This window comes from Streptomyces sp. NPDC090032, assembly GCF_044748025.1.
In the GTDB taxonomy this organism is placed as follows: Bacteria; Actinomycetota; Actinomycetes; order Streptomycetales; family Streptomycetaceae; genus Streptomyces.
This window is the reverse complement of the sequence record NZ_JBIVFF010000010.1, coordinates 147,245-203,273: the sequence shown is the minus strand read 5'-3', so window position 1 is coordinate 203,273 and position 56,029 is coordinate 147,245. Positions and strand designations below refer to the sequence as shown.

54 protein-coding genes and 7 tRNA genes (2 of these 61 cut by a window edge) are annotated in these 56,029 nt (G+C 70.5%); 45 read left to right on the top strand and 16 right to left on the bottom strand.

Annotation, left to right across the window (positions count from 1 at the left end; genetic code table 11):
- Window positions 1-185, bottom strand: partial view of a hypothetical protein gene (locus ACIPWY_RS25425; protein ID WP_362905996.1) — the 5' portion only. The gene continues 175 nt to the left of window position 1, outside the view; 185 of the gene's 360 nt are visible here — the first part of the coding sequence; it begins with the start codon at window positions 183-185; the stop codon falls past the left edge of the window.
- 539 nt (window positions 186-724) lie between these two features.
- Here ACIPWY_RS25425 and ACIPWY_RS25420 point away from each other — a divergent pair.
- The 9 genes from ACIPWY_RS25420 to ACIPWY_RS25380 all read left to right on the top strand — a co-directional run bounded on the left by ACIPWY_RS25420 (window position 725) and on the right by ACIPWY_RS25380 (window position 12,556).
- The gene (locus tag ACIPWY_RS25420) at window positions 725-1,771 is read left to right on the top strand and encodes an ATP-binding cassette domain-containing protein (protein WP_362905998.1); all 1,047 of its coding nucleotides are present in this window, start codon (window positions 725-727) and stop codon (window positions 1,769-1,771) included.
- Window positions 1,768-2,520, top strand: coding sequence for a methionine ABC transporter permease (locus ACIPWY_RS25415; RefSeq protein ID WP_362906000.1), 753 nt, complete (start codon window positions 1,768-1,770; stop codon window positions 2,518-2,520). Before ACIPWY_RS25420 ends, ACIPWY_RS25415 begins: the two co-directional genes overlap by 4 nt.
- Before the next feature lie 98 nt (window positions 2,521-2,618).
- Window positions 2,619-3,449, top strand: coding sequence for a MetQ/NlpA family ABC transporter substrate-binding protein (locus ACIPWY_RS25410; RefSeq protein ID WP_362906002.1), 831 nt, complete (start codon window positions 2,619-2,621; stop codon window positions 3,447-3,449).
- 8 nt (window positions 3,450-3,457) lie between these two features.
- A complete protein-coding gene (locus ACIPWY_RS25405) occupies window positions 3,458-4,291 on the top strand; it encodes a MetQ/NlpA family ABC transporter substrate-binding protein (protein WP_393704012.1) in 834 nt (277 codons plus the stop codon).
- A gap of 122 nt (window positions 4,292-4,413) precedes the next feature.
- Window positions 4,414-5,061 (top strand): GNAT family N-acetyltransferase, encoded by a 648-nt coding sequence (locus tag ACIPWY_RS25400; protein ID WP_362906007.1) that lies wholly within the window; start codon window positions 4,414-4,416, stop codon window positions 5,059-5,061.
- Window positions 5,062-5,142: 81 nt separating this feature from the next.
- Window positions 5,143-6,354, top strand: coding sequence for a precorrin-6y C5,15-methyltransferase (decarboxylating) subunit CbiE (gene cbiE / locus ACIPWY_RS25395; protein WP_362906009.1), 1,212 nt, complete (start codon window positions 5,143-5,145; stop codon window positions 6,352-6,354).
- 355 nt (window positions 6,355-6,709) lie between these two features.
- Window positions 6,710-10,237, top strand: a complete 3,528-nt coding sequence (gene cobT, locus ACIPWY_RS25390) for a nicotinate-nucleotide--dimethylbenzimidazole phosphoribosyltransferase (protein WP_393704015.1) — start codon at window positions 6,710-6,712, stop codon at window positions 10,235-10,237.
- Between the two features lie 167 nt (window positions 10,238-10,404).
- A complete protein-coding gene (cobA, locus tag ACIPWY_RS25385; RefSeq protein WP_393704017.1) occupies window positions 10,405-11,640 on the top strand; it encodes a uroporphyrinogen-III C-methyltransferase in 1,236 nt (411 codons plus the stop codon).
- 88 nt (window positions 11,641-11,728) lie between these two features.
- Window positions 11,729-12,556 carry an RNA methyltransferase gene (locus tag ACIPWY_RS25380; RefSeq protein WP_362906015.1) on the top strand — a complete coding sequence of 276 codons (828 nt, stop codon included), beginning with the start codon at window positions 11,729-11,731 and terminating at the stop codon, window positions 12,554-12,556.
- A 27-nt stretch (window positions 12,557-12,583) separates the two neighbouring features.
- Here ACIPWY_RS25380 and ACIPWY_RS25375 read toward each other — a convergent pair whose 3' ends face one another.
- A complete protein-coding gene (locus ACIPWY_RS25375; protein WP_362906017.1) occupies window positions 12,584-13,849 on the bottom strand; it encodes a serine/threonine-protein kinase in 1,266 nt (421 codons plus the stop codon).
- A 196-nt stretch (window positions 13,850-14,045) separates the two neighbouring features.
- Between ACIPWY_RS25375 and ACIPWY_RS25370 the strand changes: the two genes are divergently transcribed.
- The 4 genes from ACIPWY_RS25370 to ACIPWY_RS25355 all read left to right on the top strand — a co-directional run bounded on the left by ACIPWY_RS25370 (window position 14,046) and on the right by ACIPWY_RS25355 (window position 16,239).
- On the top strand, window positions 14,046-14,333 hold the full coding sequence (locus ACIPWY_RS25370) for a hypothetical protein (protein WP_362906019.1): 288 nt from the start codon (window positions 14,046-14,048) through the stop codon (window positions 14,331-14,333).
- 197 nt (window positions 14,334-14,530) lie between these two features.
- Entirely contained in the window at window positions 14,531-14,737 is a 207-nt protein-coding gene (locus ACIPWY_RS25365) for a hypothetical protein (RefSeq protein WP_362906021.1), read from the top strand.
- A 200-nt stretch (window positions 14,738-14,937) separates the two neighbouring features.
- Window positions 14,938-15,885: a phosphotransferase family protein gene (locus ACIPWY_RS25360; RefSeq protein WP_393704021.1), complete on the top strand. Its 948-nt coding sequence runs from the start codon at window positions 14,938-14,940 to the stop codon at window positions 15,883-15,885.
- Window positions 15,886-15,954: 69 nt separating this feature from the next.
- The gene (locus ACIPWY_RS25355; protein ID WP_100597023.1) at window positions 15,955-16,239 is read left to right on the top strand and encodes a zf-TFIIB domain-containing protein; all 285 of its coding nucleotides are present in this window, start codon (window positions 15,955-15,957) and stop codon (window positions 16,237-16,239) included.
- A gap of 54 nt (window positions 16,240-16,293) precedes the next feature.
- Here the strand turns inward: ACIPWY_RS25355 and ACIPWY_RS25350 are convergent.
- From ACIPWY_RS25350 to ACIPWY_RS25330, 5 genes are all read right to left on the bottom strand, one after another.
- Window positions 16,294-16,365, bottom strand: a tRNA-Val gene (locus ACIPWY_RS25350).
- 42 nt (window positions 16,366-16,407) lie between these two features.
- Window positions 16,408-16,479 (bottom strand) — tRNA-Val (locus tag ACIPWY_RS25345).
- Window positions 16,480-16,522: 43 nt separating this feature from the next.
- Window positions 16,523-16,594: transfer RNA gene (locus ACIPWY_RS25340), tRNA-Val, on the bottom strand.
- 1 nt (window position 16,595) lies between these two features.
- Window positions 16,596-16,669 (bottom strand) — tRNA-Cys (locus tag ACIPWY_RS25335).
- A 37-nt stretch (window positions 16,670-16,706) separates the two neighbouring features.
- A tRNA-Gly gene (locus tag ACIPWY_RS25330) sits at window positions 16,707-16,779 on the bottom strand.
- 145 nt (window positions 16,780-16,924) lie between these two features.
- On the opposite strand from ACIPWY_RS25330, the gene ACIPWY_RS25325 reads away from it, so the two are divergent.
- Genes ACIPWY_RS25325 through ACIPWY_RS25315 form a run of 3 tightly spaced genes read left to right on the top strand, consistent with a single transcriptional unit; the run spans window position 16,925 to window position 19,682 of the window.
- On the top strand, window positions 16,925-17,980 hold the full coding sequence (locus tag ACIPWY_RS25325; RefSeq protein ID WP_393704023.1) for a chorismate-binding protein: 1,056 nt from the start codon (window positions 16,925-16,927) through the stop codon (window positions 17,978-17,980).
- Window positions 17,977-18,798 carry an aminodeoxychorismate lyase gene (locus ACIPWY_RS25320; RefSeq protein WP_362906028.1) on the top strand — a complete coding sequence of 274 codons (822 nt, stop codon included), beginning with the start codon at window positions 17,977-17,979 and terminating at the stop codon, window positions 18,796-18,798. Before ACIPWY_RS25325 ends, ACIPWY_RS25320 begins: the two co-directional genes overlap by 4 nt.
- 59 nt (window positions 18,799-18,857) lie before the next feature.
- Window positions 18,858-19,682, top strand: coding sequence for a GNAT family N-acetyltransferase (locus ACIPWY_RS25315; RefSeq protein ID WP_393704026.1), 825 nt, complete (start codon window positions 18,858-18,860; stop codon window positions 19,680-19,682).
- A 35-nt stretch (window positions 19,683-19,717) separates the two neighbouring features.
- Here ACIPWY_RS25315 and ACIPWY_RS25310 read toward each other — a convergent pair whose 3' ends face one another.
- Window positions 19,718-20,239 (bottom strand): DsbA family protein, encoded by a 522-nt coding sequence (locus ACIPWY_RS25310; protein ID WP_362906032.1) that lies wholly within the window; start codon window positions 20,237-20,239, stop codon window positions 19,718-19,720.
- A gap of 227 nt (window positions 20,240-20,466) precedes the next feature.
- On the opposite strand from ACIPWY_RS25310, the gene ACIPWY_RS25305 reads away from it, so the two are divergent.
- Both ACIPWY_RS25305 and ACIPWY_RS25300 read left to right on the top strand, forming a co-directional pair.
- Complete coding sequence (locus tag ACIPWY_RS25305; RefSeq protein WP_362906034.1) at window positions 20,467-20,904, top strand: hypothetical protein; 438 nt, start codon at window positions 20,467-20,469, stop codon at window positions 20,902-20,904.
- 165 nt (window positions 20,905-21,069) lie between these two features.
- Complete coding sequence (locus tag ACIPWY_RS25300) at window positions 21,070-21,249, top strand: hypothetical protein (protein WP_383887729.1); 180 nt, start codon at window positions 21,070-21,072, stop codon at window positions 21,247-21,249.
- 13 nt (window positions 21,250-21,262) lie between these two features.
- Here ACIPWY_RS25300 and ACIPWY_RS25295 read toward each other — a convergent pair whose 3' ends face one another.
- On the bottom strand, window positions 21,263-21,823 hold the full coding sequence (locus tag ACIPWY_RS25295; protein WP_362906038.1) for a CGNR zinc finger domain-containing protein: 561 nt from the start codon (window positions 21,821-21,823) through the stop codon (window positions 21,263-21,265).
- 285 nt (window positions 21,824-22,108) lie between these two features.
- Window positions 22,109-22,522, bottom strand: a complete 414-nt coding sequence (locus tag ACIPWY_RS25290; RefSeq protein ID WP_003959770.1) for an SsgA family sporulation/cell division regulator — start codon at window positions 22,520-22,522, stop codon at window positions 22,109-22,111.
- A 190-nt stretch (window positions 22,523-22,712) separates the two neighbouring features.
- Between ACIPWY_RS25290 and ACIPWY_RS25285 the strand changes: the two genes are divergently transcribed.
- The 4 genes from ACIPWY_RS25285 (at window position 22,713) to ACIPWY_RS25270 (ending at window position 24,211) form a co-directional block, all read left to right on the top strand.
- Complete coding sequence (locus ACIPWY_RS25285; RefSeq protein ID WP_362906040.1) at window positions 22,713-23,159, top strand: TIGR02611 family protein; 447 nt, start codon at window positions 22,713-22,715, stop codon at window positions 23,157-23,159.
- An 85-nt stretch (window positions 23,160-23,244) separates the two neighbouring features.
- Window positions 23,245-23,316: transfer RNA gene (locus tag ACIPWY_RS25280), tRNA-Val, on the top strand.
- Between the two features lie 323 nt (window positions 23,317-23,639).
- Complete coding sequence (locus ACIPWY_RS25275; RefSeq protein ID WP_362906042.1) at window positions 23,640-24,086, top strand: SRPBCC family protein; 447 nt, start codon at window positions 23,640-23,642, stop codon at window positions 24,084-24,086.
- A 53-nt stretch (window positions 24,087-24,139) separates the two neighbouring features.
- Window positions 24,140-24,211, top strand: a tRNA-Val gene (locus ACIPWY_RS25270).
- Between the two features lie 98 nt (window positions 24,212-24,309).
- Here ACIPWY_RS25270 and ACIPWY_RS25265 read toward each other — a convergent pair.
- Window positions 24,310-25,035 (bottom strand): 3'-5' exonuclease, encoded by a 726-nt coding sequence (locus ACIPWY_RS25265; RefSeq protein WP_362906044.1) that lies wholly within the window; start codon window positions 25,033-25,035, stop codon window positions 24,310-24,312.
- Between the two features lie 169 nt (window positions 25,036-25,204).
- On the opposite strand from ACIPWY_RS25265, the gene ACIPWY_RS25260 reads away from it, so the two are divergent.
- The 3 genes from ACIPWY_RS25260 to thrS all read left to right on the top strand — a co-directional run bounded on the left by ACIPWY_RS25260 (window position 25,205) and on the right by thrS (window position 29,187).
- The gene (locus ACIPWY_RS25260; RefSeq protein ID WP_362906046.1) at window positions 25,205-25,771 is read left to right on the top strand and encodes a DUF4365 domain-containing protein; all 567 of its coding nucleotides are present in this window, start codon (window positions 25,205-25,207) and stop codon (window positions 25,769-25,771) included.
- A gap of 58 nt (window positions 25,772-25,829) precedes the next feature.
- A complete protein-coding gene (locus ACIPWY_RS25255; RefSeq protein ID WP_393704031.1) occupies window positions 25,830-27,047 on the top strand; it encodes a hypothetical protein in 1,218 nt (405 codons plus the stop codon).
- Between the two features lie 163 nt (window positions 27,048-27,210).
- Window positions 27,211-29,187, top strand: a complete 1,977-nt coding sequence (gene thrS, locus ACIPWY_RS25250) for a threonine--tRNA ligase (protein ID WP_362906050.1) — start codon at window positions 27,211-27,213, stop codon at window positions 29,185-29,187.
- Between the two features lie 31 nt (window positions 29,188-29,218).
- On the opposite strand, the gene ACIPWY_RS25245 is transcribed toward thrS, so the two are convergent.
- Window positions 29,219-29,887 carry a potassium channel family protein gene (locus tag ACIPWY_RS25245; RefSeq protein ID WP_393704033.1) on the bottom strand — a complete coding sequence of 223 codons (669 nt, stop codon included), beginning with the start codon at window positions 29,885-29,887 and terminating at the stop codon, window positions 29,219-29,221.
- Window positions 29,888-29,953: 66 nt separating this feature from the next.
- On the opposite strand from ACIPWY_RS25245, the gene ACIPWY_RS25240 reads away from it, so the two are divergent.
- Window positions 29,954-30,520, top strand: coding sequence for an HIT family protein (locus ACIPWY_RS25240; protein WP_393704035.1), 567 nt, complete (start codon window positions 29,954-29,956; stop codon window positions 30,518-30,520).
- A 53-nt stretch (window positions 30,521-30,573) separates the two neighbouring features.
- On the opposite strand, the gene ACIPWY_RS25235 is transcribed toward ACIPWY_RS25240, so the two are convergent.
- Complete coding sequence (locus ACIPWY_RS25235; RefSeq protein WP_362906055.1) at window positions 30,574-32,229, bottom strand: hypothetical protein; 1,656 nt, start codon at window positions 32,227-32,229, stop codon at window positions 30,574-30,576.
- A gap of 238 nt (window positions 32,230-32,467) precedes the next feature.
- Window positions 32,468-34,675 carry an elongation factor G-like protein EF-G2 gene (locus ACIPWY_RS25230; protein WP_393704037.1) on the bottom strand — a complete coding sequence of 736 codons (2,208 nt, stop codon included), beginning with the start codon at window positions 34,673-34,675 and terminating at the stop codon, window positions 32,468-32,470.
- A gap of 269 nt (window positions 34,676-34,944) precedes the next feature.
- On the opposite strand from ACIPWY_RS25230, the gene pgsA reads away from it, so the two are divergent.
- The 15 genes from pgsA (at window position 34,945) to ACIPWY_RS25155 (ending at window position 50,261) form a co-directional block, all read left to right on the top strand.
- The gene (pgsA, locus tag ACIPWY_RS25225) at window positions 34,945-35,619 is read left to right on the top strand and encodes a phosphatidylinositol phosphate synthase (protein ID WP_362906059.1); all 675 of its coding nucleotides are present in this window, start codon (window positions 34,945-34,947) and stop codon (window positions 35,617-35,619) included.
- Window positions 35,616-36,521, top strand: a complete 906-nt coding sequence (locus ACIPWY_RS25220; protein ID WP_362906060.1) for a phosphatidylinositol mannoside acyltransferase — start codon at window positions 35,616-35,618, stop codon at window positions 36,519-36,521. The genes pgsA and ACIPWY_RS25220 overlap by 4 nt, the downstream gene beginning before the upstream one ends.
- Window positions 36,518-37,678 carry a glycosyltransferase family 4 protein gene (locus ACIPWY_RS25215; RefSeq protein ID WP_393704040.1) on the top strand — a complete coding sequence of 387 codons (1,161 nt, stop codon included), beginning with the start codon at window positions 36,518-36,520 and terminating at the stop codon, window positions 37,676-37,678. Before ACIPWY_RS25220 ends, ACIPWY_RS25215 begins: the two co-directional genes overlap by 4 nt.
- Window positions 37,679-37,794: 116 nt before the next feature.
- Window positions 37,795-38,340 carry a hypothetical protein gene (locus tag ACIPWY_RS25210; RefSeq protein ID WP_362906064.1) on the top strand — a complete coding sequence of 182 codons (546 nt, stop codon included), beginning with the start codon at window positions 37,795-37,797 and terminating at the stop codon, window positions 38,338-38,340.
- A gap of 215 nt (window positions 38,341-38,555) precedes the next feature.
- Entirely contained in the window at window positions 38,556-39,404 is an 849-nt protein-coding gene (gene pdxS / locus ACIPWY_RS25205; protein ID WP_362906110.1) for a pyridoxal 5'-phosphate synthase lyase subunit PdxS, read from the top strand.
- Window positions 39,404-40,009 (top strand): pyridoxal 5'-phosphate synthase glutaminase subunit PdxT, encoded by a 606-nt coding sequence (pdxT, locus tag ACIPWY_RS25200; protein ID WP_362906066.1) that lies wholly within the window; start codon window positions 39,404-39,406, stop codon window positions 40,007-40,009. Before pdxS ends, pdxT begins: the two co-directional genes overlap by 1 nt.
- A 75-nt stretch (window positions 40,010-40,084) precedes the next feature.
- Window positions 40,085-40,837 carry a YebC/PmpR family DNA-binding transcriptional regulator gene (locus tag ACIPWY_RS25195; RefSeq protein WP_266566512.1) on the top strand — a complete coding sequence of 251 codons (753 nt, stop codon included), beginning with the start codon at window positions 40,085-40,087 and terminating at the stop codon, window positions 40,835-40,837.
- Between the two features lie 106 nt (window positions 40,838-40,943).
- Window positions 40,944-41,492 carry a crossover junction endodeoxyribonuclease RuvC gene (gene ruvC / locus ACIPWY_RS25190; RefSeq protein WP_393704043.1) on the top strand — a complete coding sequence of 183 codons (549 nt, stop codon included), beginning with the start codon at window positions 40,944-40,946 and terminating at the stop codon, window positions 41,490-41,492.
- Window positions 41,489-42,097, top strand: a complete 609-nt coding sequence (gene ruvA / locus ACIPWY_RS25185) for a Holliday junction branch migration protein RuvA (RefSeq protein WP_393704045.1) — start codon at window positions 41,489-41,491, stop codon at window positions 42,095-42,097. The genes ruvC and ruvA overlap by 4 nt, the downstream gene beginning before the upstream one ends.
- A 59-nt stretch (window positions 42,098-42,156) precedes the next feature.
- Window positions 42,157-43,230 carry a Holliday junction branch migration DNA helicase RuvB gene (gene ruvB, locus ACIPWY_RS25180; RefSeq protein ID WP_362906072.1) on the top strand — a complete coding sequence of 358 codons (1,074 nt, stop codon included), beginning with the start codon at window positions 42,157-42,159 and terminating at the stop codon, window positions 43,228-43,230.
- Between the two features lie 165 nt (window positions 43,231-43,395).
- On the top strand, window positions 43,396-43,887 hold the full coding sequence (gene yajC, locus ACIPWY_RS25175) for a preprotein translocase subunit YajC (RefSeq protein WP_362906074.1): 492 nt from the start codon (window positions 43,396-43,398) through the stop codon (window positions 43,885-43,887).
- 139 nt (window positions 43,888-44,026) lie between these two features.
- Window positions 44,027-45,814: a protein translocase subunit SecD gene (secD, locus tag ACIPWY_RS25170; protein ID WP_393704048.1), complete on the top strand. Its 1,788-nt coding sequence runs from the start codon at window positions 44,027-44,029 to the stop codon at window positions 45,812-45,814.
- Window position 45,815: 1 nt separating this feature from the next.
- Window positions 45,816-46,940 carry a protein translocase subunit SecF gene (secF, locus tag ACIPWY_RS25165; RefSeq protein ID WP_393704050.1) on the top strand — a complete coding sequence of 375 codons (1,125 nt, stop codon included), beginning with the start codon at window positions 45,816-45,818 and terminating at the stop codon, window positions 46,938-46,940.
- Window positions 46,937-47,485 (top strand): adenine phosphoribosyltransferase, encoded by a 549-nt coding sequence (locus ACIPWY_RS25160; RefSeq protein ID WP_362906080.1) that lies wholly within the window; start codon window positions 46,937-46,939, stop codon window positions 47,483-47,485. The genes secF and ACIPWY_RS25160 overlap by 4 nt, the downstream gene beginning before the upstream one ends.
- Before the next feature lie 169 nt (window positions 47,486-47,654).
- On the top strand, window positions 47,655-50,261 hold the full coding sequence (locus ACIPWY_RS25155) for a bifunctional (p)ppGpp synthetase/guanosine-3',5'-bis(diphosphate) 3'-pyrophosphohydrolase (protein ID WP_362906082.1): 2,607 nt from the start codon (window positions 47,655-47,657) through the stop codon (window positions 50,259-50,261).
- A gap of 81 nt (window positions 50,262-50,342) precedes the next feature.
- Here the strand turns inward: ACIPWY_RS25155 and ACIPWY_RS25150 are convergent, their stop codons facing one another.
- Together ACIPWY_RS25150 and ACIPWY_RS25145 are read right to left on the bottom strand one after the other, a co-directional pair.
- Window positions 50,343-51,575: a DUF349 domain-containing protein gene (locus ACIPWY_RS25150; RefSeq protein ID WP_362906084.1), complete on the bottom strand. Its 1,233-nt coding sequence runs from the start codon at window positions 51,573-51,575 to the stop codon at window positions 50,343-50,345.
- Between the two features lie 133 nt (window positions 51,576-51,708).
- Entirely contained in the window at window positions 51,709-52,521 is an 813-nt protein-coding gene (locus ACIPWY_RS25145; protein WP_362906085.1) for a peptidylprolyl isomerase, read from the bottom strand.
- Window positions 52,522-52,737: 216 nt separating this feature from the next.
- Between ACIPWY_RS25145 and ACIPWY_RS25140 the strand changes: the two genes are divergently transcribed.
- The 4 genes from ACIPWY_RS25140 to ACIPWY_RS25125 all read left to right on the top strand — a co-directional run.
- A complete protein-coding gene (locus tag ACIPWY_RS25140) occupies window positions 52,738-53,448 on the top strand; it encodes an MBL fold metallo-hydrolase (RefSeq protein WP_362906087.1) in 711 nt (236 codons plus the stop codon).
- A gap of 12 nt (window positions 53,449-53,460) precedes the next feature.
- Entirely contained in the window at window positions 53,461-54,723 is a 1,263-nt protein-coding gene (gene hisS / locus ACIPWY_RS25135) for a histidine--tRNA ligase (RefSeq protein ID WP_362906089.1), read from the top strand.
- Between the two features lie 174 nt (window positions 54,724-54,897).
- Window positions 54,898-55,539: a vitamin K epoxide reductase family protein gene (locus tag ACIPWY_RS25130; protein WP_393704054.1), complete on the top strand. Its 642-nt coding sequence runs from the start codon at window positions 54,898-54,900 to the stop codon at window positions 55,537-55,539.
- Window positions 55,540-55,610: 71 nt separating this feature from the next.
- A protein-coding gene (locus ACIPWY_RS25125) for a replication-associated recombination protein A (protein WP_383887680.1) crosses the window boundary here: on the top strand, window positions 55,611-56,029 show its 5' portion. The gene runs 952 nt beyond the window's last position; 419 of the gene's 1,371 nt are visible here — the first part of the coding sequence; its start codon is at window positions 55,611-55,613; its stop codon lies off the right edge, out of view.

Below are 56,029 nucleotides of genomic sequence, written 5' to 3'. Positions count from 1 at the left end.
GGCTTCTCGCCCCGCACCAGCTGGACGCTGCCGACGACCAGCTGCACCGCAGCGAGCAGCGACACCACGGCCATGCCGATGAAGTGCCAGTCCTTGGTCGGCTGGTCGCGATAGGCGGCGAAGCCGCACCAGGCGGCGAGCGCGAGCGCGGCTACGGCGGTCGCGACCGTCAGGGCATCAAGCATGCCGAGACCCTATTACGGCCGAAAAGGCCCGGTGCGCGCGCCCCCGTCACCGTGGCGTTGGCCACAGCGTGACGGCTGCGGTGCCCGGCGCGGACGGAGGCGGGAACTAGCTCCTGCCCCTGGCCGCACTGGCCACACGGGTCACTCGGACCCTGGCCGAGCCGGGCCGGCCGCCGTCCAGGGCTGTCCGCTATTCGGACAGCGGTTCGGGGATCCGGGCGTACTTCTGCTTTACTTTTCGCATGACCACGACGAGCAGCCGCACCCTTGCGACCGAGGCGACGATGACGCCCGGTGCTCGTTGTATGTGTCGAATGTGCGCCTTCTGAGGGCCCCCGCAACGCCTGTTCTCGCGCCCCGAAGCGAAACGCCGTGCCCAGTCCGTGCTCATGCCGTACGTGACCGGGCCGCCCCGCGCACAGTCTCCCCCGGTTCCACCGCCACAGCGAGAACCGTGCTGCGTCCAGGCCGATCCCGACCATGAATGCCCGCCGCAGGCGCTCACCCGCGCCGCGCCATCGACAGTGACGGAATCCCACGTGATCACCACCCAGGGCCTCACCAAGGTCTACCGCTCGCGCGGTCGAGAGGTCACCGCCCTCGACGGCGTCGACCTGCACGTCCGCGAGGGCGAGGTGTACGGCGTCATCGGCCAGTCCGGCGCCGGCAAGTCCTCGCTCATCCGCTGCGTCAACCTCCTGGAGCGACCCACCTCCGGCACCGTGACGGTCGCCGGACAGGACCTCACCGCCCTCGTCGGCCGCGGCTCCCGCGCCGGCAAGGAGCTGCGCGAGGCCCGCAGCCGTATCGGCATGGTCTTCCAGCACTTCAACCTGCTGTCCTCGCGCACCGTCCAGGACAACATCGAGCTGCCGCTCGAAATCCTCGGCAAGTCGGGCAAGGAGCGCTCCCGCAAGGCGCTGGAACTCCTCGACCTGGTCGGCCTCGCCGACAAGGCCAAGTCCTACCCGGCCCAGCTCTCCGGCGGCCAGAAGCAGCGCGTCGGCATCGCCCGCGCCCTGGCCGGCGACCCGAAGGTGCTGCTCTCCGACGAGGCCACCAGCGCCCTCGACCCCGAGACCACCCGCTCCATCCTCCAGCTCCTGCGCGACCTCAACCAGCAGCTCGGCCTGACCGTCCTGCTCATCACGCACGAGATGGACGTCGTCAAGACGGTCTGCGACTCCGCCGCCCTCATGGAGCGCGGACAGATCGTCGAGTCGGGCACGGTCGGTGAACTGCTCGCGACGCCCGGCTCCGAGCTCGCCGCCGCACTGTTCCCCGTCAGCGGCGACGCCAGCGGCCCGGACCGCACGGTCATCGACGTCACCTTCCACGGGGAGTCGACGACCCAGCCGGTCATCTCGCAGATGGCGCGCACGTACAACATCGACATCTCGATCCTCGGCGCCGCGATGGACACCGTCGCCGGCAAGCAGGTCGGCCGCATGCGCATCGAGCTGCCCGGCCGCTTCGACGAGAACGTCGTACCGATCGGCTTCCTGCGCGAGCAGGGCCTCCAGGTCGAGATCCACGGACATCGGGGCGGCGCGCCCGTACTGCTGAAGGAAGGTGTCACCAAGTGACCTGGTCGGAGATGCAGCCGCTGCTGTCCCAGGCGTGTTGGGACACCCTCTACATGGTCGGCTGGTCCACGCTGATCGCCGTCGTCGCGGGTCTGCCCCTCGGCGTCCTGCTGGTCCTGACGGACCGCGGCGGCCTGCTCCAGAGCGCCGTGCTGAACAAGGTCATCGGGCAGATCGTGAACGTCGTCCGCTCGATGCCCTTCCTCATCCTGATGGTCGCGCTGATGGGCTTCACGCGCTGGATCGTCGGCACCACCATCGGCCGCGAGGCCGCCATCGTGCCGCTCGCGATCGGCGCCATCCCGTTCTTCGCACGGCTCGTCGAGACCTCCGTGCGTGAGGTCGACGGCGGTCTGATCGAGGCCGTGCAGTCGATGGGCGGCAACACCTGGACCGTGGTCCGCAAGGTCCTCGTGCCGGAGTCGCTGCCGTCGCTGATCTCGGCCACCACCACGACGATCATCGCGATCATCGGCTACTCCGCGATGGCCGGCACGGTCGGCGCGGGCGGCCTCGGTGACCTCGCGATCCGTTACGGCTACCAGCGCTTCGAGACCGAGCTGATGTGGATCATCGTGGCGGTCCTCGCCGTCACCATCGCCGTCATCCAGCTCGCGGGCGACAGCGGAGCCCGCGTCCTGCACCGCCGGGCCGGCAAGGGCGGCGAACCCCTCCGCTTCCGCGCCTTCGCGGGCCTGCTGCCCGGCGGCCCCGCCACTGCGGACGCCGCCCCGGCCAAGACCCGCTGACCCGCTGGCTCCCTGACCCCCTGACCTGCTGACCTGCTGTCCCCTGTCTCCCCGTCCCACCCGGCGGGTTGCACCACCCATGGAGAAAGGCACTTTTCGTGCGTAACACCACCAAGATCACCGCTGCTGTCCTCGCCACCGGCGCCCTCACCCTGGGCCTGACCGCCTGCGGCTCCGACAAGGGCGACACGAAGGCCAAGGCCTCCGACCCGCTCGTCGTCGCCGCGACGCCCGTCCCGCACGCCGAGATCCTCGAGTACGTGAAGGACCACCTGGCGAAGAAGGAAGGCCTCAACCTCGAGGTCAAGGAGTTCACCGACTACGTCACGCCGAACACGGCGACCGAGGACGGGTCCGTGGACGCCAACTACTTCCAGACCCAGCCGTACCTCGAGGACTTCAACAAGAAGAACGCCACGCACCTCGAGTCGGTCGCCACGGTCCACCTCGAGCCGCTCGGCCTCTACTCCAAGAAGGCCAAGGCGCTCGGCGACCTGAAGAAGGGCGGCACCATCGCCCTCCCGAACGACGCCGACAACGAGAGCCGCGCCCTGCGCTTCCTCGCCGCCAACAAGCTCATCACGCTCAAGAGCGGCTCCGAGGCCACCGCGACCCCGCAGGACATCGCGAAGAACCCGAAGGACCTCCAGTTCAAGGAGGTCGAAGCGGCCCAGACCCCGCGCTCCCTGCAGGACGTCGACGCCGCGGTGATCAACGGCAACTACGCCATCGGTGCCGACCTCAAGCCGGCCAAGGACGCCCTCATCCTGGAGTCCACGAAGAACAACGCGTACAACAACGTCCTCGCCGTGAAGAAGGGCAACGAGAGCGACCCGCGCGTGAAGAAGCTCGCGAAGCTGCTGACGTCGCCCGAGGTGAAGAAGTTCATCGAGGACAAGTACGCCGGCTCCGTCCTTCCCTCCTTCTGATCGCCACGATGCGCACCGCAACGATTCCCGCCGCCGTCATCGCCGGAGCCCTCGCGCTCGGCCTGACGGCCTGCGGGTCCGGCGACTCGGGGTCCGGCTCCGGCGACAAGAGCGGCAAGCTCGTCGTCGGCGCCACCCCGACGCCGGCCGGCGAAGTCCTCACGTACGTAAAGCAGCACCTGGCGAAGAAGGCCGGACTCGACCTGGAGATCAAGGAGTTCACGGACTATGTCCTGCCGGACACCGCGCTCCAGGACGGCACCCTCGACGCCAACCTGTACCAGCACAAGCCCTATCTGGACGACTTCAACAAGTCCAAGGGCACCACGCTGAGCGCGGTCACCGAGGTGTACCTGCCGCCCATGGGTGTCTACTCCAAGAAGGTCGAAGACGTCACCGAGCTCCGTGACGGGGCGACCGTGGCGCTGCCGAACGACACCACCAACGAAGGCCGGGCGCTCGAACTCCTGGCCTCCAAGGGGGTCATCGGGCTCAAGAAGGGCGCCGGCGCGAACGCGAGCCCGCAGGACATCGCGTCCAACCCGAAGAAGCTCGTCTTCAAGGAGCTCGAACCGGCCCAGCTGCCCCGCTCGTTGGCCGACGTCGACGCGGCCGTCATCAACAACAACTACGCCCTCGACGCGAAGTTGAGCCCCAAGAAGGACGCCATCCTCGTGGAGTCCGCGAAGGGCAACCCGTACAACAACGTCCTCGCCGTCAAGACGGGCAACGAGGACGACCCCAGGGTCAAGAAGCTTGCCACGCTGCTGACTTCGCCCGAGGTGAAGAAGTTCATCGAGGACAAGTACCAGGGCTCGGTGCTTCCGGTCACCACAGGGTGACACCGCCCTGAGCGCCACGGGGTCCTCTTCCGCAACCGGGAGAGGACCCCGTGGTGCAGTTACGTGCCTGCATGCTGCATGCTGGGCACTTCACCAGGCCATGAAGGTTACGGAGCGGCGCCATGACTACTGGTACTCGGGGCTTCCCGGACATCTCCATCAGCACGGATCGGCTGGTCCTGCGCGCCCTCGAGGAGGACGACGCCCCCGCCCTCGCCGAGATGATGAACGACGAGATGGTCGCCGCCTGGACCTCCGTGCCCCAGCCCTACACCGAGGACCAGGCCCGCACCTGGATCACCAGGTACGCCCCCACCGAGCGCATCGCGGGGCGCGGTCTCGACCTGGCCGTCACCGAGTTCCTCACCCAGCGCCTGGTCGGCATCGTCCAGCTCGGCAAGACCAACTGGCACGTGGGATCCACGGAGCTGTCGTACATCATCGCCCCCTGGGCCCGCGGCGAGGGCTACGCGTCCGAGGCGGCGCTCGCCACCGCCCGCTGGCTCTTCCGCGACCAGGGGCTCGAGCGCCTGGAGCTGCGCACCGCGGCCGACAACACCGCCTCCCAGCAGGTCGCCCAGAAGATCGGCTGCATCAGCGAGGGCGTCCTGCGCAACGCGTGCATAGCGCGTACCCGTACCGAGGACGGCGGCTGGGAAGAGCTGCGGACCGACTTCATCGTGTGGAGCCTGCTGCCCGAGGACCTCGACGGCGTCTCCGACGAGTTCGCCGAAACCGGGGGATACACGGCCTTCTCGGACTGGAACTGACCCCAGCGGCCGCACCCAGGTACACCAGGTACGCTCACCGAGCCCGTTCGACCCGCGAGAACCCCCAGGAGACTGACGACGATGGCCGACCGGGTCACGGTGATCGGCTGGGACGGCTCGCCCCTGACCGCGGCGGCACGCTCCGCGCTCGGCGCCGCCACCCTCGTGGCGGGCGCGGGCCACCACCTCGCCCTGCCCGAGGTGCCCGGCCGCGCCGAGCGGATCAGGCTCGGCAGCGTGGCGCTCGCCGCCCGCCGCATCGCCGCCCACCGTGGCACCGCCGTCGTCCTCGCCGACGGAGACCCCGGCTTCTTCGGTGTCGTGCGCACCCTGCGCGCGCGCGAGTTCGGCCTCGAGGTCGAAGTGGTCCCCGCCGTCTCCTCCGTGGCACAGGCCTTCGCCCGCGCCGGCATGCCCTGGGACGACGCCCAGGTCGTCGTCGCCCACCGCCGCACCCTGCGCCGCGCCGTCAACGTCTGCCGCGCCCACCCCAAGGTGGCCGTCCTCACCTCGCCCGGCGCGGGCCCCGCCGAACTCGGGCTGCTCCTCGAAGGCGTCCATCGCACCTTCGTCATCTGCGAGGAACTCGGCACCGACCGCGAGCGGGTCACCGTCGTGACCAGCGACAGGGCAGCCGACCACAGCTGGCGCGACCCGAACGTCGTCATCGTCATCGGCGGCCCGACCGCCCCGTCCGACGACAGCGCCTGGCTCGCCGGAGGCGCCCCCGCGGGAGGCGCGCGCGGCTGGGCACTGCCCGCCGCCGAGTACGGGGGCCGCCTCGGCGAGGGCGAGACCGAGCCGCTGCGCGCCGCCCAACTCGCCCGCACCGGACCGCGCGTGGGCGACCTCGTCTGGGACATCGGCTGCGGCAGCGGAGCCTTCACCGCGGAGGCCGCCCGCTTCGGCGCCGCCGTCATCGCCGTCGACCGCGACCCCGACGCCTGCGCCCGCACCCTCGCCACCGCCCGCCGTTTCGGCGTGCAGCCGCAGATCGTGCACGGCACGGCGCCCCACATCCTCGAAGACCTGCCCGAACCCGATGTCGTACGCATCGGGGGCGGGGGAGCCGCCGTCGTCTCCGCGGTCGCCGACCGGCGTCCCGAACGCATCGTGACGCACGCCGCGACACGCGATGCCGCCGAACTCATCGGCAGGGACCTGACGGAGCACGGCTACCGGGTCGAGTGCTCGCTCCTGCAGTCCGTCGAACTGGACACTCGCGCCTGGACCGAGAAGGAGCGGACCGTGGGGTTCCTGCTCTCCGGGGAGTTGCCCGACCGCAACCCGTGACCCCGTCGCTCCGGGGCGCGCGGTAGGCTGGCCGATCGTTGTACTGCACCTGGACGCCCGGCTTTCCGTCGGTCAATGTCCGGAAAACGCGCCACTTTTGGGGTGCGTGTGGTACGGCAGGACCGGAGGATGCGCAACGTGGCGCAGTCCACAGCGGGCCGTGCCCGATCCAGGTGCGGTGGCAGCCGGCCGACCGGGACAATACCTGTTGTCCTCAGCCGGCTCGTGCCGCACGGCACTCACGCTCGTTCTTCATGGCGGGTGGTCGGTGCGCCGCTCCGGTCACTGGGGTCGCATCCCCGGCCGACGGCCGGGGGCTGCCGAAGAAGCACTAACCGATGGGCGAGGGGTACGCATGACCGACACCGGCCAGGTTCCGGGCGAGGGGCTGCCGGAGAACGCAGGCACGGTGGAACAGCCGGGCGTCCCCGCCCCGGGTGCGTACACCTTCCTCGATCCCTCCGCGACCCCCACCGAAGAAGACGATCTGCTGCTGATGCCGGGTTCACAGGGCGCCTGGGGCGAGCCGCAGGCCGCCCCGATGCCCGCCGCGCACGAGCCGGGCCCGCACGAGACAGCGGGCCGGGACAGCGGCCAGGTCGACCTGAACGGCGTCCGAGTGCCGGGGCCCTCGCCCGCCCCGCACCCCGCGCCCGCGCGTCGCCCGCTGCACATGGGCCCGCCGGTGCCGGACGGCACGGGCAGCCCCGTACGCTCGCTCGCCGACCGCGGTCCGGCCCACACGCCGCCGAGCCCCGTGCCGGTCCGTCAGGCGGGTCCGCCCACCACGGGACCCGAGTACCTCGACATCCCGCGCGACGAGACGGGCGCCCCGGCGCCGCAGCTCGGTGAGATCCCGCCACAGGGCGCCGCTCCCTGGGGCGCGCAGTCGCCGCAGCAGGGCTTCGAGACCCCCGCCGCGGAGTTCGCACCGGAGGCCGCAGCAGAAACGGTCGTCCCGGACGCCACTCCCGCCACACCGGCCGCCCCGACGCAGCAGACCGTCGGCGACGCCGCCGTGTTCGCCCAGGCGCCGCAGCATCCGCAGGACATGCAGCACCCACAGGACATGCAAGACATGCAGGACCTGCATGCTGCGCAGGCCACGCAGCCGGCGGAGGGCTCGGCAGCCCCGGAGTCCGCCGCCCCCGAGGCGGTGCCCGCGTACGCCGCGGCTCCCGAGGGCGATCTGTTCGCCGAGGACCAGGCCGCGCCGACCGAGTACGCCTTCGACTACTCCTCGGCTCCGAACGGTGTGCAGTTCGCACAGGGCCCCGAGAGTGCCCAGTTCGCGCCGCAGCCCGAGCCCGTGGCCGCCTACGCGGGACCTCAGCAGATGGCCGCGCACCCCGGTGAGCTGCCCGTCGACCCGCACTCCGGTCAGTTCGCACCGGCGCCCGAGGCAGTTCAGGGCCAGCACTTCCCGCAGGCCGCCGCCGAGGGACCGGCGGACCAGGCGGCGCAGCCGCTCGGCCAGTTCGTGCCCGTCGAGGGGATGATCCCGACCACGCCGCACCTGGCACCGACGCCGCCGCAGCACATGGTCGTGCCGCCGCTGCCCGAGCCCGCGGCCGAGTCGCCCGAACCGACGGCGCCCGCCGCCCCGGCCCCCGTCCTGATCGACGAGGCCCCCGAAACACCCGTCGCGGACCAGGTCCCCCAAACGCAAGAAGCACACGAAGTCCACGTGGTACCCGAGACACACGAAGCGCACGCGATGAACGAGCCGCAGGCGACGTACGAGGCCGCTGGAGCCGCTGAAGTTCCTGAGGTTGCTGAGATCCCGGAGGCCCCCGAGGCCTCCGAGCTCTCAGGGATCTCTGAGGTCCCCGGGACAGCTGAGGTGCCCGACGCGTTCGAGGCGCCCGCCGAGGCATCGCCCGTTCTCCCCGAGGCCGTCGCCGAGACCCCCGTCGACGCGGACGTGGTGGAGCCGGAGACGGCTCCCGAGGCCGTCGAGCCCGTCACCGCGGAAGCGGAGCAGACGGTCGTGGAGGGCGAGCCGGAGATCCTCGTCCCCGCACCCCGCGAGTCCGCCCCCACCGAGCACACCGCCGACGTCGACTCCGCCGACACTGCCGCCCAGCACGTGGCGGACGTGGCGGACGTGAACCCCGAGATGCTGCCGGCCCCGGCCGACGACCTCGCGGGCCCGGCCGCTCCCGGCTACGACGAGGCCGAGCGCGAGGCCGTCCTGCGCGTCATGCGCGAGCGCCGCGACATCCGTAACGGCTTCCGCAGCGACCCGATCCCGCACGACGTGCTGCTCCGCGTCCTGGAGGCCGCCCACACGGCGCCGTCCGTCGGCCACTCGCAGCCCTGGGACTTCGTCGTCATCCGCTCCGCGGACACCCGGCGCACGATGCACGAACTGGCCATGCGCCAGAAGGACGCGTACGCCAAGTCCCTCCCCAAGGGCCGCGCGAAGCAGTTCAAGGAACTGAAGATCGAGGCCATCCTCGACACCCCGGTGAACATCGTCGTCACCGCCGACCCGACGCGCGGCGGCCGCCACACCCTCGGCCGCCACACGCAGCCGCAGATGGCCCCGTACTCCTCCGCGCTCGCCGTCGAGAACCTGTGGCTCGCGGCCCGCGCCGAGGGCCTCGGCGTCGGCTGGGTCAGCTTCTTCGACGAGCGCGAGATGGTCCGCACGCTCGGCCTGCCCGACCACCTCGAGGTCGTCGCCTACCTCTGCGTGGGCTACGTCGACGAGTTCCCGGACGAGCCCGAGCTGATGCAGGCCGGCTGGTCGAAGCGCCGCCCCCTGTCCTGGGTCGTCCACGAGGAGACGTACGGCCGCCGCGCCCTGCCCGGCGAGGACCCGCACGACCTGCTCGCCGAGACCGTCTCCAACATCCGCCCGCTGGACGCCAAGGCGCTCGGCGAGGCGTGGGAGCGGCAGAAGCGGATGACGAAGCCCGCCGGCGCGCTCGGCATGCTGGAGATCATCTCCGCGCAGCTGTCCGGCCTGTCCCGGATGTGCCCGCCGCCGATCCCGGAGCCCGCGGCCGTCGCGATCTTCGCGGGCGACCACGGCGTGCACGCCCAGGGCGTCACCCCGTGGCCGCAGGAGGTCACGGGCCAGATGGTCGCCAACTTCCTGGGCGGCGGCGCGGTCTGCAACGCGTTCGCGAACCAGGTCGGCGCCGAGGTCTGCGTCATCGACGTGGGCGTGGCGAGCGAACTCCCGGCGACCCCGGGCCTGTTGCCCCGCAAGGTCCGCCCCGGCACCGCCGACATGACGACCGGGCCCGCGCTGAGCCGCGAGGACGTCAAGGCGGCCATCGAGGTCGGCATCGAGACGGCCCGCGATCTCGTCGCGGCCGGCAACAAGGCGCTCCTCACCGGCGAGATGGGCATCGCCAACACCACGGCGTCGGCTGCCCTGATCTCGGTCTACACGGGCGTCGACCCGTCCGAGGTGACCGGCCGCGGCACGGGCATCAACGACGAGACCCACGCCCGCAAGGTCGAGGTCGTCCGCCGCGCGCTCGACCTCCACCAGCCGGACCCGGCCGATCCGATCGGCGTCCTTGCCGCGGTCGGCGGCCTGGAGCACGCGGCGCTGGTCGGCCTCCTCCTGGGCGGCGCGTCACTGCGTACCCCAGTGATCCTGGACGGCGTCAGCGCCGGAGCGGCCGCCCTGGTCGCCCGCGCCGTCGCGCCCGAGGTCCTGGCGGCCTGCATCGCGGGCCACCGCAGCGCGGAGCCCGGCCATGTCGCGGCCCTGAACAAGCTGGGCCTGCGCCCCCTGGTCGACCTGGACCTCCGCCTCGGCGAGGGCACGGGAGCACTTCTCGCCCTGCCGATCGTCCAGAGTGCGGCCCGTGCCATGCACGAGGTGGCGACGTTCGACTCGGCGGGCGTCACGGAGAAGTAGCAGGGCCGGGGGCGGCTGCCCTCACTGCCACAGGGGCGGGCCGGGACAGGGGTCCCGCCCGCCCCGTACGCTGAACGCGCACGTCAAAGGCCCGCTCCAGCGCCGAAGCGAGCCTCGTACAGGCATCACCCGTCACACGCACGACCCGCACGAGGAGCCGCACGCCCATGGCCGCAGAACACCCCGCGTACCCCGTAGGCCTCCGCCTCACCGGCCGCCGCGTAGTCGTCCTCGGCGGCGGCCAGGTCGCCCAGCGCCGCCTGCCGGCCCTCATCGCGGCGGGCGCCGACATCCACCTGGTCTCGCCCACCGCGACGCCCTCGGTGGAGGCCATGGCGGACGGCGGCGAACTCAGCTGGTCGCGGCGCCCGTACGCGGACGGCGACCTGGCCGACGCCTGGTACGCCCTCATCGCCACCGGCGACCGCACCGCGAACGAGGCGGCCTCAGCCGAGGCCGAGCGCCACCGCGTCTGGTGCGTCCGCTCCGACGACGCCGACGCGGCCACCGCCTGGACGCCGGCCACCGGCCGCTCCGAGGGCGTCACCGTGGCCGTCCTGACCACCGACGCCGCCGGTCGCGACCCCCGGCACACGGCGGCCGTGCGCGACGCGATCGTCGAGGGCCTGCGCGACGGCACGCTCGTCGCCCCGCACCACCGCACGCGCAGCACCGGCGTCTCCCTGGTCGGCGGCGGACCCGGCGACCCCGACCTGATCACCGTCCGCGGCCGACGCCTCCTCGCCGAGGCGGACGTCGTCATCGCGGACCGGCTCGGCCCCCGCGACCTGCTCGACGAACTCCCGCCGCACGTCGAGGTCATCGACGCGGCGAAGATCCCGTACGGCCGCTACATGGCCCAGGAGGCCATCAACAACGCGCTCATCGAGCACGCCAAGCAGGGCAAGGCCGTCGTACGCCTCAAGGGCGGCGACCCGTACGTCTTCGGCCGCGGCATGGAAGAGGCCATCGCGCTGGAGGCCGAGGGCATCCCGTACACGGTCGTCCCCGGCATCTCCAGCTCGATCTCCGTGCCCGGCGCGGCCGGCATCCCGGTCACCCACCGCGGCGTCGCCCATGAGTTCACCGTGGTCAGCGGCCATGTCGCGCCCGACGACGAGCGCTCGCTCGTCGACTGGCCCGCCCTCGCCAAGCTGCGCGGCACCCTCGTCGTCCTGATGGGCGTAGACAAGATCGGCCGGATCGCCGAGACCCTCATCGCGCACGGCAAGTCCGCGCAGACGCCGGTCGCCCTGGTCCAGGAGGGCACCACGGCCGCCCAGCGCCGCGTGGACGCGACGCTGGAGACGGTCGAGGAAGCCGTCCGCACCCACGAGGTGCGCCCCCCCGCCGTCATCGTCATCGGCGACGTCGTCGCGGTGGGCCCGCGGCACACCGCGTAACCCCTCACCCACCCCCACATGTAACCAGCGGTAACGGAACTTGCTCCGAGCCGTTGGCACCACACCCAGGACAAGGCAGTATCAACCTGTGGCTGAAGCTCAAGGTCTCATCACCATCGAAGATCCCGACGACCCGCGCCTGCGCGACTACATCGGCCTGACCGACGTCGAGCTCCGCCGCAGGCGCGAGCCCGCCGAGGGCCTGTTCATCGCCGAGGGCGAGAAGGTGATCAGACGGGCCAAGCAGGCCGGGTACGAGATGCGCTCCATGCTGCTCTCCGCCAAGTGGGTCGACGTCATGCGCGACGTCATCGACGAGGTCCCCGCCCCGGTCTACGCCGTGAGCCCGGACCTCGCCGAACGCGTCACCGGCTACCACGTGCACCGAGGCGCCCTCGCCTCGATGCAGCGCAAGCCGCTCCCGACCGCGGCCGAACTCCTCGCCACGCAGCGCCGTGTCGTCGTCATGGAAGCGGTGAACGACCACACGAACATCGGCGCCATCTTCCGCAGCGCGGCCGCGCTCGGCATGGACGCGGTCCTGCTCTCCCCGGACTGCGCCGACCCGCTCTACCGCCGCTCGGTGAAGGTCTCCATGGGCGCCGTCTTCTCGGTCCCGTACGCGCGCCTCGAATCCTGGCCCAAGTCCCTGGAATCGGTGCGCGAGGCGGGCTTCAGCCTGCTCGCGCTCACCCCCGACGAGAAGGCGAAGAGCCTCGACGAGGCGGCCCCGCACAAGATGGACCGCGTGGCCCTGATGCTCGGCGCGGAAGGCGACGGCCTCTCCACCCAGGCCCTGGTCGCCGCCGACGAATGGGTCCGCATCCCGATGGCCCACGGCGTCGACTCGCTCAACGTGGGCGCGGCGGCCGCCGTCGCGTTCTACGCCGTGGCCACCGGCCGACCCCAGTCCTGATCCCGGAACCGTCCTGACCGCGGAACCTCAGAGGTAGGGACGGGGCAGGGTCTCCTGCGCGTGCACGCCGTCGCGCGGCTCACCGAGCCCGCGCGACGGCCCCTGGCAGCCCTGCGCCGCCGCGATCCCCAGTGCCACGAGCAGCGTCACCACCACGAACACGAAGAGCCGCTGGCGCAGCAGCCGCGGATTGGCGGGCCGCCGCTTCCCGGTGCCCGTCGTACGCGGCCCCTGCCGACCCCCGTTGCTGCGGGGCGCGGGGCGCGAGCCCGAACGCGTCGTGTTGCGGGGTGCGCCCGGCCGCGTACTGCTGCCGGTCCGTGAGGAACCGTTGCTCGGCCGCGGCGGGGGAGTGCTCTGCGGCGCCCGGCGCTGCGTGCGCTGCTCCGCGTAACTCTCGGCGAGCCGGCCCGTGGGCCGGTCGGTGTCGGCGCGAGGGCCGGGCGGTCTGGCGTCGCCGAGGCCCTGCGCCTCGCGGGCCGCGATCTCCTTGAGCCGCAGCGACAGTTGAAGCGTGCTGGGCCGCTCCTCGGGGTCCTTGGCGAGGCAGGCCCGGATCAGCGGGGACAGCGCGTCCGGCACGCCGTGCAGCTGGGCCTCCTCGTGCACGACCCGGTACAGCATCACTTCGGAACTGCCGTGCCCGAAGGGCGAGTCGGCCATCGCCGCGTACGCGAGCGTGGCGCCGAGCGCGAAGACGTCCGTGGCGGGCGTGACGGCCGCGCCCCGTACCTGCTCGGGGGCGAGGAACCCGGGGGATCCGACGGCCGTCCCGACGTGGGTGAGCGTGGAGGCGCCGGTCGCCCAGGCGATGCCGAAGTCGATGATGCGCGGGCCCTTGGGCGACAGCAGGATGTTCGACGGCTTGAGGTCGCGGTGTACGACACCCGCCTCGTGCACGGCGACGAGCCCCTCGGAGAGCGCCGCACCGACCGCGGCCACGTCGGAGGCGGCCAGCGGCCCCTCCTCGGCGACCTTGTCGTGCAGCGAGGGCCCGGGGACGTACTGGGTGGCGAACCACGGCTTGTCGGTGTCGAGATCGGCCGCGACCAGGCGGGCCGTGCAGCCGCCCCTGATCCTGCGGGCCGCGGAGACCTCACGCGCGAAGCGCGACCTGAACTCCTGGTCCTCCGCCAGATCGGGCCGGATCACCTTCAGCGCGACGCGCTGGCCACGGCGGTCGGACCCCAGATAGACGACGCCCATCCCGCCCGCGCCGAGCCGCCGGTGAATCCTGAACGAGCCGACGACACGCGGGTCCTCGCGCCTCAGGCGCATCATCGCCATGTCCATCCCCGCTGCCCGGTCCGTTTGACGAGCGACAGCTTACGTTTCCGCGGCCGGGTGCGCGCATAGGCCGCGCCCTCGCGATCCGATCGATTGTCAGTGCCCGGTGGGAAACTTGAGAGGTGGTCAGGGAAAGCGGGAGCGGTGCGGTCCGCGGCTGCCCTGATCGCCAACCATCCGTCGTAGAAGGGGGATTGGGCCTGTGAAGGGTGACCGAGTGGAGATAGTCGTAGACGCGGGGGACACGACGCGCACGTACGAGGTGGTGGCAAGCCGGGCGGGGCGCCGGGTCGAGACGGCGGTCCGTAGAGGCGTGGTGGAAGTGAGCGAAGTCACCCGCTCCGGCTCTGTCGTGCGTACGGCACGTTTCATGGCGACCCGGGTGCTGGCCCTGGTCGAGCAGCCCGTACCCAGGGAGGAGCCCTCGGAGGCGGCGGACCGCGCCACGCGTCCCCTCCGGGAAGACCCCGAGACCCAGCCGAGGACCTAGGTCCTCTTCTCCACCCAGGGGAGTAGTCGAGGTGGCGGCGGTCATCCTCCGGGAGGCCCGGCATTCGGTACGAGGGCATGACGACCGTGGCTCCCGACGCGCCTAGATTTGAGGTCAAGCGGCGGGTGCAAGCACTCGTCCCCCGAGGTCAGGTACCCGCCGCTGCCAAACCGAAGATCTTGACCGGGAGAGGAACCATGGCGGACACGGCACCGCGGACGATGGTCCGCACGCAGGGACGCAGGGCATTCGCCGCGTTCGGCGGCCGTCGTTCCGAGCGCCGTCATCCCTTGGTGGCTGCGGCCATGGTTCTTCCCCTGGCGGCCCTGCTCGTAGTCGCCTTCGGCGGCTGGGATGCGGTGGTCACACAAGCGTCGTCCGTGGGCGTGATGCTGGGGCGCTGAGCGGCGCCCCAGGCCCGGAAGAGCGGTCCGGGCGGGGACATCCGGCCATGAAACCCCGTGGGGACGGGGGTGCGGCGGACGGCACATGATGGCCGCGCAGCTGGGGAGCTGCGCGGCCATTGTTCTGCCCGCGCACCGGTAGGACCCACCTGTCGGATGCTGCGTACGCTCACGGTGACACCACCCAGGGGGAACCACCGATGACCGCACCTGTCCTGCTGTCCGCACTCACCGCCACGGCACGCGGCGCGGCGCATGGCAGCCACGGACCCTGCGCCTGCCGGGCCGCAGGCGCCGTACTCGCCGACCGGACGGACGGCACGGTCGTCCGCCACGGCGACGTCGTCGCGAAGGCCCACGCCCCGGGCACGGACCCCGCGGAGCTCAACGCCCGCATCGCCGCGGCGGCCGCACTCCCCGGGATCCTGCTGCCGCCGCTCACGCCGGTCGCGACGGATCTGCACGACCGGCTCGTCACGTTCTGGCCGCACGGCAGCCCCGTGGACCCCGACGCCCCCGAACACGCACCGTGGGAGGACGCGGCCAAGCTCCTGGCCCGACTCCACACCGCGCCGGTGGCGGAACTCCCGGGCCCGGTCCCGCCCATGCGCGGCCCGGTCAAGGCGGCCCTCGCCGTCGCGCGGCTCCTGGCGGCCGGACCCCACCCGGCGTCCGCGCCGATCCTGCGCGCCTGGTCGGGGCTGCCGCCCTGGGCCCGCGCCGAGACCCCGGGCGGACCCGCGTCCGCCCTGTGCCACGGCGACCTGCACCTCGGCCAGCTCGTCCGCCGCCCCGCGGACACCGGCCCCTGGCTCCTGATCGACGTCGACGACCTCGGCACCGGAGACCCGGCCTGGGACCTCGCCCGCCCCGCCGCGTGGTTCGCGTGCGGCCTGCTTCCCGCACAGGAGTGGACCAGGTTCCTCACCGCGTACCAGGAGGCGGGCGGCGCTCCGTCGCTCCAGGGCGACCCCTGGCCCGCACTGGACGCCCCGGCCCGCGCCCTCACCGTCCAGACCGCGGCCCTCGCCGTCGCCAAGGCCGCCGCGGCCGGCCGGGCGCTGGACGAGGCGGAGGAGGCGTTGGTCGACGCCTGTGACCGAATGGCAGCGGTACCGGCCGAGTTGGCACACGACGCCGCGAAGTAGGGTGCAACGGACCGGTGCCGGGAAGTGTTCCGGCGAAGAAGTGCCGAACGGCGAGGAGTTGAGCCGACCATGCAGTGCCCCAAGTGTCACGCACCGATGCACACGTACAACCGCAATGGCGTCCAGATCGAGCAGTGCAGCGGCTGCCGGGGGATATTCCTGGACTACGGCGAGCTCGAGTCCCTGACGCGGCTCGAGTCCCAGTGGCAGCAGCAGGCGCCGCCCGCGCCACCGGCCCCGCAGGCGTACCCGTCGGCCCCCGCCCCGGCCTGGGGTGCCCCGCACCACGGCGGGCACCACGGTCACCACGGCCACCACAAGGGCGGCTTCGGCCGGATGCTCTTCTCCTCCTGAGCCGCCCCGCACGTGAAGAAGCCCCCGGCCGAAAGGCTGGGGGCTTCTTGACTGTGCGCGATACTGGGATTGAACCAGTGACCTCTTCCGTGTCAGGGAAGCGCTCTCCCGCTGAGCTAATCGCGCGGGACGGACCAGACTGTATCAGGACCCGTGAGTGGTGCTGCGTGCGCGATACTGGGATTGAACCAGTGACCTCTTCCGTGTCAGGGAAGCGCTCTCCCGCTGAGCTAATCGCGCGGGGATTCGGATCGTCGGGAAGATGACCTTCGCGATGATCCAGTGGACGATACTGGGATTGAACCAGTGACCTCTTCCGTGTCAGGGAAGCGCTCTCCCGCTGAGCTAATCGTCCTTGGAGGTGGAGACGGGATTTGAACCCGTGTAGACGGCTTTGCAGGCCGTTGCCTCGCCTCTCGGCCACTCCACCAGGAGTGTGGGGGTTCGGGAAGATCCCCCACTTCCTGAGCGGACGACCAGGTTCGAACTGGCGACCTCAACCTTGGCAAGGTTGCGCTCTACCAACTGAGCTACGTCCGCTTGTCGTTTCCGTTTCGCTTGCGCGTCCCGGCGACGTGTTGAACTCTAGCGGATTCCTGGGCCAGTACAAAAACGCGTTTGCGCAGCGTGCTGCGGTGCGACCACCCCCGGTCACGCGGGGGACACCCGCCATAGACTCGAAGACGTGCGCGACCTCCCTCACGACCTGCCCCCACTGGCCCGCTTCGGCGGTCTCGTAGCGACCGAGTTGCGCGATGTGACCAGCGATCCCGAGGCGCTGGACTCCGCCGGCTTCTGGGCCGTCTCCGCCGACTTCGAGGGCCGCCTCGTGTGCGCCCGCTTCGACTCCGTGCGGGAGGAGCCCGTGCCCGCCCCCGTGCCCGGCGCCTGGCACGGGCCCGCGGCCGGTGACTGGACGTCGTCCCTCGACCGGACCGCGTACACCGAGGGCGTCCGCAGGATCCGCTCCCACATCGCGGCCGGCGAGGTCTATCAGGCCAATCTCTGCCGCGTCCTGTCCGCGCCCCTTCTCCCGCACGCGGATGTGGACGCCCTCACGGCGCTCCTCGCGCGCGGCAACCCGGCCCCCTACGCGGGGACGATCCGGCTGCCCGCGCACGGCGTGGAGATAGCCACCGCGTCTCCCGAACTCTTCCTGAGCCGCACCGGGCGGATCATCGAATCCGGACCGATCAAGGGCACGGGCCGCACCGAGGCGGACCTCCTGGAGAAGGACTACGCGGAGAACGTGATGATCGTGGACCTGGTCCGCAACGACCTCGGACGCGTCTGCGCGTCCGGTTCCGTGACCGTCCCGGAGCTGTGCGTCGTCGAGAAGCACCCGGGCCTCGTCCACCTTGTCTCCACCGTCCGCGGCGAACTGTGCGAAGGGGCCGGCTGGCGTGACCTGCTCGACGCCGCCTTTCCGCCCGGCTCGGTCACCGGAGCGCCCAAGTCCAGCGCCCTGCGCATCATCGACGCCCTGGAGACGGCGCCCCGAGGTCCGTACTGCGGCGGCATCGGCTGGGTCGACGCCGACCGGGGTACCGGCGAGCTGGCCGTCGGGATCCGCACGTTCTGGGCCGACCGGGCCGAGGGCGTCCTGCGGTTCGGCACCGGCGCCGGCATCACCTGGGGCTCCGACCCCGACGGTGAGTGGCGGGAGACCGAACTGAAGGCTTCCCGGCTGCTAGCGGTAGCGTCGGGTACGTACGAGGAAAGTGGAGGGATCCCTACGTGAAGATCTGGCTCGACGGCACACTGCAGGACCTTGAGGCCGCCCGTGTCTCGGTGTTCGACCACGGCCTGACCGTGGGCGACGGCATTTTCGAGACCGTGAAGTCGGTCGACGGGAAGCCGTTCGCGCTGACCCGCCACCTGGACCGGCTGGCCCGCTCCGCGCGCGGTCTCGGTCTGCCCGAGCCCGACCTCGACGAGGTGCGCCGGGCCTGCGACGCCGTCCTCGCGGCCAACCCCATGCCGCTCGGCCGGCTGCGGATCACGTACACCGGAGGGCTCTCCCCGCTGGGTTCCGACCGCGGTGAGGCCGGGGCGACGCTGGTGGTCGCCCTCGGCGAGGCCACCCGGCGTCCCGACTCCACCGCCACGGTCACCGTTCCGTGGACACGCAACGAACGCGGCGCGCTCACCGGCCTCAAGACCACCTCGTACGCGGAGAACGTCGTCGCGCTCGCCCGCGCGCGCGAACAGGGCGCCTCCGAGGCGCTGTTCGCCAACACGGTGGGGCAGCTGTGCGAGGGCACGGGGTCGAACGTCTTCGTCGTCCTCGACGGTGAGGTCCACACCCCGCCGGTCGCCTCGGGCTGCCTCGCGGGCATCACGCGCGCGCTGGCCGTCGAGTGGACCGGCGCCAAGGAGACCGATCTGCCGCTGGACGTCCTCGAGCGCGCCGACGAGATCTTCCTGACGTCCACGCTGCGTGATGTGCAGGGCGTGCACCGGGTCGACGGACGTGAACTGCCGGGCGCGCCCGGACCCGTCACCGCCAAGGCGATGCGCGTCTTCGACGAGCGCGCGGCGGACGACCTCGACCCGTGATCCGAAGCGACTCGTAATCCGGGTGACGGGGTGGTCACCGGGCGGGTAGAACACCCCTGATGACCACCACTCTGCGGCCGACCGAGCCGCTTCAGCGCGCCGCCGACGGGACGCGGTCACGCCACTACCAGGTGTGTGTGAACAGCCGCCCCGTCGGCGAACTGCGTCTGGGCACCCATCCCGGCTACGGCGAGGGGGTGGCCCGGATCCGTGATCTGCGGATCGACGAGGCGGATCGCGGGCGGGGCCGTGGCACCGTGGCCGCGCTCGCCGCCGAGGAGGTGGCGCGCGGCTGGGGCTGCGGCCGGATCGAGGTCTCGATCCCCGCGTCGGCCGAGCGCGCCCTCGCCCTGGCCACCGCCCTCGGCTACGTCGAGCGCAACCGGAACATGGAGAAGGAGATCCCCGCCGAGCCCCCCGCCCTCCCGGCGGGCAGCACGGGACGGCGGATGACCGGCCCCGAGTTCACCGCGTGGGAGACGCACACGCGGGCCGGGTACGTGCGCAGCCTGGTCGACCGGGGTGTCCCCGAGGCCCAGGCGCGCGCCAAGGCCGAGGCCGATCACGCGGCGACGCTCGCGGATGGGCTCGATACTCGGGACTCGGTCCTGAGCGTCCTCGAGGCGGACGGCGCGGTCGTGGGCACGCTGTGGGTCGCGCTGCGCGGCGAGAGCGCCTACGTCTACGACGTCGAGGTGGCAGCCGGGCACCGCGGGCTCGGCCACGGGCGCTCGCTGATGCTTCTCGCGGAGGCCGAGTCACGCGCCGCGGGCGTCGCCCGTCTGGGGCTCAACGTCTTCGCGGGCAACACCCCGGCCGTCCGCCTGTACGAGTCACTCGGATTCCGGGCGACCGAGTTCCACCTCTACAAGCCGCTGCTCTGAGCGGCCGCGCGGGCAGGGGCGGGCAGAGGGCGGGGCTACGAGCCGAGCAGCCGGTCGACGATCGCCTCGACGCGCTCGCGCAGGCCGTCCTGGCTCTTCCCGCCGTCGAGCCGCTCGCCGTCGATGACGTACGTGGGCGTGCCCGTCACGCCGATCGCCTTGCCCTCGGCCTGGTCCGCGTCGACGATCAGGATGTGGCGGCCGTCGACGAGCGCGGTGTCGAACTCCTCGGCGTCCAGGTCGAGTTCGCGGGCGACCTCGACGAGGAACGGCTCGCCCTTGCGGTCGAGCTCCTCGACCCGGCCGAGCACGGCCTCCACGTACGGCCAGCCCTGCCCCTGCTCGAACGCCTCCTCCGCGGCCTGCGCGCCGGCGAAGGCGTGCTTGTGCTTCTCCAGCGGGAAGTGCCGCAGACGCAGGTCGATGCGGTCGCCGTAGCGCGCCCGGAGCGCGCGCACGTCGTCGAGAGCGGTGCGGCAGTCGGGGCACTGGAGCTCGCACCAGACGTCGAGGACGGGGCGGCCCTGAGGGGCGGAGGCGGGAGAGGCGTCGTTCATGGGTCCAGTCTTCCAGCCGGGCGCCGAGGACCCCAACCGGCACCTGTGACGACGCTTGCCCCACCCGGTCGGACCCTCGCGGCCCGGCCCGGACCGGGACCTGCGGAGGAGGCCGTACCCGGAAATGTCCCTGAGGTCGGGCTGGACCGTGGCCTGCGGACCCCGGGCGGTGCACGATGGAGGGGACGGAATGCTCCGTCGACCGCTGCTTGTGCCAGGAGGACCGGATGATTGCCGAGACCGTCTGTTCCGCCGTTTCCGTGGCCGGTCTTGGCATCGCCGCGGTCACCGCGTACCGGAAGCGTTTCCTCGCGGCCGCGCGCATAGCGGCCTATTCGCTGGTGCCGATCGGTCTGGTGATGACCGGTGCGGTCGGCTGGCTGGCGGACACCGCTTTCAGTCCGACGGCGTGGGCCGGTTTCGTCGTGCTCGGCGGCGCCTGGCTCCTGTTCATGGGGACCCGCGCGCTGGAGCGCCGCGGCGGGGGCACGCGTAAGGAGCGCAAGGCGGCCAAGGCCGCCGCCGAGGCCCAGGCCGTCGCGCCCGCCGCTTCCGCCCCGTCCCTGGGACAGAGCGCCCGGCCCGCGGCGACCCGCCCCGCCGCGAAGCCCGCATCCGAGGACTTCAGTGACATCGAGGCGATTCTGAAGAAGCACGGGATCTGACCCGGGGCACGTCGCGCGGCCGGTCGACCACGGTCGGAAACGGAAGGACTTGGACTCTTCCCGGTCCACCCCGTACCGCCCACGTCACGGGATCCGGCGAACTCCCGCTTCTTTTGAGCGTGTTGATCGACTGCGGTACGCCGACTGCGTCATGATCGCCGCGAGATGCTGGACACCACACAGGGCGGTACCGCCCCGCAGGCCGACGAGCGACATGACGGCCTCATGGCCGACGAACGACGAGGCTGCCTCTTCGCACTGTCACAGCCGCCCTTGATGATCTTTCTGGCGGTGATCGGCTGCCTGCTGCTCCTGGCTTCGCTGCACGATCTGTTCCTGCTGTGAGGGCGCGACCGGGTCAGCCCGCCGCCTCCTTGCGGCGTGCCCGGTACGCCGCCACGTGCAAGCGGTTTCCACAGGTGCGGCTGTCGCAGTACCTGCGGGACCGGTTGCGTGAGAGGTCCACGAAGGCCCGGCGGCAGTCCGGGGCCTCGCAGCGCCGCAGCCGCTCCTGTTCGCCGGCGACCACGAAGAAGGCGAGCGCCATCCCGCAGTCGGCCGCCAGGTGGTCGGCGACGGACGCGCCGGGCGCGAAGTAGTGCACGTGCCAGTCGTAGCCGTCGTGGTCGGTCAGACGCGGCGTGGTGCCCGCGGCGGCGACCAGCTCGTTGATGACTGAGGCCGCGGCGTGCGGATCGGATGCCGCGAACACCGCGGCGAACCGCCCCCTCACACGCTGTACCGAGTCGAGGTCACGCTCCGCGAGCACCCCGACGTCGCTGATGTCGTTCCTTCGTACGAATTCGCCCAGGGCCGTCACATCGGCCAGCCCGTCGGCGGCCTGCTCGTCGTCCGGTGCGGTGTTCACCAGATCGACCACGGTGTCGAGGGCGCACCGGGTGTCGTGGGTGATCAGCACGATTTGCTCCCTGGCCTGGGGGTAGTGGGGTCTCCCCTGCTCATCAAGAGCTTGGGGAACTGTGCCCGCCGATGCTGGCCGATGTTATAGGTCCGGTCGGGCGTGCGGCGCCTGCCCGCCGGTCCACGGACGCACCGACGCCGCCCCCGTGGGAGAACCCACGGCGGCGGCGTCGATGTATACCGTATGCGGTTGTTGTGGCTCGGTCCGTCTCCCCGAGTGGACGGCGTCGAGCGGCTCTCGCGGTGCGTGACTCCGACAGTGCGCCGGCGTCGGCTCCAGGCCTTAGCTTTCGGCCAGGATGTGTGAGAGCTCCGTGTCGAGATCGAAGTGACGGTGTTCCGTGCCGGGTGGCACGGCCGCGTCGGTCCTCTTCAGGAACGACTCCAGAGCCCGCGCAGGGGCTTCGAGCAGAGCCTCGCCCTCCGGAGAACTCAGAGCGATGCAGACGACACCCTGACCATGACTTCGGGATGGCCAGACTCGGACGTCGCCGGTGCCGGTGGGCCGGTGCAGGCCCTCGGCGAGCAGATCGCGGGCGAACACCCACTCGACCGTCTCTTCTGCTCCGGTGTGGAAGGTGGCGTGCACGGCGTAGGGATCGGCCGTGTCATACCGCAGTCCTGCGGGTACAGGCAGTGAGGACTCGCTCGACACAACGAGGCGCAGGTGCAGCTCGCAGCTGACCGTGGTGTTCATAAGCGCCAGGGCCTTTCGCTCAGTGTGCGCTCGGGGATTCGCACGTCGGCGAAATCGACATGCCACCTACGGTGCCGTTGTAAACCCCTCTGAGTGTTTTCGGTGGCTTTAGGTAGCTCGGACGGCGGAGTCTTTCTTGTTCCGGAGCGTCCATTCCGGTGACGGGTTTCCGTCGGGTAGGTTTGGCTGTATGAATACGGGGAGTGACGAGGCGGCCGAGTCTGAATCCGGGGCCGCGACGACGGGGGACGGGACGAAGGCCGGGCAGGAGCTCGGTTCGCGGGCGCCGGAGTTCATCAAGGCCCGCAAGGTCCTGCACGTGAGCTGGCAGGTCGGCATCTTCGTGGTGGGGCTCGCGGTCGTGGTGGCAGGCGTGATCATGCTGCCGCTGCCGGGTCCGGGCTGGCTGGTGATCTTCGGTGGCATGGCGATCTGGGCGACCGAGTTCGTCTGGGCGCAGCTCGTGCTGCGTTGGACGAAGCGCAAGGTCACCGAGGCCACACAGCGCGCGCTCGACCCGGCGGTGCGCCGGCGGAACATCATCCTGACGTCGATCGGCGTGGTGATCATCGCCGTGCTCGTCGGGGTCTATGTGTGGAAGTTCGGCTTCGAGATGCCGTGGAAGATCAAGGAGTGAGCGGGGTGGCCCGAGAGGGTCGCGCCGGGGGCGTCGGGGCTGGTCGGAGCACCCGCTGACATGCGGTAATGTTCTCTCTGCGCCCGGGCGATTAGCTCAGTGGGAGAGCGCTTCGTTCACACCGAAGAGGTCACTGGTTCGAACCCAGTATCGCCCACCCCGGACCGAGGGCCCCGGAGGCTTCAAGCCTCCGGGGCCCTCGGCGTTTCCGTGTCGTGCCGCCGTGATGGGCAAGCGCTTTCCGGTGGCGGAGAGCCCCCGGTGTCCGGCGACCGGAACAGGAATCCCATAATCCATTCGGACGCATGGGGATAACCCGGCGAGACCTCTTCGGTAATTCGAAGGGCGGACGAACCTGACCCCGTTTCAGAGTTCCGGACTTCGCCGGGAATCCGGAGTTCTGACGGTGAATCAATGTCCGTCGCCATCGTGCCAATTCACATGCACGTGGGCCGCCGCGTAACGGGGGAGACTCGCACCATGGACTGGAGTCACTACCGCTTCCGCAGCGTCTGGGACCTGGCCGCGGAGCCCGCCGACGTGTTCACGGCCCTCGAACGCGCCGAGGACTATCCCCTGTGGTGGCCCCAAGTGCGCGAGGCGACCCCCCTCGACGAGCACCAGGGCACCGCCCGCTTCCGCTCGCTCCTCCCGTACGACCTGTTCGTGACGGCCAGCGCCCTGCGCCGCGACACCGAGGCCGGGGTCCTGGAGATCGCCATGACCGGCGACCTGGAGGGCTGGGCGCGGTGGACGGTGCGTGCGCACGAGGGCGGGACGCGCGTGTTCTACGAGCAGGAGGTGGAGGTGCGCAAACCCCTGATGCGGCGGTTCGCCCTCATCGGGAGGCCGGTGTTCCTCGTCAACCACGCGCTGATGATGCGGGGCGGGCGGCGCGGGCTCGCCGCGCGGCTGCGCCGGCGCTGACCGAACCGGTTTGATGGAAACCCGCTGGGGCCTGTATGGTTCAACCCGTTCCCGGGCGATTAGCTCAGTGGGAGAGCGCTTCGTTCACACCGAAGAGGTCACTGGTTCGAACCCAGTATCGCCCACCCGGAAGAAAGCCGGTCCGTCAGCAGACGGACCGGCTTTTCTGTGCCCCGGAAGTGCCCCGGATGTGCGCCCCGAACGAAGCCCGTACGGGCAACTCTCAGGCGGCCTCCCGCAGTTCCGTGCGCATCGGCCACGCCGGATCCACCATCTCCGGATTGCCGCTGCGCGCGAACCACGCCTGCAGTCCGCGTGCCTGCGCCGCGTGCCACACCGCCTGAAGGGTATGCAGTTCGGCGGGGGACAGCCGGTCCAGACGGGAAGCGAAACGGCGCCCCACCGCCCGTACGACATCCAGGGACGCCTGCGCGTCCGCGGCGGCGTCGTGCGCGCCCTCCAGGTCCACCTCGTAGTGGGCACACAGGTCCGTGAGGGTGCGGCGGCCCTTGCGGTAGCGGTCCAGGTGTTTGTCGAGGACGCGCGGGTCGAGGACGCACAGCGATGAGCTCTCCATGTAGCGGCCGAGCGCCGAGGCGCGATGACGCCGCAACTCCCGGTCCAGGAGCGTCAGATCGAACGGCGCGTTCATCACCACGAGCGGACGGCCCGCCGCGGCCTGTTCGCCCAGCAGCCTGGCTATCTCCTCCATGACGGGAGCAGGCCAGCGGCCGTTGCGCTGGAGGTGCTCGTCCGTCAGCCCGTGCACCTCGGTCGCCCCGGCCGGCACCGGCACCCCCGGATTCACCAGCCAGCGTGAGACGCGCGGCCGGCTGCCCGCGGCGTCCTGCACGACGATCGCGGCCGACACGATGCGATCGCTCTCCACGTCCACGCCGGTGGTCTCGGTGTCGAATGCGGCCAGTGGACCCTCGTACCAGCACGTCATGTCAATGCAACTCCTCGTTCACACCTGGCAGATGGCTTCACGCGGCTGCCCGTTTCGGTGATACCCGGGCTGTTTGCGTCGTACGCCGACCGGAGACAACACAGATACGGGTCACGGCAGTTCAGCGGCCCGTCCAGGCAATTCACCTGTTTCGGAAGGCCTGTTGGACATGGCGCTCGCGCAGCCCGAACAGGGTGGGCTGCTGCCCGAGCGGATCGCACCGCCGCGCGGCACACTCGCCACCACCGCCTGCATGGAGACACTCCAGGTGGGCTATCTGCACGCAGTAGCGGCAGCCGCGGGCTGTTCGCTCTCTCAGCCATTCCCCGACAACGGCATCGACTGGCACGTCAGCCACAGCGCCCCCGGGCACACGGTCGACGACGAGGTCACCATCAAGGTGCAGCTCAAGTGCACGTACCAGCTCCCACCGAATCCGCCGGGGCCGTCCTTCTCCTTCACGCTCGACAACGCGCATCTGGAGAAGCTCGCCCGTACACCGGTGTCGGTGCACAAGATCCTGGTCGTGATGATCGTGCCGCGTTCGCAGGACGACTGGCTGCGGGCCGGTCACGACCGGCTCGACCTGCGGCACTGCTGCTACTGGATCAACCTGGCCGGTCATCCCGTGACCGGCAGGCGGCGCACCACCGTGCGCATCCCGACCTCGCGGATCTTCGACGACCGTGCGCTCTGCGAGATCATGACGCGGATCGGGACGGGCGGGAGGCCCTGAAGAACGTGGGAGGCCCTGTCGGACAGGGAGGCCCTGACGGACAGGGAGGGAGACCCTGATGCAGCACCGCCCGACCGACGAGCGCCTGCGCGCCCTGAACACCGCCCGATCCCACCCCGCCGACCTCGAAGGCCCCGGACCGGAGCAGGTCGACCCCGTAGTGCTCAACGCACTGCTCGACCGGCACGGCTGGGAGCGCCGTGGCGGCGCCACCGGGCGCTATGTGCGTTGGACGCTGCCCGGCGCCTCCGGGCGCACCAGCCTGCTCGTGCCGGAGAGCCGCGCCTTCCCCGACAGCGATGACCTGCTCGGCGAGGCGCTCGAGGCGCTGGAACGCAGCGGATCGCACTCCGCGCGGGAAGTCCTCGTCTCGCTCGCCGTGCCGAGCGACGAGATCCGCTGGTGGCGCGATGTGCCGGCCGGGCCCGGGGGCAGCGCCGCGTGGCCGGCGGAGGAGCAACTGCGTGCCGCCGCCCGGCGGATGCTGCTGGCCGCCGCGCTCGCCGCCCGGGGCCGGGCCGGCTACTACGGCGCCCGCCACCGCAGGCCCGCCGCCGCGTCGTTGGAGACGGTCCTCGTCGGTGACGCCCCCGGCGGCCGCAGGCTCACCGCGTTCGTGCCCGTCGCCGCGGGCCGCACGCTCGCCGTCCGCCTCCACCAGGCGCTCTACGCGGCACGCGAGGCCATCGACTACCGGCGGGCCACCGGCGGCATGGACGCCTTCGACGGTGCCGTCGAAGCCGGGGTGAGCCATGAACTCGTCGAAGCGCTGGTCGCCCTCGTACGCGGTACGGAGGGAGCCCGGGTCGGCGTCGAGTGGTCACCGGCGGCCGGGGTGCCCGACGAGTGCACGGCCGGGGACGCGCCCGTCGAGTTCTCGCCCGGCGACCTGGCAGTGCTGCGGGAGGCGAGCGCCCGCTACCTGCAGGCCGAGCCGTCCGTCGCCGTCCGCATCACCGGGACCGTCGTGCGCATGCGCAGGTCGGGGCCGCGCGGTGAGGGCACGGTGCGGCTGCACGTCATCGGGGGCGCCGATGTGCCGCACGTACGGATGACGCTGGACGAGGAGGCGTACCGGACGGCGGGGCACGCTCATCTCGTGGGGCTGCCGATCAGGGTGCACGGGCGGCTGGAGAGCCGGGGCGGCTTCCGGCGGCTGACCGGGGCGAGCGGGGTGGTGCCCGTACAGGTCGAGGAGGCCGAGCGGGACCGCCTGATGAAGTCGCTCCAGGAGAATCTGGACTTCTTCGAGGAGGCGTGCAGCGGGGACGACTGACGTCGCGGGCCCGCGTGCAGCGGGCTCCCGGGGTGTGCACGAGGACAGCGGCGCGGGCGGCGTCGATACCGTTTCGCGAGTCGGGCCCCGGGCTCGGTACGATCCCCTGTGTATTGCGCGCGTGGCCAGATCATCGCGCGCCCCCTTCAGGCAGGAGAGTCCGGTGTCAGACGTCCGTGTGATCATCCAACGCGATTCCGAGCGGGAAGAGCGCGTGGTGACGACGGGCACTACGGCGGCCGAGCTCTTCGCCGGCGAGCGCACCATCGTCGCCGCCCGTGTGGCCGGCGAGCTGAAGGACCTCGCGTACGCCGTGCAGGACGGCGAGGAGGTCGAGCCCGTCGAGATCTCCTCCGAGGACGGCCTCAACATCCTGCGCCACTCCACCGCGCACGTGATGGCGCAGGCCGTGCAGGAGCTGTTCCCCGACGCCAAGCTGGGCATCGGCCCGCCGGTCAAGGACGGCTTCTACTACGACTTCGACGTGGAGAAGCCCTTCACGCCCGAGGATCTCAAGGCCGTCGAGAAGAAGATGCAGGAGATCCAGAAGCGCGGGCAGCGCTTCTCGCGCCGCGTCGTCACGGACGAGGCCGCCCGCGAGGAGCTGGCCGACGAGCCGTACAAGCTGGAGCTCATCGGTATCAAGGGCTCCGCGTCCACGGACGACGGCGCGAATGTCGAGGTGGGCGGCGGTGAGCTGACCATCTACGACAACCTCGACGCCAAGACCGGTGACCTGTGCTGGAAGGACCTCTGCCGCGGTCCCCACCTGCCCACCACGCGCAACATCCCCGCCTTCAAGCTGATGCGGAACGCGGCGGCGTACTGGCGCGGCAGCGAGAAGAACCCGATGCTCCAGCGCATCTACGGCACCGCCTGGCCGTCGAAGGACGAGCTGAAGGCGCACCTGGAGTTCCTCGCCGAGGCCGAGAAGCGCGACCACCGCAAGCTGGGCAACGAGCTGGACCTGTTCTCCATCCCCGACCAGATCGGCTCCGGTCTGGCCGTCTTCCACCCCAAGGGCGGCATCGTCCGCCGGGTCATGGAGGACTACTCGCGCCGTCGGCACGAGGAGGAGGGGTACGAGTTCGTCTACACCCCCCACGCCACGAAGGGGAAGCTCTTCGAGACCTCGGGTCACCTGGACTGGTACGCCGACGGCATGTACCCGCCCATGCAGCTCGACGAGGGCGTGGACTACTACCTCAAGCCCATGAACTGCCCGATGCACAACCTGATCTTCGATGCGCGCGGGCGTTCCTACCGTGAACTGCCGCTGCGCCTCTTCGAGTTCGGCACCGTGTACCGGTACGAGAAGTCCGGCGTCGTGCACGGCCTGACCCGCGCCCGTGGCTTCACACAGGACGACGCGCACATCTACTGCACCAAGGAGCAGATGGCGGAGGAGCTCGACAAGACGCTCACCTTCGTCCTCGGGCTGCTGCGCGACTACGGCCTGACCGACTTCTACCTGGAGCTCTCCACCAAGGACCCGGAGAAGTTCGTCGGCTCCGACGAGATCTGGGAAGAGGCCACCGAGACGCTGCGCCAGGTCGCCGAGAAGCAGGGCCTCCCGCTGGTCCCGGACCCGGGCGGCGCCGCGTTCTACGGCCCGAAGATCTCCGTCCAGGCGAAGGACGCCATCGGCCGCACCTGGCAGATGTCGACCGTGCAGCTCGACTTCAACCTGCCGGAGCGCTTCAACCTGGAGTACACCGGCCCCGACGGCACCAAGCAGCGCCCGGTCATGATCCACCGCGCGCTGTTCGGCTCCATCGAGCGGTTCTTCGCGGTGCTCCTCGAGCACTACGCGGGCGCCTTCCCGGCCTGGCTCGCGCCGGTGCAGGCGGTCGGCATCCCGATCGGCGACGCGCACATCCCGTACCTCCAGGAGTTCGCGGCCAAGGCGAAGAAGAAGGGGCTGCGCGTCGACGTGGACTCTTCGTCGGACCGCATGCAGAAGAAGATCAGGAACGCGCAGAAGCAGAAGGTGCCGTTCATGATCATCGCGGGGGACGAGGACATGGCGGCCGGCGCCGTCTCCTTCCGCTACCGCGACGGCTCGCAGGAGAACGGCATCCCCGTCGACGAGGCGATCGAGAAGATCGTCAAGGTCGTCGAGGAGCGCGCGCAGGTCTGACGTCCGCCGCTGACGGCACGGACGTACGACGTCAGGAGGCCCCCGGGAAGTTTTCCGGGGGCCTCTCGTCGCCGTCGCGCCGGAACACCTGGAACATCCAGGACGAGAACGAGCCCGTGATCGCTCCGAGCAGCGCCAGACCGCACGTCATCAGCCCCGCCGCCACCAGACGCCCGAGCGGGGTCACCGGGACCACGTCCCCGTATCCGACGGTCGACAGGGTCGAGCAGGCCCACCACACGGAGTCCCCGAAGGTACGGATCGTGGCGTGCGGCTGCCCGCGCTCGACCTGGTACATGGCCAGGGACGCGGCGAATCCGAGCAGCAAGGCGGACATGCCGGCGTAGGTCGCCACGCGCGCGTGCAGGCTGAGCCGCGGCTGTTCGTGCCGGCGCTGCACGGCGTCGTAGGTCCGCACGACCTGCAGCGGGCGCAGCAGCGGCAGCACCACGACCACCGCGTCCAGCCAGTGGCGATGCACGAACGAGAGCCCCATGCCGCTGTGGCGCCACCTGACGGCGAAGTCCAGCGCGAAGACGGCCCAAGCGGCGGCGGTCACCGCGAGACACACGTCGCGCAGCGCCTGCGGAAGCCCGTGCCCCAGGACTCTGATCGCGTACGACGCGAGGAACAACAGGGCCGCCAGCGTCAGCGGGGTCTCCATCCGGTGCTCCCACGGCGTCCGCCGTCTCTCGTCCATCGGTCAAGGATCGCGGGCCGGGATCGGGACCTGCCCCGCCGACACGCTCCGAACGGGCGAAGCCATATGCTGCACCTCATGACGAGTGAGCCGGAGCAGCACACGGGGCCGGTGGGTGAGCCGGACGGGTTCGGGCGCCTTTGGACGCCGCACCGGATGGCCTACATCCAGGGGGAGAACAAGCCGACCGGACCGGGAGCCGACGACGGCTGTCCCTTCTGCGCCGCACCCGGCATGACCGACGAGGAAGCGCTGATCGTGGCGCGCGGCGCGAGCGTCTACGCGATCCTCAACCTGTACCCGTACAACGGCGGCCACTTGATGGTGCTGCCGTACCGGCACGTCGCCGACTACACGGACCTGGACGACGGCGAGACCGCCGAGCTGGCCCTCTTCACGAAGCACGCGATGACCGCGCTGCGCACCGCGTCCGGGGCGCACGGCTTCAACATCGGCATGAACCAGGGCGCGGTGGCGGGGGCCGGTATCGCCGCGCATCTGCACCAGCACATCGTTCCGCGCTGGGGCGGCGACACCAACTTCATGCCCGTGGTGGGACACACCAAGGTGCTGCCGCAGCTGCTCGGCGACACCAGGACCGCGCTGGCCAAGGCCTGGCCGGACGCCGACTGAGTCGATCGTGACCGGCCGGCCGGGCCCCGCCGTCCCGGGCCGGCCGGGCGCGGCTACGCGTCGTACACGTCGGCATTCGTGGGCATCGGGGCCTGGACCAGGCCGCTGAGCAACGTCGAGCGCATCCCGAACTTCTCCGTGTCCACGCCGTTCTCCTCAAGGACCTTGATCGCCGCCGCGTGCACCACGCGGAGCACCGGGGTGGCCGTGCGCAGCGCGTCGTCCGCCATGAAGCGGTGGCGCCACGGCTTGTCCGCCCAGGCGTGCCGCAGACCGAAGGGCTCGGGCAGGACCAGCTTGCCGCCTATGAAGTCCAGGAGCGGCGGGTACCACGTGAAGGGCGCGCGCACCGCCAGGCGGACCACCTCGTCGGGCTCGATGAGGGGGAGCTTCTTCTCCACCGTCTCCCAGAACTTGATGGACCTGGCGACTTCCTTCGTCTTCGGCTCGGGCTTCGTCGTGAACAGGGAGTGCACCGGGCCGAGCGCATGGCCGGTGACCTCGATGCGAAGCGTCTCGTGCAGGACCGTCACCGTGATCAGCATCGTGATCACCAACTGGCCGTCCCAGAGCGTGAACTGAACGCCCAGGTAGTGGCGGTCGCCGCTGCCGAACTGCTGCTCGTTGCAGATCCGCTGAATCTCGTGGTTCTTGATCTGGAAGGCCTCGACGTCGGTGCCGCTGGGGCGGGCCACCTTCTTCGCGTTCTCCCCGATCGGCGAGACGATCCAGTGCTTTATCGAGGGCGTCGGGAACCCGCCCGTGTGCAGCGGGCCGCGCTCCAGGAGCCGCAGCTTGTCGTGGACCGCCCGGATGACGTCCCAGCTGCGGAACGGGTGGATCTCCGCGCCCTCGTCGCGCGGGATCAGCTCCTCGGCGAGCTGCCAGCTGCCCCAGCGGGTGCCCATGCCGAGGATGCCCTTGGGGCCGGCGTAGAACACGGCGTTCGACTGCTGCTCCGCGGTCAGCTTGGCCAGGCTCTGGCGCAGTCGCTCGGCAGCCGTCTCGCCCGGGCTGCCGGGTACGGCCTCCGGGATCTTGGCGCCGATGCCGCCCCCCGCGAGCAGGCTGTCCCAGCGCTCCCGCATGTCCTGCGCCGTGCGCTCGCAGATCTGCCGGGCCCACAGCCAGCCCACCACGGGCGCCACGATCGCCGCCCGCAGATACCAGGCCCAGAAGCCCGTGAAAGGCAGCTTGACCAGGAAGATCAGGGCGACGGCGGCGACCGCCACCATCAACGCCGTGAACAGCGCGGCCGTGCGCTTGTTCTTCTGGCTGCCGATCATGCGGCGGACCTGGAAGACGAGCAGCCACGCGATCAGGCCGGGCAGGAAGGCCAGGCCGCACAGCGCCATCACGGCCGTCAGCCAGCTGTCGCGCTGCTTACGGATCCGGTTCGCCGCGAGACAGTGCTCGACGACGACCTGCGGCTCGGTGCCGAAGGACTGGATGAGCGGCTTGCGGGCACCGCCGAGCAGCCGGACCTGGACGGCCCGCGAGAACGACTCGCCCAGATTCGGCGCGGCCAGCGACCAAATGCCCTTCTTCACATCGGACTTGTGCCACTCGCTGTTGGCGGCGAGCAGATCGTCCACCTTCGCGTCCCGGTACGCCGCCGAAGCGAGGGCGTACGTGGCCGCGGTCTGGCCCGCGGAGCCGTGCAACGGCACCTGCGCCCCGGGCCTGAAGTCGAATACGTCGTCCGCCACTGCCGCCCCCACTCGCCGCGCGCCTTCGCTCCTGCGGCTTTTCCCGACTTCCTTGCCCTGCACACCTGTTGATCAGGTCATCGGCTTGATCAGGTCATCAGCGTATCCGGGAGGACCGACATCCGTCAGGGGACAGCCGAAGCCGCCCGCCCGGAAGGGGACCGGGCGGGCGGCGAGGCTGCAGGGTGGCCGGCGGTCGGCCGACCACGACCTACGGCCGACTGCGTCCCATGGCCAACTACGAGACGTCCTGCGCCTGTTCGCGCATCCTGTCGCCCAACTGCGCGGGCATCGGCTCGTGCCGCGCGTACGCCCGGCTGAACCGCCCCGTGCCGTGGGACAGCGACCGCAGGTCCACCGAGTACCGGCCGATCTCGATCTCCGGGATCTCGGCCCGTACGAGCGTGCGAGACCCCGGTGCCTGTTCCGTGCCGACCACGCGGCCGCGCCGCCCCGACAGGTCGCTCATCACCGCGCCCACGTAGTCGTCCGCGACGAGCACCTCCACTTCGGCGACCGGCTCCAGGAGATGGATCTTCGCGTCCGCCGCCGCCTCCCGCAGTGCCAGCGCGCCCGCCGTCTGGAACGCCGCGTCGGAGGAGTCCACCGAGTGCGCCTTGCCGTCGAGCAGCGTGATCCGCACATCGATGAGCGGATAGCCCGCGGCCACGCCCTTCGCGGCCTGCGCACGTACGCCCTTCTCCACGGACGGGATGAACTGCCGCGGCACCGCGCCGCCGACGACCTTGTCCACGAACTCGATTCCGGAGCCGTTCGGCAGCGGCTCCACCTCGATCTCGCAGATCGCGAACTGCCCGTGCCCGCCGGACTGCTTCACATGGCGCCCGCGCCCTGCCGACCTGTCGGCGAACGTCTCCCTGAGCGAGACCTTGTGCGGCACGACGTCGACCTGGACGCCGTACCGGTTGCGCAGCCGCTCCAGGGCGACATCGGCATGCGCCTCACCGAGGCACCACAGGACGACCTGGTGGGTGGCCTGGTTCTGTTCGAGCCGCATCGTCGGGTCCTCGGCGACCAGCCGGGACAGGCCCTGCGAGAGCTTGTCCTCGTCCGGTTTGCTGTGCGCCTCGATCGCCAGCGGGAGCAGCGGGTCCGGCATGTCCCACGGCTCCATGAGGAGCGGGTCGTCCTTGGCGGAGAGTGTGTCGCCGGTCTCCGCCCTGCCGAGCTTGGCGACGCACGCCAGGTCACCGGCGATGCAGTGGGAGATCACGCGCTGCTGCTTCCCGAAGGGCGAGGAGAGGGCGCCGATGCGTTCGTCGACGTCATGGTCCTCGTGGCCGCGGTCGGCGAGGCCGTGTCCCGAGACATGGACCGTGTCGTCGGGGCGCAGAGTTCCGGAGAAGACCCGTACCAGCGAGATCCGGCCCACATACGGGTCCGAGGCCGTCTTCACTACCTCGGCGACCAGGGGGCCGTCCGGATCGCAGACGTTCACCGTGCGTGCGTCGCCCGCCGGGGTCGTGACCACGGGGGCCGCGCGTTCCAGGGGAGTGGGGAAACCGCCCGTGATGAGGTCGAGCAGCTCGACCGTGCCGATGCCCTGGCGGGCACCCTGCGCCGCGGGGGCCGCGGCGAGCACGGGGTGGAAGACACCGCGCGCGACGGCCCGCTCCAGGTCTCCGACCAGCGTCTTGTAGTCGATCTCCTCGCCGCTCACGTAGCGGTCCATGAGGGTCTCGTCCTCGCTCTCGGCGATGATCCCCTCGATCAGACGGTTGCGCGCCTCCTCGATGAGCGGCAGTTGGGCGGGGTCCGGCTCGGACTCCTTGCGCTCGCCCGACGCGTAGTCGAACACGCGCTGTGAGAGGAGGCCGACGAGTCCGGTGACCGGCGCGTGCCCGTCGGGCCCCGGCTCACCGTGCAGCGGCAGGTAGAGCGGGATGACGGCGTCCGGGTCGTCGCCGCCGAAGAACGTCTCGCAGGTCCGCGTCATCTGTTCGAAGTCGGAGCGCGCCGCCTCCAGATGCGTGACCACGATGGCGCGCGGCATGCCGACCGCCGCGCACTCCTCCCACACCATGCGCGTCGCGCCCGCCATGGTCTCGGGCCCGTCGGACGCCGAGACGACGAAGAGGGCCGCGTCCGCAGCCCGCAGACCGGCCCTCAGCTCCCCGACGAAATCCGCGTATCCGGGGGTGTCCAGAAGATTGATCTTGTACCCGTCCCATTCGAGGGGTACCAGGGAGAGCTGCACCGAACGCTGCTGCCGGTGCTCGATGTCGTCGTAGTCGGAAACGGCGGTGCCGTCCTCCACCCGGCCCGCCCTGTTCACCGCCCCCGCGGTCAGCGCGAGAGCCTCCACCAACGTCGTCTTGCCCGATCCGCTGTGGCCGACCAGCACCACATTCCTCACGGACGCGGGGTGGTCGGCCGTCGTAGCCCTGCCGGCGGCTCCGGGGTGTGTATTCGCCTTGTCGCCCATGCCTTGCCTCCCGGTTACTTGCACGGTGAGGTGGCACCCCTGCTGAAGAGGGGGTCCCATTGGGCGCGGACACGTGGGACCCGCGACGGCGGCTCCGACGACGCCCGCGGTGTCTTCGAGCTTTCCACTCCGGTCATGGTGCGTCCATACGTCGTACGCGGTTCCCCGGGGCGCGCGGGTGCCCGGCGGTCGCCCACGCGCGCGCGTGACTACGATGGGCCAGCCGGTGGCCAGAAGGGCCGCGCGGCCATCCGACCCTCGGGAAGGCCATGCTGAACAAGTACGCGCGTGCATTCTTCACGCGTGTCCTCACACCGTTCGCCGCGTTTCTCATCCGTCGCGGGGTCAGCCCCGACGCGGTCACGCTCCTCGGCACGGCCGGGGTTGTGGCGGGCGCACTGGTCTTCTTCCCCCGCGGGGAGTTCTTCTGGGGCACGATCGTCATCACGCTGTTCGTGTTCTCGGACCTCGTGGACGGCAACATGGCGCGCCAGCTCGGCCGCACCAGCCGCTGGGGCGCGTTCCTCGACTCCACGCTGGACCGCGTCGCCGACGGCGCGATCTTCGGCGGCCTCGCCCTCTGGTACGCGGGATCCGGTGGCGACAACATGCTGTGCGCCGTCTCCATCTTCTGCCTCGCCAGCGGCCAGGTCGTGTCGTACACCAAGGCCCGCGGTGAGGCCATCGGCCTGCCCGTCGCGGTCAACGGCCTGGTGGAGCGCGCCGAGCGGCTCGTGATCACCCTCGTCGCCGCCGGTCTCGCCGGACTGCACACGTTCGGCGTCCCCGGCATCCAGATCCTGCTGCCGATCGCCCTGTGGGCCGTCGCCGCGGGCAGCCTCGTGACGCTGATCCAGCGGATGGTGACCGTCCGCAGGGAGTCGGCCGAGGCTGACGCGGAGGCCGCCGCCGCGTCCTCCCAGGAGAGCGGGGCCGGATCGTGAGCACTACGCGCGAGCGACTCGTCGACGCCCTCTACGGCGCGGGCTGGAGCACGGTCAAGAAGCTCCCCGAGCCCGTCGCGGTCCGCCTGGGCCGCACCATCGCCGATGTCGCGTGGAGGCGGCGCGGCAAGAGCGTCCTGCGCCTGGAGTCCAACCTCGCGCGCGTGGTGCCCGACGCCTCCCCGGAGCGCCTCAAGCAGCTCTCCCGGGCGGGCATGCGCTCGTACCTGCGGTACTGGATGGAGTCGTTCCGGCTGCCGTCCTGGAGTGCGGACCGGGTCCGTAACGGCTTCGACGTCGACGACGTCCACCACCTCACCGACGCTCTCGCCTCCGACAAGGGCGTCGTCATCGCCCTGCCCCACCTGGGCAACTGGGATCTCGCCGGCGCCTGGGTCACCGCGAAGCTGGAGACGCCGTTCACGACGGTTGCCGAGCGGCTCAAGCCCGAGACGCTCTACGACCGCTTCGTGGCGTACCGCGAGAGCCTCGGCATGGAGGTCCTGCCGCACGAAGGGGGATCCGCCTTCGGCACGCTCGCCCGCCGGCTGCGCGCCGGCGGCCTGGTCTGCCTCGTCGCCGACCGCGATCTGTCCGAGTCCGGCGTCGAGGTGAAGTTCTTCGGCGACACCGCGCGCATGCCCGCGGGCCCCGCGATACTCGCCCAGCAGACCGGCGCCCTGCTCCTTCCGGTCACCCTCTGGTACGACGAGTCGCCCGTCATGCGCGGACGCATCCACGGCCCCATCGAGGTCCCCGAGACAGGTACCCGCGCCGAAAAGACGTCTGTCATGACGCAGGCGCTGGCCGACGCCTTCGCCACAGGGATCGCCGACCACCCGGAGGACTGGCACATGCTGCAGCGCTTGTGGCTCGCTGACCTCGAGGAGCGCCGACCGTGAAGATCGGCATCGTCTGCCCGTACTCCTGGGACGTGCCGGGCGGCGTCCAGTTCCACATCCGCGACCTCGCGGAGCACCTCATCGCCCTGGGGCACGAGGTGTCCGTCCTCGCCCCGGCCGACGACGAGACCCCGCTGCCGCCGTACGTCGTCTCGGCGGGCCGCGCGGTCCCCGTGCCGTACAACGGCTCGGTCGCCCGGCTCAACTTCGGCTTCCTGAGCGCCGCGCGGGTGCGCCGCTGGCTGCACGACGGCACGTTCGACGTGATCCACATCCATGAGCCGGCCTCGCCTTCGTTGGGCCTGCTCTCCTGCTGGGCCGCGCAGGGGCCGATCGTCGCCACGTTCCACACGTCGAACCCGCGGTCCCGCGCCATGATTGCCGCGTATCCGATCCTCCAGCCCGCCCTGGAGAAGATCAGCGCGCGCATCGCGGTGAGCGAGTACGCGCGGCGCACGCTCGTGGAGCACCTCGGCGGGGACGCCGTCGTCATCCCGAACGGCGTCGACGTGGACTTCTTCGCCCGCGCCGAGCCCAAGGCCGAATGGCAGGGGGGCACCATCGGATTCATCGGGCGCATCGACGAGCCCCGCAAGGGTCTTCCCGTACTGATGAAGGCCCTGCCGCGGATCCTGGCCGAGCGGCCCGGGACGCGGCTGCTCGTGGCCGGTCGCGGCGACGAGGAGGAGGCCGTCGAGAGCCTGCCCGCCGAGATGCGCGAACAGGTCGTGTTCCTCGGCATGGTCAGCGACGAGGACAAGGCCAGACTGCTGCGCAGCGTCGACGTGTACGTGGCCCCCAACACGGGCGGCGAGAGCTTCGGCATCATCCTCGTCGAGGCCATGTCGGCGGGCGCGCCCGTCCTGGCCTCGGACCTCGACGCGTTCGCCCAGGTCCTCGACCAGGGCGGCGCGGGCGAGCTGTTCGCCAACGAGGACGCGGACGCGCTGGCGGACTCGGCCATCCGGCTCCTGGGCGACGCCGACCGGCGCGAGGAGCTGCGGGAGCGCGGCAGCAAGCACGTGCGGCGCTTCGACTGGTCGACGGTGGGGGCGGACATCCTGTCCGTGTACGAGACGGTGACCACCGGAGCGGCTGCCGTCGCCACCGACGAACGCAGCGGGCTGCGGGCCCGGTTCGGGCTCGCCCGCGACTGACGGGACGTACCGGCGCGCCACGCGCACCAAGGCGCCAGGTGCACAAACCGGTACGTCCCTCCCGTCCCGTACGCGGCTGATCGCCGCTGCGGGGCGCGGCTGTAGCCTTTGCGCCCGTGACCTCCACTTTGATCTGGATCGCGGTCTTCCTCATCGCAGTCGGCCTCTACCTGAGCTGGACAGCCGGCCGCCTCGACCGGCTGCATGCCCGGATCGACGCGGCCCGCGCCGCCCTCGACGCCCAACTGCTGCGCCGCGCCTCGGTGGCACAGGAGCTGGCCACCTCCGGAGTGCTCGACCCGGCCGCCTCGATCGTCCTGTACGAGGCCGCGCACGCGGCGCGGCAGGCCGAGGAGGACCACCGTGAGGTCGCCGAGAGCGAACTGAGCCAGGCGCTGCGGGCGGTGCTCGGTGAGGCCGGGCAGATGGAGGCGGTGCGTGCCGCCCCGGGCGGCCCCGACGCGGCCGAGGAGCTCGCTCAGGCGGTCCGCAGGGTGCCCATGGCCCGGCGCTTCCACAACGACGCCGTACGGGCCGCACGCGCCCTTCGAAGGCACCGCAAGGTGCGCTGGTTCCGCCTCGCGGGCCACGCGCCGTTCCCCCTGGCCTTCGAGATGGACGACGAGCCGCCCGTCGCACTCGCCGACCGGCCGACCTCGTGACACAGTGCCGACCGGGCCCACCTCGTAACACGGTGGTGACCAGGAGCGTTCGCGAAGAATGAGCCACCGGTCAGATATTGGCCCTTGATGTGGACTGGTCGCGGGGCGTTTCCTCTGTGGAGTACCAAACCCACCTTTTCCACCGAGCGAGGTCACCCGTGTCCAGCACCCCCCAGTTCGTCGAAACCACCGGCACCGCGCGCGTGAAGCGCGGCATGGCCGAGCAGCTCAAGGGCGGCGTGATCATGGACGTCGTCAACGCCGAGCAGGCGAAGATCGCCGAGGACGCCGGTGCGGTGGCCGTCATGGCGCTCGAGCGGGTGCCGGCCGACATCCGCAAGGACGGCGGAGTGGCCCGGATGTCCGACCCGAACATGATCGAGGAGATCATCGAGGCCGTCTCCATCCCGGTCATGGCCAAGTCCCGGATCGGCCACTTCGTGGAGGCCCAGGTCCTGCAGTCCCTCGGCGTCGACTACATCGACGAGTCCGAGGTGCTCACCCCGGCCGACGAGGTCAACCACAGCGACAAGTTCGCGTTCACGACCCCCTTCGTGTGCGGTGCCACCAACCTGGGCGAGGCCCTGCGCCGCATCGCCGAGGGCGCGGCCATGATCCGCTCGAAGGGCGAGGCCGGTACGGGCAACGTCGTCGAGGCCGTCCGCCACCTGCGCCAGATCAAGAACGAGATCGCCAGGCTGCGCGGCTTCGACAACAACGAGCTGTACGCCGCCGCCAAGGAGCTGCGCGCCCCCTACGAGCTCGTCAAGGAGGTCTCCGAGCTCGGCAAGCTGCCGGTGGTGCTGTTCTCCGCCGGTGGTGTCGCCACGCCCGCCGACGCCGCCCTGATGCGCCAGCTCGGCGCCGAGGGTGTCTTCGTCGGCTCCGGCATCTTCAAGTCCGGTGACCCGGCCAAGCGCGCCGCCGCCATCGTGAAGGCCACCACCTTCTACGACGACCCCAAGATCATCGCGGACGCCTCGCGCAACCTGGGCGAGGCCATGGTCGGCATCAACTGCGACACCCTCCCCGAGACCGAGCGCTACGCGAACCGGGGCTGGTAATGACCTCTCCCGTAGTGGGCGTCCTCGCGCTCCAGGGTGACGTACGGGAGCACCTCGTCGCCCTGGCCACGGCCGATGCCGTGGCCAGGCCCGTGCGGCGCCCCGAGGAACTCGCCGAGGTGGACGGGATCGTCCTGCCCGGCGGGGAGTCGACCACCATCTCGAAACTGGCCGTCCTGTTCGGGCTCATGGAGCCCCTTCGCGCGCGCGTGCGTGAAGGCATGCCGGTGTACGGCACCTGCGCGGGCATGATCCTGCTCGCCGACAAGATCCTCGACCCGCGTTCGGGCCAGGAGACGGTCGGCGGGATCGACATGATCGTGCGCCGCAACGCCTTCGGACGTCAGAACGAGTCCTTCGAGGCGGCGGTCGACGTGCGCGGCGTGGAGGGTGCCCCTGTCGAGGGCGTCTTCATCCGCGCGCCCTGGGTCGAGTCGGTGGGCGCCCGCGCGGAAGTACTCGCGGAGTACGGCGGGCACATAGTCGCTGTACGGCAGGAAAACGCCCTCGCCACGTCCTTCCACCCCGAACTGACCGGCGACCACAGGATGCACGCACTGTTCGTCGACATGGTGCGGGCGAAGCAGGTCGCCGGGTCCTTGTAGGATCTCGGGGGGTTCCCCGGCCCCTGAGGCCAGGGGGAGTTCGTACTGGGTTGGTTACGCGAAGGAGACAGGCAGATGTCCGGCCACTCTAAATGGGCTACGACGAAGCACAAGAAGGCCGTGATCGACGCCAAGCGCGGCAAGCTCTTCGCGAAGATGATCAAGAACATCGAGGTCGCCGCCCGCACGGGCGGCTCCGACGTGTCCGGCAACCCGACGCTCTTCGACGCCATCCAGAAGGCCAAGAAGAGCTCGGTCCCTAACAAGAACATCGACTCCGCGGTCAAGCGCGGCGCCGGCCTCGAGGCCGGTGGCGCCGACTACGAGACGATCATGTACGAGGGCTACGGTCCCAACGGTGTCGCGGTGCTCATCGAGTGCCTCACCGACAACCGCAACCGTGCCGCGTCCGACGTGCGTGTCGCCATGACCCGCAACGGCGGCAACATGGCCGACCCCGGCTCCGTCTCGTACCTGTTCAACCGCAAGGGTGTCGTGATCGTCCCCAAGGGTGAGCTGTCCGAGGACGACGTCCTCGGTGCCGTGCTCGACGCGGGCGCCGAAGAGGTCAACGACCTCGGTGAGTCCTTCGAGGTGCTCAGCGAGGCCACCGACCTGGTCGCGGTGCGCACCGCGCTCCAGGAGGCCGGCATCGACTACGACTCGGCCGACGCCAACTTCGTCCCGACCATGCAGGTCGAGCTGGACGAGGAGGGCGCCCGCAAGATTTTCAAGCTCATCGACGCGCTCGAGGACAGCGACGACGTGCAGAACGTCTTCGCCAACTTCGACGTGAGCGACGAGGTCATGGAGAAGGTCGACGCCTGACACGCAGGCAGCACACGGGCCGACGGGACACACGCACCCGTCGGCCCGTCGCATTGTCAGCGGTACCCGATAGCCTGCACAAACTGGCTATCGAAGGAGGGGCGGGGTGCGCGTACTCGGCGTGGACCCGGGGCTGACCCGGTGCGGTGTCGGCGTGGTCGAGGGGGTCGCGGGGCGGCCCCTGACGATGCGTGGTGTCGGCGTCGTACGGACCCCGGCCGACGCGGAGTTGGGCCACCGCCTCGTCGCCATCGAGCAGGGCATCGAGAAGTGGCTGGACGAGTACCGGCCCGAATTCGTCGCCGTGGAGCGGGTGTTCAGCCAGCACAACGTGCGGACGGTCATGGGGACGGCCCAGGCGAGCGCGGTCGCCATGCTCTGCGCCAGCCGCCGCGGCATCCCCGTCGCCCTCCACACGCCCAGCGAGGTCAAGGCCGCCGTGACGGGCAGCGGGCGGGCCGACAAGGCGCAGGTGGGCGCCATGGTGACGCGCCTGCTCAGACTGGACGCGCCCCCCAGACCCGCCGACGCGGCCGACGCCCTGGCCCTCGCGATCTGCCACATCTGGCGCGCCCCCGCGCAGAACAGACTCCAGCAGGCCGTCGCCCTGCACGCCTCGAAACCAGCTACAGCACCGAAAGGCCGTATCGCATGATCGCCTTCGTCAGCGGCCCGGTGGCCGCCCTCGCCCCTGACACCGCGGTGGTCGAGGTCGGCGGCATCGGCATGGCCGTCCAGTGCACTCCGAACACGCTCTCCGGACTCCGCCTCGGCCAGCAGACCAAGCTCGCCACCTCCCTCGTCGTACGCGAGGACTCGCTCACGCTCTACGGCTTCACCGACGACGACGAGCGCCAGACCTTCGAGCTCCTCCAGACCGCCAGCGGCGTCGGACCCCGCCTCGCGCAGGCGATGCTCGCCGTGCACAGCCCCGACGCGCTGCGCCGCGCCGTCGCCTCCGGTGACGAGAAGTCGCTCACCGCTGTGCCCGGCATCGGCAAGAAGGGCGCCCAGAAGCTGCTCCTCGAACTCAAGGACCGGCTCGGCGCGCCTCTCGGCACCGGTACGGGCGTGGGCGCCCCCGTGACCTCAGGCTGGCGCGACCAGCTGCACGCCGCGCTCATCGGGCTCGGCTACGCCACCCGCGAGGCCGACGAGGCCATCGAGGCGGTCGCCCCGCAGGCCGAGGAGGAAGGCGGCACCCCCCAGGTCGGCAAGCTCCTCAAGGCCGCGCTCCAGACGCTGAACCGCACCCGCTGACCGGGCCGCGGCCGCCCTCCTGATCCCGCCCGATCCACCACCACCGCGAGGCACACCTCATGAACTGGGACGACACGACCGACGCGACGCCCGACGCCGAGCGGCTCGTGGGCTCTGTCGCCGACCGCGAGGACCAGGCCGTCGAGGCCGCCCTGCGCCCCAAGGACCTGGGCGAGTTCATCGGCCAGGAGAAGGTGCGCGAACAGCTCGACCTGGTCCTCAGGGCGGCACGCGCGCGCGGCGCCACCGCCGACCACGTCCTGCTCTCCGGGGCACCCGGCCTCGGCAAGACCACGCTCTCCATGATCATCGCGGCGGAGATGGGCGCCCCCATCAGGATCACCAGCGGCCCGGCCATCCAGCACGCCGGCGACCTGGCCGCGATCCTCTCCTCCCTCCAGGAGGGCGAGGTCCTCTTCCTCGACGAGATCCACCGCATGTCCCGACCCGCCGAAGAAATGCTCTACATGGCGATGGAGGACTACCGGGTCGACGTCATCGTCGGCAAGGGCCCCGGCGCCACAGCCATCCCGCTGGAGCTGCCCCCGTTCACCCTCGTCGGCGCCACCACGCGCGCGGGCCTGCTGCCGCCGCCGCTGCGCGACCGCTTCGGCTTCACCGCGCACATGGAGTTCTACGAGCCTGCCGAGCTGGAGCGCGTCATCCACCGCTCAGCGAACCTCCTCGACGTGGAGATCGACCCCCAGGGCGCCGCCGAGATCGCCGGACGCTCCCGCGGCACCCCCCGGATCGCCAACCGGCTGCTGCGCCGGGTCCGTGACTACGCGCAGGTCAAAGCGGACGGGCACATCAACCGCGACATCGCAGGGGCGGCCCTGCGCGTCTACGAGGTGGACGGCCGCGGCCTCGACCGGCTCGACCGCGCCGTCCTCGAAGCACTGCTCAAGCTCTTCGGCGGCGGCCCCGTCGGCCTCTCCACCCTCGCGGTCGCCGTGGGGGAGGAACGCGAGACGGTCGAGGAGGTCGCCGAACCCTTCCTCGTCCGCGAAGGCCTGCTCGCCCGCACGCCGCGCGGCCGGGTCGCCACGCCCGCGGCCTGGACCCACCTCGGCCTCACGGCGCCCCAGCAGACAAGGGGCACAAGCGGACAACAGGACCTCTTCGGGGCGTGACCGCGCAGGGTAGTCGCATGTCAGGAACCCCGGTGCCATGCTGAGCGTTGTTCCATCAGTGCGGACTCGCTTAGACTCCGCCGATGCCGCCCTTGTGGACGGCGTGCCCACCCCCATCCAACAGGCCGCTTACGTGCGCGGTCGTGCGAAGGAAATTTCCGTCCCGTGAATATCGTGACCCTCCTCCCGTTCATCGTGCTCATCGGGGCCATGTTCCTGATGACCCGCTCCGCCAAGAAGAAGCAGCAGGCGGCCGGCCAGATGCGGGACCAGATGCAGCCCGGTTCCGGCGTCCGCACGATCGGGGGCATGTACGCCACCGTCAAGGAGGTCCACGACGAGATGGTCCTTCTCGAGGTGGCCCCCGGCGTTCACGCGTGCTACGCGAAGAACTCGATCGGCGCCGTCCTCGACGACGACGAGTACAACCGCATCGTCCACGGCACCGAGAGTGACGACCACGACGCCCTCGGCGCCGACGGTGCGATCGTCCCGGACGACGCTTCCTCCCTCACCGAGACCGACGAGACCACCGACGCGTCTGACGACTCGCGCATCGACCTCGGCAAGAAGGACGAGGCTGCCTCCACCGACGCAGCCTCCGAGGCCGACGGCGCCGAGCCGAAGAAGACCGACGGCGAGTCCGACGCGAAGTAGTCACGCCCCCAGGGCCGCGCGCGCCCGCTCGCGCGACGCGGTCCCGGACGTGTGATGTCCGCACGGATTCTCGACACCATTTCATGGCCGTCCGGGCACGTACCCCGCTGCTGGACGGATGGAGAGGGAGAACGAGAAGGTGGCAGCACCCAAGAAGGGCCGAAGTCACGGCGCCCAGAGCAGGCCGGGCCGCACACTGGCCTTCATCCTGATCGCGATGGTGGCGCTGACCGGCGGGATGTTCCTGTCCGGCCACACCACGCCGCGCCTGGGCATCGACCTCGCCGGTGGTACGAGCATCACGCTCAAGGCGAAGAGTGAGCCGGGTCAGAAGAACGCGGTCAACCAGACCAACATGAACACGGCCGTGAGCATCATCGAGCGCCGCGTCAACGGTCTGGGTGTCACGGAGTCCGAGGTCCAGACCCAGGGCTCCGACAACATCATCGTCAACATCCCCAAGGGGACGAACGAGGCGCAGGCGCGCGAGCAGGTCGGCACGACCGCCCAGCTCTACTTCCGCCCCGTGATCACCGTGGCCGCCGGTGCGCCCACCCCCGAGCCCTCCGCCAGCCCCTCGGGCTCGGGCACGGACAAGGACAAGGCCACCGACAAGGCGACCGACAAGGCCACGGACGGCAGCAAGGACAAGGCGTCCGGCTCGCCGACCGCCACGCCGACCCCGTCCGCGACCCCGCAGGGCCGCGCCGTCACCGACGGCCTGAAGGCCGACTCCTCGCCGTCGCCGAGCACCAGCTCCTCCGCGAGCGGCAAGCCCACCCCCTCGGCCAGCCCCACCCCGGACCCGGCCACCGCCGCTCTGCAGAAGAAGTTCACGGACCTCAACTGCACCGACAAGGCCGCCCGGAGCCAGGTCACCTCGGGCGTCAAGCCCGAGGACACGGCCGTGGCGTGCGGCAAGAACTCGTCCGGCCAGTGGGAGAAGTACATCCTCGGCCCGGCCGAGGTGAACGGCAAGGACGTCGACAAGGCGCAGGCCACGATCAACCAGCAGACCGGTGCCTGGGTCGTCAACATGGACTTCACGGGCGGCGGCTCGAAGAAGTTCGCGAAGATCACCAGCAAGCTCTCGCAGCAGCAGCCGCCGATGAACCAGTTCGCCATCGTGCTCGACGGCGACGTGGTCTCGGCCCCCAGCGTCAGCTCGACCCTGAGCGGCAGCGCGGAGATCTCCGGCAGCTTCGACCAGCAGTCCGCCCAGGACCTGGCCAACGTCCTGTCCTACGGCGCCCTCCCGCTCTCCTTCCAGGAGCAGAGCGTCACGACGGTCACCGCGGCCCTCGGCGGCGAGCAGCTGCACGCCGGTCTGATCGCCGGTGCCATCGGCCTCCTGCTCGTCGTCATCTACCTGGTGGTCTACTACCGCGGCCTGTCGCTGATCGCGCTCGCCTCGCTCCTCGTGTCCGCGGTCCTCACCTACGTGATCATGACACTCCTCGGCCCGGCCATCGGCTTCGCGCTGAACCTGCCGGCGGTCTGCGGTGCGATCGTGGCGATCGGTATCACGGCGGACTCGTTCATCGTGTTCTTCGAACGGATCAGGGACGAGATCCGTGAGGGCCGCTCGCTGCGGCCCTCCGTCGAGCGCGCCTGGCCGCGTGCCCGGCGCACGATCCTGGTCTCCGACTTCGTCTCGTTCCTCGCGGCCGCGGTGCTGTTCGTCGTCACCGTCGGCAAGGTCCAGGGCTTCGCGTTCACGCTCGGCCTGACCACCGTGCTCGACGTGGTCGTCGTCTTCCTGTTCACCAAGCCGCTGATGACGATCCTGGCCCGCAAGAAGTTCTTCGCGAACGGACACCCGTGGTCCGGGCTCGACCCGAAGCGCCTCGGCGCCAAGCCGCCACTGCGCCGCACGCGCCGTGCCCCCGGCTCTTCCGTAGGCCCTGTCGACACGAAGGAGGCGTGAGATGTCGAAGCTCGGCCATCTCGGCGCCCGGCTCATCCGCGGTGAAGTCGGCTACGACTTCATCGGCAAGCGCAAGATCTGGTACGGCATCTCGATCCTGATCACCATCACGGCCATCGTCGGCCTGGCGGTGCGTGGTCTGAACATGGGCATCGAGTTCGAGGGCGGCGCGGTCTTCACCACCCCGAAGACCACCGTCTCCGCGGGCGCGGCGGAGCGTTCCGCCGAAGCGGCCTCCGGGCACGACGCGATCGTCCAGGAGCTCGGCACCGGCGGTCTGCGCATCCAGATCTCCGGCGTGGACACCGCGAAGTCCGACCAGATCAAGACCGAACTCGCCAAGGACCTGAACGTCCCCGAGGCGAAGATCAACGCCGACCTCGTCGGACCCAGCTGGGGCGAGACGATCGCCAACAAGGCGTGGACCGGCCTGATCGTGTTCATGATCCTCGTGGTGATCTATCTGGCCATCGCCTTCGAGTGGCGCATGGCCATCGCGGCCCTGGTCGCACTGATCCACGACATCACGATCACGGTCGGGATCTACGCCCTGGTCGGCTTCGAGGTCACCACGGGCACGGTGATCGGTCTGCTGACCATCCTCGGTTACTCGCTCTACGACACGGTGGTGGTCTTCGACTCCTTGAAGGAGGGCACGAAGGACATCACCAAGCAGACCCGCTACACGTACAGCGAGATCGCCAACCGCTCGATCAACGGCACGCTCGTGCGGTCGATCAACACCACGGTCGTCGCGCTGCTGCCCGTGGCCGGCCTGCTGTTCATCGGCGGCGGCTTCCTCGGCGCGGGCATGCTCAACGACATCTCGCTGTCGCTGTTCGTCGGCCTCGCGGCCGGTGCGTACTCGTCGATCTTCATCGCCACTCCGCTCGTCGCCGACCTCAAGGAACGCGACCCGCAGATCAAGGCCCTGAAGAAGCGCGTGCTCGCCAAGCGCGCGTCGGCGGCCGCCAAGGGTGAGTCGGCCGAGACCCCGGCGCCGCAGGGCGACGACTTCGACGACGACCCGTCGGACGACGAGACGGCGACCGCGGTCGTCGGACCCCGCCACCAGCCGGCCTCGCGGGGCCGCGGCCGCGGCCGTCCCTCGGGGAAGCGCCGATGACCGAGGTCACCGGCATCAGCGAGCTGCTGCTCAGCCGCATCCGCGACGTGCCGGACTACCCGGAGCCGGGCGTGATGTTCAAGGACATCACCCCGCTCCTGGCGGACCCGTCGGCCTTCACGGCACTCACCGACGCCCTCGCGGCGCTCTGCGTCGCGAACAGCGCCACCAAGGTCGTCGGCCTGGAGGCGCGCGGGTTCATCCTGGGCGCCCCCGTCGCCGTACGCGCCGGGCTCGGCTTCATCCCCGTACGCAAGGCCGGCAAGCTCCCCGGGGCGACACTCAGCCAGTCGTACGACCTGGAGTACGGGTCGGCCGAGATCGAGGTGCACGCCGAGGACCTGGTTGACGGTGACCGCGTCATGGTGATCGATGACGTCCTCGCCACCGGTGGCACGGCCGAGGCGTCGGTGCGGCTCATCCGGCGCGCGGGCGCCGAGGTCGCCGGTATCGCCGTCCTGATGGAGCTGGGATTCCTGGGTGGCCGCGAGCGGCTGCTTCCGGCCCTCGACGGCGCCCCGCTGGACTCACTGCTCATGGTCTGAACACCTGGTCACAGGCGTAAGGGCGGGCCCGGAGGAATCCGGTGCCCGCCTTTTGCGTTTGCCCTGTCGAAAGGCGTCCCACCGGCCGAAGGCGAGCGGGCGGCCCAGTGTCGATACCATGGGCTTTCCGGGACCTGAACGGGGGACCCGTCGCGCACGAGGAGCGCCGTTGCCAGACGAGGCCAAGCCACTCTCCCCCAGCGCCGAGCGCGTGGGGGTACCCACAGCCGCCAAGCCCGACCAGAAGGCCGACCAGGCCGCGGCTCCCGCAGCTGTGCCCGCGAAGTCCGGGAAGACCGGGCAGAGCTCGACCGGCGCCCCGGGCGGCAAGGCGGCCGAGCAGCCGCCGCGCCCCAAGCCTCCCGCCGGCAAGCCCCCGGCCGACAAGCGCCCGGCCCCCGGCCCCGCTGCCGCCGCCCCGGCTCCTGTCGCGCCGCCCACGCCGCCCGTGGTGCGCCCGGCAGCGGGCCAGCCCGCCCGCTCCGGCTCCTCAAACCGCGTCCGCGCCCGCCTCGCCCGTCTCGGCGTGCAGCGCTCGAACCCGTACAACCCGGTTCTCGAGCCGCTGCTGCGGATAGTGCGCAGCAACGACCCGAAGATCGAGACGTCCACGCTGCGCCAGGTCGAGCGCGCCTACCAGGTCGCCGAGCGCTGGCACCGCGGCCAGAAGCGCAAGAGCGGCGACCCGTACATCACGCACCCGCTCGCGGTGACGACGATCCTCGCCGAACTCGGCATGGATCCCGCGACGCTCATGGCGGGCCTGCTGCACGACACCGTCGAGGACACCGAGTACGGCCTGGACACCCTGCGCCGCGACTTCGGAGACCAGGTGGCCCTGCTCGTCGACGGCGTCACCAAGCTGGACAAGGTCAAGTTCGGCGAGGCCGCGCAGGCCGAGACCGTGCGCAAGATGGTCGTCGCCATGGCCAAGGACCCGCGCGTCCTGGTCATCAAGCTCGCCGACCGCCTGCACAACATGCGCACGATGCGCTACCTCAAGCGCGAGAAGCAGGAGAAGAAGGCCCGCGAGACGCTGGAGATCTACGCTCCGCTGGCGCACCGCCTGGGCATGAACACCATCAAGTGGGAGCTGGAGGACCTCGCCTTCGCGATCCTCTACCCCAAGATGTACGACGAGATCGTGCGCCTGGTGGCCGAACGCGCGCCCAAGCGCGACGAGTACCTCGCCATAGTGACCGACGAGGTGCAGAGCGACCTGCGCGCCGCCCGCATCAAGGCGACCGTCACCGGCCGCCCGAAGCACTACTACAGCGTCTACCAGAAGATGATCGTCCGCGGCCGTGACTTCGCGGAGATCTACGACCTGGTGGGCATCCGTGTCCTGGTCGACACGGTGAGGGACTGTTACGCCGCCCTCGGCACGGTGCACGCGCGATGGAACCCGGTCCCCGGCCGGTTCAAGGACTACATCGCGATGCCCAAGTTCAACATGTACCAGTCGCTGCACACGACGGTGATCGGCCCCAACGGCAAGCCCGTCGAGCTCCAGATCCGTACGTTCGACATGCACCGCCGCGCCGAGTACGGCATCGCCGCGCACTGGAAGTACAAGCAGGAGGCCGTCGCCGGCGCCTCCAAGGTGCGCAGCGACCAGCCGAAGGCCACCGGCAAGGACGACCATCTCAACGACATGGCGTGGCTGCGCCAGTTGCTCGACTGGCAGAAGGAGACGGAGGACCCGGGCGAGTTCCTGGAGTCCCTGCGCTTCGACCTCTCGCGCAACGAGGTCTTCGTCTTCACGCCGAAGGGCGACGTCATAGCGCTCCCGGCCGGCGCGACCCCCGTCGACTTCTCGTACGCGGTCCACACCGAGGTCGGTCACCGGACCATAGGCGCACGGGTCAACGGGCGGCTCGTACCGCTCGAATCGACCCTGGACAACGGCGACCTGGTGGAGGTCTTCACCTCCAAGGCCGAGGGCGCGGGTCCGTCCCGCGACTGGCTCGGCTTCGTCAAGTCCCCGCGCGCCCGCAACAAGATCCGCGCCTGGTTCTCCAAGGAGCGCCGCGACGAGGCGATCGAGCAGGGCAAGGACGCCATCGTCCGTGCCATGCGCAAGCAGAACCTGCCGATCCAGCGCATCCTGACGGGCGACTCCCTCGTCACGCTCGCGCACGAGATGCGCTACCCCGACATCTCGTCCCTGTACGCGGCGATCGGCGAAGGCCACGTCACCGCGCAGAGCGTCGTCCAGAAGCTCGTGCAGGCCCTCGGCGGCGAGGATGCCGCCAACGAGGACATCGCCGAGAGCGCACCTCCGTCGCGAGGCCGCTCCAAGCGCCGTGCGAACGCCGACCCCGGCGTGGTCGTCAAGGGTGTCGAGGACGTCTGGGTCAAGCTGGCCCGCTGCTGTACGCCCGTCCCCGGTGACCCCATCATCGGCTTCGTCACGCGCGGCAGCGGCGTATCGGTGCACCGCAGCGACTGTGTCAACGTCGAGTCGCTGTCCCGCGAGCCCGAGCGGATCCTCGAAGTCGAGTGGGCGCCCACGCAGTCCTCGGTCTTCCTGGTCGCCATACAGGTCGAGGCCCTGGACCGCTCGCGGCTGCTCTCGGACGTCACCAGGGTCCTGTCCGACCAGCACGTCAACATCCTGTCCGCGGCCGTGCAGACGTCCCGCGACCGGGTGGCCACCTCCCGCTTCACCTTCGAGATGGGTGACCCCAAGCACCTCGGTCACGTCCTGAAGGCGGTCAGGGGAGTGGAGGGCGTCTACGACGTCTACCGCGTGACGTCGGCGCGCAGGCCGTAGTCGTCGACAGACATGAGAAGGGCCCCCGGCGCTCGGCGCCGGGGGCCCTTCTCACACGATGACCGCTCAGCTGATGACTGCTCAGCCGCCGAACTCGTGCAGGCCCTTGAGCGCCTGGTCGAGCAGCGCCTGACGGCCGTCGAGCTCACGCTGGAGCTTGTCGGCCTTCGCGTTGTTGCCCTGTGCGCGGGCCGTCTCGATCTGGCCACGCAGCTTGTCGACCGCCGCCTGGAGCTGACCGGTGAGCCCCTCGGCACGCGCGCGTGCCTCCGGGTTCGTCCGGCGCCACTCGGTCTCCTCGGACTCCTGGAGCGCCCGCTCCACGGCGTGCATCCGGCCCTCGACCTTCGGACGCGCGTCGCGCGGCACGTGGCCGATGGCCTCCCAGCGCTCGTTGATCGAGCGGAAGGCGGCGCGGGCCGTCTTCAGGTCCCCGATCGGCAGGAGCTTCTCGGCCTCGTCGGCGAGCTCCTCCTTGAGCTTGAGGTTCTCGCCCTGCTCGGCGTCCCGCTCGGCGAAGACAGCGCTGCGCGCCGCGAAGAACACGTCCTGGGCGCCGCGGAAGCGGTTCCACAGGTCGTCCTCGTGCTCGCGCTGGGCGCGGCCCGCGGCCTTCCAGTCCGTCATCAGATCGCGGTACCGCGCGGCCGTGGCCGCCCAGTCGGTCGAGCCCGAAAGCGACTCGGCCTCGGCGACCAGCTTCTCCTTGGCCTGGCGGGCGTCCTCGCGCTGCGCGTCCAGCGAGGCGAAGTGCGCCTTGCGGCGCTTCGAGAACGCCGAGCGCGCGTGCGAGAAGCGGTGCCACAGCTCGTCGTCCGACTTGCGGTCCAGACGCGGCAGCCCCTTCCAGGTGTCCACCAGCGCCCGCAGCCGCTCGCCGGCCGCGCGCCACTGCTCGCTCTGGGCCAGCTCCTCCGCCTCGGTGACCAGGGCCTCCTTGGCGTGCCGCGCCTCGTCGGACTGCTTCGCCTTCTGGACCTTGCGCTCCTCGCGGCGCGCATCGACGGTCTCGACGAGCTTGTCCAGGCGCTTACCCAGAGCCTCCAGATCGCCGACGGCGTGCGCATCCGTCACCTGCTCGCGCAGGTGCTCGATGGCGGCCGTGGCTTCCTTCGCCGACAGGTCGGTCGTCTGCACCCGGCGCTCGAGGAGCCCGATCTCGACGACCAGGCCGTCGTACTTGCGCTTGAAGTAGACGAGGGCCTCATCAGGAGAACCTGCCTGCCACGAACCGACTTCACGCTCGCTGCCGTCGGCCGAACGCACGTACACGGTCCCCGTCTCGTCGACGCGGCCCCACGGGTCGCTGCTCACAGCGCCTCCTCCACATGATGCCTGCAGGGCGCCTTGGGGCCCGGGCATCGTCCACAGTTTCGTCACGGCCAACATAGGCGACCGGCGGGGCGGCTGTCCGCATCCCGCGCGACCGAAATTTCACCGCCGGCGGTCAGGATTTCTTCACGGTCGCCTTGTCGATCACGACCGTGGCGTTCGGGGCGCCGTCGCCCTGCCCGGTGCTCTCACCAGCGGCGGCGATCTTCTTGAGCACCTTCATGCCGGAATCGGAAATGGTCCCGAACGGTGTGTAGCTCGGCGGCAACTGACTGTCCTGGTACACGAGGAAGAACTGGCTGCCGCCGGTGTGCTTCTGGCCGGTGTTCGCCATCGCGATCGTGCCCGCCGGGTACACGTTCCCCTTCAGGCTTTTGTCCTTCAGGTTCTCGTCCGGGATCGTGTAGCCCGGGCCGCCCGCGCCGGTGCCCTTCGGGTCGCCGCACTGCAGGACGTAGATGCCGTTGGTGGTGAGCCGGTGGCACTTGGTGTGGTCGAAGAAGCCCTTGCCGGCGAGGAAGGCGAAGGAGTTGACCGTGTGCGGGGCCTCCTTCGCCTTGAGGCCGATGCCGATGTCGCCGCACGTCGTCGCGAGGTTCATCGTGTAGCCGGCCGACTTGTCGATGGTGAGTGCCGGCTCCTTCTTCCAGCTGAGCGGCTTCACCTTGCCCGCGGCGGGCTTCTCGCACGGGTCGGCCGCCTTGGAGGGGCTCGCGCTCGGCTTGGAGGCCGCGGAGTCCTTCGTGTCCTTGCCGTCGAAGGCCCCGGCGGCGAACGCGCCCGCGCCCGCCACCACGACCACGGCCAACGCCGACGCGATCACCGTGTTGCGTGTGCGCGCCCTGCGCCGCGCGGACTCCCGCCGCTGCTGCTGCCGCAAGAACTTCTCCCGGGCGAGCTGCCGCCGCCGCTGATCGTTGCTGACCACCGGGTCTACTCCTCGTACGTCGCGAGACCTGATTCCGAACCGATGCGAAATGATCCGAACGGGACGAACCTGATCTGAACTGGACCTGTTACGACCGCCTGCTGTGTGCCCCGTACCGTATATGGGTTAGCTGTGGAATCGGCAGCGCCGGTAGGCTCTGATCTGCCGCATTCTTCTGCGGACACACTTCCGCCGGACGACATACGAAGGACGATCGTGCTGATTGCCGGGTTCCCCGCCGGGGCCTGGGGCACCAACTGTTACCTGGTTGCCCCCGCCGCGGGTGAGGAGTGCGTGATCATCGACCCCGGCCACCAGGCCACCCAGGGAGTCGAGGACGCGCTCAAGAAGCATCGGCTCAAGCCGGTCGCCGTCATCCTCACGCATGGCCACATCGACCACGTCGCCTCCGTCGTCCCCGTGTGCGGGGCCCATGACGTCCCGGCGTGGATCCACCCCTCCGACCGCTACATGATGAGCGATCCGGAGAAGGCGCTCGGCCGCTCCATCGGCATGCCGCTTATGGGTGAGCTGACCGTGGGGGAGCCCGACGACGTGCGGGAGCTGAGCGACGGCGCCGAACTGAAGCTGGCGGGTCTCGACCTGACCGTGGCGCACGCGCCGGGTCATACCAAGGGGTCGGTGACCTTCACGATGCCCGAGAGCGCGGACATCCCGTCCGTGTTCTTCTCCGGGGATCTGCTCTTCGCCGGCTCCATCGGACGCACCGATCTGCCCGGTGGCTCCATGGACGACATGCTCGAATCGCTGGCACGCGTGTGCCTGCCGCTCGACGACCAGACCGTGGTGCTCTCCGGGCACGGCTCCCAGACGACCATCGGCCAGGAGCGCGCCACCAACCCGTATCTGCGGCAGGTGGCCGCCGGCCAGGGAACCTCCTTCGAGGCTCCCCGACGAGGAATGTGACGAGAGACTTCCGTGAGCACCTTTCAGGCCCCCAAGGGCACGTACGACCTGCTTCCCCCCGACTCCGCGAAGTACCTCGCGGTGCGCGACGCCATCTCCACCCCGCTGAGGAACTCCGGCTACGGCTACGTCGAGACGCCCGGCTTCGAGAACGTCGAGCTGTTCGCGCGCGGTGTCGGTGAGTCCACCGACATCGTCACCAAGGAGATGTACGCCTTCGAGACCAAGGGCGGAGACAGGCTCGCCCTGCGCCCCGAGGGCACCGCGTCCGTACTGCGTGCCGCCCTGGAGGCCAACCTCCACAAGGCCGGCAACCTCCCGGTGAAGCTCTGGTACTCCGGCTCGTACTACCGCTACGAGCGCCCCCAGAAGGGCCGCTACAGGCACTTCTCGCAGGTCGGCGCCGAGGCGATCGGCACCGAGGACCCGGCGCTCGACGCCGAGCTGATCATCCTGGCCGACCAGGCGTACCGCTCCCTCGGGCTGCGCGACTTCCGCATCCTGCTGAACTCGCTCGGCGACAAGGAGTGCCGCCCGGTCTACCGCGCCGCGCTCCAGGACTTCCTGCGCGGCCTCGACCTCGACGAGGACACCCGGCGCCGCGCCGAGATCAACCCGCTGCGCGTCCTCGACGACAAGCGCCCCGACGTCCAGAAGCAGCTCGTCGGCGCGCCCTCGCTGCGCGACTACCTGTGCGACGGCTGCAAGGCGTACCACGAGGAGGTCCGTGAGCTCCTGACCGCCGAGGGCGTCGCCTACGAGGACGACGAGAAGCTGGTCCGCGGGCTCGACTACTACACGCGCACCACGTTCGAGTTCGTCCACGACGGTCTCGGCTCGCAGTCCGCGGTGGGCGGCGGCGGACGCTACGACGGCCTCTCCGAGATGATCGGCGGCCCGTCGCTGCCGTCCGTCGGCTGGGCGCTCGGCGTCGACCGTACGGTCCTGGCGCTGGAGGCGGAGGGCGTGGAGCTCGAACTGCCCTCCACCACCAGCGTGTTCGCGGTCCCGCTCGGCGACGAGGCGCGCCGCGTCCTCTTCTCCAAGGTGACAGAGCTGCGCCGGGCCGGAGTCTCCACCGACTTCTCGTACGGCGGCAAGGGCCTCAAGGGCGCGATGAAGAACGCGAACCGCAGCGGCGCGCGCTTCACCATCGTCGCCGGCGAACGCGACCTCGCCGACGGCGTCGTGCAGCTCAAGGACATGGAGTCGGGCGAGCAGGACGCGGTGGCGGTCGACGAGATCGTGGCTGTCCTGAAGAACAAGCTGGCTTAGCCCGGCACGTCGGACGATGACAGAGCGGGTCACGGGCACAGCCCCGTGGCTCGCTCTTCGCCGTTACACGCTGATGCCCGTACGTGCTTATGGCCATCGAACGGTGGACACACAGGCCCGTGCGGCAGAATGAGGCTGCCGGCAGGCCACCACCCCAAGCGACGGAACGGCGTGATGAGCGAGACGACCACGACAAGCGACAGTGCCTCTTCCGCCGGCGACGGAGCGGACGCTCCCCGCAGTGCCGGGGGGTCCCTGGGTTTGGCGCTGCTTCTGGTGATCACCGGTGCGGCGGGGCTGCTCGCGGCGTGGGTCATCACGATCGACAAGTTCAAGCTGCTGGAGGACCCGAACTTCACTCCGGGCTGCAGCCTCAACCCGGTGGTGTCCTGCGGGAACATCATGAAGAGCGAGCAGGCGTCGGCGTTCGGGTTCCCGAACCCGATGCTCGGGCTCGCGGCGTACGCCGTGGTGATCTGCGTCGGGATGAGTCTGCTGGGGCGGGCGAGGTTCCCGCGCTGGTACTGGCTGACGTTCAACGCGGGCACGCTGTTCGGGGTCGGGTTCTGCACGTGGCTGCAGTTCCAGTCGCTGTACCGGATCAACTCGCTGTGCCTGTGGTGCTGTCTGGCGTGGGTCGCCACGATCGTCATGTTCTGGTACGTGACCTCGTTCAACGTGCGTAACGGGTTCCTTCCCGCGCCGCCTTGGCTGCGGTCGTTCTTCGGCGAGTTCACCTGGGTCCTGCCCGTGCTGCACGTCGGGATCATCGGGATGCTGATCCTGACCCGCTGGTGGGACTTCTGGACCAGCTGATACCTCGGCCCGGACCCCTTGCCGCACGGGGCCGGGCGGGATTGTCAGTGGGGTGACATAGGGTTTTCGACGTGGAGCCCGACCTGTTCACCGCCGCAGCCGAAGACCGCCAGGAAAAGGACCCGTCCAGCAGTCCCCTGGCCGTCCGGATGCGCCCGCGTACCCTCGACGAAGTCGTCGGCCAGCAGCATCTGCTGAAGCCGGGGTCACCGCTGCGGCGCCTGGTGGGGGAGGCCGGTGGCGGTCCGGCGGGACCCTCGTCCGTGATCCTCTGGGGCCCGCCCGGCATCGGCAAGACGACCCTCGCGTACGTCGTCTCCAAGGCGACGAACAAGCGCTTCGTGGAGCTCTCCGCGATCACCGCGGGCGTCAAGGAAGTGCGGGCCGTCATCGACGGCGCCCGCAGGGCACTCGGCGGTCACGGCAAGGAGACGGTCCTCTTCCTCGACGAGATCCACCGCTTCAGCAAGGCCCAGCAGGACTCCCTCCT

Bases quoted from the DNA above. Each gene is read 5' to 3' on its own strand.
- ACIPWY_RS25405 (WP_393704012.1), top strand. From the start codon at position 3,458: ATGCGCACCGCAACGATTCCCGCCGCCGTCATCGCCGGAGCCCTCGCG.
- ACIPWY_RS25400 (WP_362906007.1), top strand. From the start codon at position 4,414: ATGACTACTGGTACTCGGGGCTTCCCGGACATCTCCATCAGCACGGAT.
- cbiE (WP_362906009.1), top strand. From the start codon at position 5,143: ATGGCCGACCGGGTCACGGTGATCGGCTGGGACGGCTCGCCCCTGACC.
- cobT (WP_393704015.1), top strand. From the start codon at position 6,710: ATGACCGACACCGGCCAGGTTCCGGGCGAGGGGCTGCCGGAGAACGCA.
- cobA (WP_393704017.1), top strand. From the start codon at position 10,405: ATGGCCGCAGAACACCCCGCGTACCCCGTAGGCCTCCGCCTCACCGGC.
- ACIPWY_RS25375 (WP_362906017.1), bottom strand. From the start codon at position 13,849: ATGGACATGGCGATGATGCGCCTGAGGCGCGAGGACCCGCGTGTCGTC.
- ACIPWY_RS25365 (WP_362906021.1), top strand. From the start codon at position 14,531: ATGGCGGACACGGCACCGCGGACGATGGTCCGCACGCAGGGACGCAGG.
- ACIPWY_RS25360 (WP_393704021.1), top strand. From the start codon at position 14,938: ATGACCGCACCTGTCCTGCTGTCCGCACTCACCGCCACGGCACGCGGC.
- ACIPWY_RS25355 (WP_100597023.1), top strand. From the start codon at position 15,955: ATGCAGTGCCCCAAGTGTCACGCACCGATGCACACGTACAACCGCAAT.
- ACIPWY_RS25315 (WP_393704026.1), top strand. From the start codon at position 18,858: ATGACCACCACTCTGCGGCCGACCGAGCCGCTTCAGCGCGCCGCCGAC.
- ACIPWY_RS25310 (WP_362906032.1), bottom strand. From the start codon at position 20,239: ATGAACGACGCCTCTCCCGCCTCCGCCCCTCAGGGCCGCCCCGTCCTC.
- ACIPWY_RS25305 (WP_362906034.1), top strand. From the start codon at position 20,467: ATGATTGCCGAGACCGTCTGTTCCGCCGTTTCCGTGGCCGGTCTTGGC.
- ACIPWY_RS25300 (WP_383887729.1), top strand. From the start codon at position 21,070: ATGCTGGACACCACACAGGGCGGTACCGCCCCGCAGGCCGACGAGCGA.
- ACIPWY_RS25290 (WP_003959770.1), bottom strand. From the start codon at position 22,522: ATGAACACCACGGTCAGCTGCGAGCTGCACCTGCGCCTCGTTGTGTCG.
- ACIPWY_RS25285 (WP_362906040.1), top strand. From the start codon at position 22,713: ATGAATACGGGGAGTGACGAGGCGGCCGAGTCTGAATCCGGGGCCGCG.
- ACIPWY_RS25275 (WP_362906042.1), top strand. From the start codon at position 23,640: ATGGACTGGAGTCACTACCGCTTCCGCAGCGTCTGGGACCTGGCCGCG.
- ACIPWY_RS25265 (WP_362906044.1), bottom strand. From the start codon at position 25,035: ATGACGTGCTGGTACGAGGGTCCACTGGCCGCATTCGACACCGAGACC.
- ACIPWY_RS25260 (WP_362906046.1), top strand. From the start codon at position 25,205: ATGGCGCTCGCGCAGCCCGAACAGGGTGGGCTGCTGCCCGAGCGGATC.
- ACIPWY_RS25255 (WP_393704031.1), top strand. From the start codon at position 25,830: ATGCAGCACCGCCCGACCGACGAGCGCCTGCGCGCCCTGAACACCGCC.
- ACIPWY_RS25245 (WP_393704033.1), bottom strand. From the start codon at position 29,887: ATGGACGAGAGACGGCGGACGCCGTGGGAGCACCGGATGGAGACCCCG.
- ACIPWY_RS25240 (WP_393704035.1), top strand. From the start codon at position 29,954: ATGCTGCACCTCATGACGAGTGAGCCGGAGCAGCACACGGGGCCGGTG.
- ACIPWY_RS25230 (WP_393704037.1), bottom strand. From the start codon at position 34,675: ATGGGCGACAAGGCGAATACACACCCCGGAGCCGCCGGCAGGGCTACG.
- pgsA (WP_362906059.1), top strand. From the start codon at position 34,945: ATGCTGAACAAGTACGCGCGTGCATTCTTCACGCGTGTCCTCACACCG.
- pdxS (WP_362906110.1), top strand. From the start codon at position 38,556: ATGGCCGAGCAGCTCAAGGGCGGCGTGATCATGGACGTCGTCAACGCC.
- pdxT (WP_362906066.1), top strand. From the start codon at position 39,404: ATGACCTCTCCCGTAGTGGGCGTCCTCGCGCTCCAGGGTGACGTACGG.
- ACIPWY_RS25195 (WP_266566512.1), top strand. From the start codon at position 40,085: ATGTCCGGCCACTCTAAATGGGCTACGACGAAGCACAAGAAGGCCGTG.
- ruvA (WP_393704045.1), top strand. From the start codon at position 41,489: ATGATCGCCTTCGTCAGCGGCCCGGTGGCCGCCCTCGCCCCTGACACC.
- ruvB (WP_362906072.1), top strand. From the start codon at position 42,157: ATGAACTGGGACGACACGACCGACGCGACGCCCGACGCCGAGCGGCTC.
- secF (WP_393704050.1), top strand. From the start codon at position 45,816: ATGTCGAAGCTCGGCCATCTCGGCGCCCGGCTCATCCGCGGTGAAGTC.
- ACIPWY_RS25160 (WP_362906080.1), top strand. From the start codon at position 46,937: ATGACCGAGGTCACCGGCATCAGCGAGCTGCTGCTCAGCCGCATCCGC.
- ACIPWY_RS25130 (WP_393704054.1), top strand. From the start codon at position 54,898: ATGAGCGAGACGACCACGACAAGCGACAGTGCCTCTTCCGCCGGCGAC.